Here is a 57,671-nt window from a genome sequence, read left to right as displayed (position 1 = left end):
TGGCACTGGGACAGGTGCAGCGCCGATAGTGGCAGAAGTAGCAAAGGAAATGGGCGCTCTGACTGTTGGTGTAGTCACACGTCCATTTGTGTTTGAGGGCCGCCGCCGTACTAGCCAAGCAGAACAAGGTATTGAAGGACTAAAAAGTAGGGTAGATACACTGATTATTATCCCCAACAACAAGTTGCTAGAAGTGATCCCCGAACAAACACCTGTGCAAGAAGCTTTTCGTTATGCAGATGATGTACTGCGTCAAGGGGTGCAAGGTATTTCTGATATCATCACAATCCCTGGTTTGGTAAACGTTGACTTTGCTGATGTCCGAGCGGTGATGGCAGATGCGGGATCGGCATTGATGGGAATTGGCGTTAGCTCTGGAAAATCTAGAGCCAGAGAAGCTGCGATCGCAGCTATTTCTTCACCATTACTAGAATGTTCTATTGAAGGTGCCAGAGGGGTAGTCTTTAATATTACTGGTGGTACTGACCTGACTTTGCATGAAGTGAATGCAGCCGCAGAAGCAATTTATGAAGTAGTTGATCCCAACGCCAATATTATTTTTGGGGCTGTAATTGATGACAGACTCCAAGGTGAGGTAAGAATTACTGTAATTGCCACCGGGTTTACAGGTGAAGTGCAAGCTGCGGTACAACAAAGCGTAGCGAACGTTCGAGTAGCACCTAATACCTCGAAGCGACCAGTAACACAGCAACCAGCTGTTAATCCTTCAACCTCAACTCCAAGTTCAACTCCAACTCCAACTCCAATTCCAGAACCGAAAGAAAAACCAGGATTAGATATACCTGATTTTCTGAGAAACCGACGTACACCACGGAATTAAAAGATTTTGGATTTGAGGTTTTAGATTAAATTAGCAGTCTCAGGTTAGGCTGACTGCTGTATAAAATCTGCTAGTTCCAGGGTTTTACTAAGAGCAGGGGTAAGCAATCTGTTGCCATCCCCAATCTTGCTAATGGGTAAAAACTCGTTAACGCTACTTTATAAAAATAAAATTAACTTGGGCAGGAGTCGGCTGGCTCACATGTCCAGCTATGCTTTTGGAAAAAATAAACTGATGTAGTAAGCACAAAGCGTGCTTACTACAAACCCTCAAAACTCGAAGCAAAAAATAAATGTAAATTATTGTTTGCTTTCTATTGTCTGTTCAAGCCATTGAATAACCTGATGACCAAGGTGAGTACCATCTAAGCGATCAATCTCACGAATTCCAGTAGGGCTAGTGACGTTAACTTCAGTTAAGTAGCCACCAATAACATCAATACCTACAAAAATTAAGCCATCTTGGCGTAACCGTTCGGCTACTTGGGTACAAATTTCATACTCCCTTGGGGTAATTTCAGTTTGAGCGACTGTGCCACCAGTAGCCATATTATTGCGAAAATCAGTTCCGCTAGAGAGGCGATTGAGCGCACCAATTGGTTCGCCATTGAGTAGGATAATTCGCTTATCTCCTGCTTTTGCCTCCGGTAAATAGGTTTGCACCATTACAGGCACTCGACCTTGGAAAGTACTGAGTTCGACAATAGAGTTAAAATTGCGATCGCCTGATTGCAAAAATAAAATTCCTTCCCCAGCTTTGTTACCCAGTGGTTTGAGAACCGCAGCTTTGTTCGCTTCGACAAATTGCCGGATAAACTGCTTATCAGCACTAACAATGGTTTCTGGAATTGCTTTAGTAAACTGGAGGGCGTACATTTTTTCATTTGCCCCTCGGATGCCGTTAGGACTGTTAATCACCAAGGTTTTATTTTGGTCAATGTAATCCAGAATGTACGTGGCATAGAGGTAGGAATCATTGACAGGTGGATCTGTCCGCATAAATACGGCGTCCATTGTCTCTAAAGAAGTTAAGCAAGAATCGCTCAACTTATACCAAGGATTCACCGCTACCCAGCGTCCCTCCAGCAACTGCACTGGCACAAGTTCGACTCGCTGTAGGACAGCCCAAGCTTTGCTCTCCACCACACTCAGCAGATTTGCCTGAGTCACCCAAACTTCGTGTCCCAGGATTTGCGCTGCTTCAATTAGGGCAACACTGGTATCATGACACGGGTCAAGCAGATGGATGGGATCAATGATAAAAGCCAGTTTCACCCTTTATACCTCAATCACCAAGAAATTAAATGGTTATTCAATTATTATCTCTTGATGCTCTCACCAATTGACGTATATATGTACTGCTGAGTGGAACCTAGTGGATAAAGTCTTGTGGACAGATATCGTTTTTTTGAGAAAAATCCTGTAAACAAGGCAGCGCGTAACTCTCCAGAGTTGTGGCGACTGCCGTGTGTAGCGGCTTGTCGCTAGCTTATAGCAATATTTACTCAACCTATACGTTGCTAGAAGTTAGTAGTTCATCTAGTTTGCCTTGACTGTCTAAAGCGTGGATATCATCACAACCACCTATGTGATCATCATTGATAAAAATTTGCGGTAAAGAGCGCCGTCCATTTGCTCTTTGAGCCATTTTATTTCTGGCTGCGTCATCTCCATCAATGCTGTATTCAATAAATTCAACTCCCTTGTTCTTCAACAAACTTTTGGCACGAATGCAAAATGGGCAAGTTCTCCAAGTGTAAATTTCTACTTTTGCAGCCATAAAGTCCTCAACTTTATTTAATACTTTTTAATTTTAGAACTTTGCCACTGACTCTAGTGGTCTGTCAAATCCATTTTGACGGTTAGAGAGACGCGATAAATCGCCTTCTTTACAAAGAGACGCGATAAATCGCCGTCTCTACAGGAAATCTATTCATAAATTATTTATTGACAGACTATCAATACCTTATCTTGCTTTGTCTTTACCCTTATAAGGCGCTAACTTGGTTTACATAAAAAATTAGTCAAGAGATAAAGTCTGGATTCTTGACTAAGATATTATGTTTATACCAATTTTGTTAAAAAACAGAGTGGCTATTATTTAATTGTGAGAATTGCTTATAAAGCGTAACTCAGTTGTCAGTTAGTACTCAAGTTCTCATTTAAGCTGAGACTAGAGGCTTTTTCTTGGCAACCCTCAGCGCACCTAGAGCAAATAAACCAAGAGCTACTGTTGCATTAGACTCAGGTACTCGTTTAGGTGGAGGTGGCGGAGCAATATAATAAGTACTAGGCTCATCTAAACCAGTACCATACTGAAAACGAATATTCTGAATCTTTGTTAAATCAAAGCCAGTAGGTAGCCCTGAGAAAACGAATGTGGCAGAGTCTTTTACAAAAGTCCCTCCACTTACTGCTGAATTTGGACTATCGTAACCAGTAATAATACCGTAATTGAATTGCTGTCCACCCGAAAGACCGAAACCAGGTGATATCCCAAAACCTGCTGTACCAATACCGTAGTGCTGAGTTACTGGCTTAAGTACGCCACTAGCACCACCAAGTCCAGTGCTAGCGGTAGTCTTAGCAAAACCCCATTCAACTGTATTTCCTCCAACCTTGGTGAGATCGACATTAGTTCCGGTAGTTACATTATTCTTGATTACGGTTGGAGCTTTGGCTGAAGACAAGGTTAAGTTTGTTAAGGGAGATCCAGCATAATCCCAAAAGATTCCTGTTAGAACATCAGAAGGAGCTGATGCACCTGGGCCTGTATTAGTAAGGGTCAGTGTCAACTTGCCTGCTATTGAATCATCAAAGACAGCTTTTGCCGAAAGGGCTGTACTGCTTCCACCTGATATTGGGTTAGTACCTGTAGCTGAGAAAGTCATGGAGGCTGCATCTGCTCTTGGCATCTGCGAAATAACCACAGCTAATGTTGATATACAGTAGGCCGCATAACCTACTATCTTCTTGGAATATAGTTGAGACACTTGCTTTAAACTCCTTTGGTTTCTATTTAAGGCATTTAAAATGTCTTAAGAGAACTTTTTTAGTAATAAACGCTCATGTATAAATTGACATAAGAAACTATTCATTGTCTACCTTATATATCAAGGTTAACTAAAACTTTAAGTTGGAAACAATCAATAAATTCTTACCAGTATATATAATTAGCTTCAGTGTTTACACTTAAACTAATTTTAAGCTTAAAGTATGCATAATCAGCTTGCTTAATTAAGCTTCTATTTTTCAATATTTAATCAATTAATTCGTATGGGAGATTGGTAATTCGCTTTACAATAAAAGCTGATGGTTTTCCATAGATACCACGAGATTTTAGATTTAACTTTGGGGAAGGCGATTTCGCCTTCCCCAAAGTTGAAAATTTAGGACACTAATATTAAGATGTTGACACTGAATTCGCAACTCAAGTTTTAACTACAGTCAACGGCATATTCAATCAGCTGGGCAAGACGATGACGCAGGGTTTCTAATCCCAAGCGCTGACTCGCAGAAATAAACACCGCGAGGGGAAATTCTTCCCTAGCTAGAGCCAGTGTCTCACTATTGGCTTGATCAATCTTGTTAAAAACAACCAGCGCGGGGCCAGGAGTTATTGGCATTTGCGCTAAGATTTCTCTGACTGAGCGAATATGACGCAACCAAGCGGGATGAGACAAATCCACCAAATGGAGTAGGGCATCGGCTTCTGTGACTTCCTCTAAGGTGGCGCGAAAGGCATCCATTAATGATGCAGGCAGTTCATGTATGAACCCTACTGTATCTGTAATCAGAATTTCTTGAGGTTTATTAGCTTCGCCATGAGGAATTACCAAACGGCGCGTAGTAGGATCGAGAGTCGCAAATAGCTGGTCGGCTGTATAAACTTCTGCGTTAGTAAGAGCATTCAACAAAGTGGATTTGCCAGCATTAGTATATCCAACCAAAGCCACTGAGGGAACTTCTTCATGCTGTCGTCGCTGTCGTAACCGTGAACGATGCGCTTGCAATTGGTCTACTTCTTTTTGTAGTCGAGAAATGCGCTGCCCAATGGCACGGCGTTCAGTTTCTAGTTTGGTTTCACCAGGGCCACGAGTTCCAATACCACCACCCAATCGGGACATGGCGCGACCTCTACCAGCCAGTCGCGGTTGCATGTATTCTAATTGTGCTAATTCTACTTGCAACTTCCCGGCACGAGACTGAGCGCGTTGAGCAAAGATATCCAAAATTACTTCGGTGCGGTCAACCACCCGGATACCAATTTGCATTTCTAAGTTGCGGACTTGGGAGGGTGAGAGGTCACGGTTAAAGACGACGAGATTAACTCCTAGTGTTTGGGCAGTTAGGGCAATTTCTTGCACTTTGCCTTCGCCAACTACTGTCTGGGGATGAATGCGCGATCGCTTTTGTTGTATTGTCTGTAATACATTTCCCCCAGCAGTATCAACTAAACGCGCCAATTCCATTAGGGTGTCTTGGAATTGTAGGGGGGTTATCTCACTGGTCATTAGTCCTACAATTAACACGCGATCGTGGTCAGAATCTACTTCCTGAGCAACAAATTCGCGTTGGAATTCCGCTTCCAGATTTTCTACCAAGTCTACTAAATCCTGTTCTGCCAGATCATCCAAGCCCAGAGGTGGCGATATATTCCAGCTTGGGGATTGAATTTGGCTCTCTTCTACTTTGAAAGCAGCAGGACTAGTAATCAACGTGCGAGACTCTTGGGGTATCAGATGAGCTAGATAAGCTTCTTTGACATATCCAGTCGCACCGCCTCCCCGTCGTGTAAATCCTGTTCCGGTAATGTTTAGGACTACTAGGGCATCTAAGCGTTGCAGTGCCATAGCCGTGAGTGCCGACTCATTTGGCGGTTCTGCCTTGAGATGGGTGGCGATGCAACGAATACCACTGAGTCGTTCTGCACCGTAACGGGGCAATTCTAGAGGTGGTATTTGTGTTTGACGCGGTGTGCCTACCCCGACGCGAATCACTTGTCCGCGACGGTTGATATAGGCGCACACAGGCTGATTGATTTCTGTACTAATTGCTGCCAGACGCTGGGAAAACTCGGACGTGGTGATGCGATCGCCCGGTATACGCTGGTGATACAGCCTCTGTAGTTGCTTCAGCTGGCTGGACTTTAAACCTTGGAGATTTCCAAAAATAGTTTCTATAGGCGTTTATGACCAGTTAAATGGCCCCCCGAATCCTTATATGTCTATTTTATAACAGGGTTTAGCCTCCTATCTCTCTCTTTTGAGGGATGCATTATGAATTAGTTGGCGGCGGATATTCATTTTAGGCTATGGCGGTTCTAAGTTGAGTTTAATAGAGACTTAACCCTCATTCGCTTCCCTACAAGGATACTCTTCTCTTGGTCAAAGAAGAGGAAAAGGGGCAGGGAGCAGGGGGAAATGAATGACCCCATCAAGAACTGCTGTGAAATGAAGGGGACAACATGGGTTCTCTGACAAATGAGCGATCGCTCTTGAAAGTACACCAGTAGTTGACTGATGCTCCAAACTCATACCATTTCTTTATGAGGCTACGCCAAATTTTCTCAGTTTCTTATTTCTTTCTGTCTTACCCTGCGAGAAATATCGCTTCTTTAAAAATTTTTAGAGAAACTTCATCAAATCCTTGCACAAAGCGCTCTCCACTCCCATATCACTCTAGAAATTAACAGGATTCCACTACGACGTCTCCATAAAAATTTCGTATTTGTTGTAAAAAAAGTAACTAAGTTCAGAATATTTACTGATTTGTGTCCTTGGTGTAAAGGTTAGTTTTAATACAGGAGTTCACCAGACTCAGTTACACCGCTTACAACAGGTTCGACTAAGTTGTTACATTAGTTCCCTTAAGTTAAAGGGTAAACCTACTAAAGTTTCAACCAATTTAATTAACCGCTCAACAAGCGCAGAGATGACAGGAAAAGTCTCCGGCTTTGTATTGTGCAAATTGTCCGATCACTTTCAATAAAACACTAACGATTGACGGTATCGACATCCCTACTTTAACCATCAACGGTTAATAGGATAAAAATTTTCAGTTTTACAAAAGTGTTTCTACAAACGATGCGATTCTAAGTCGCGATCGCCACCGGAAAGGGCGGGTACGCCATCGCACAACTGCGACTGTCTTAAAAAGACTAGATAAATTATCCATTCAAATAACTACTTAGCAACATAGTTTATTGCTGAGAACGCACTACCAATTCACCTTACAAATATTAGGAGTTAATCTCATGGCTGGCAAAACATACTACGTTTCTGGAACAGGTAATGATAAAAATGATGGCTTGAAGGAAGGAGCTGCATTTCGCACCCTTCAAAAAGCTGGAGACTTGGTGAAGGCAGGTGATACCGTCTACGTCATGAATGGTACTTACACAAATATTTACCCTAACATTCTGGATATTTCAGATAAGCACGGTACTGCTAAGGCGCCAATCACATTTACTGCTTATCCAGGACACACACCTGTTCTAGAAGCACACAAAAACAATTGGAATGCTGTCTCAATTACAGGCTCTTCTTATATAGTAGTTAATGGGCTGACGATGACGGGAGCGCGAGATGAAATTACATTAAAATATGCGCTCCAGGAAAAGAATAATTTAGGTAATCCAGCAACATCTGGAAATGGTATTAATGTTACATATATTGATGGCGATGAAAAGCAGCATTCACATCACATCACAATTAGTAATAACAACATTTCTAAGTTTCCCGGAGGTGGGATTGGAACAACCCAAGCAGACTACATTACAGTAGAAAAAAATGTCGTTTCTGGGAATGGTTGGTATTCTCCCTTTGGAGTCCAAGGGATTACAATGCTGAACCTCTGGAATTCTGATAATAATGTCAAAGATTACAAAGTAATTATTCGTGGTAACACTTCCTTTGATAACAATCAGTTAGTACCTAGTGATGCAACGGGAAGAATACAGGAAGGTCATGGGATAATGCTTGATAGAAGCTATATTGGCACTGATTTTTATGAAGGCAAAGCCTTAATTGCTAACAACCTAATCTACAACAATGGTGGCGGAGGTATTCAGATTTTCAAAGGACAAAACCCTGTAGATATTGTAAATAATACAATTTACAAAAATTCTCAAAACCTTTTACTTGGAGAAATTTTTATTAACAGCTCTAAAAATGTTCAGGCATCTAACAATATTATGTATGCCAAGTCCGGAGCGTCTGCCAATTATATAGCTAATTCTAGTAATGTTTCATTTGACAATAACATTGCTTACAACGGAGCTTTTAAAGACACAGGATCAGGAAATGTTTTAAAAGACCCGTTGTTTGTTAATGCAGCGAATCATGACTTTAGACTCAAATCTGGAAGTCCTGCGATCGATGCTGGTTCCAATGCCTTCAATAAAAGCACTAAGAATACTCCCATAGATGGCGATGGCAACGGCAGTGTATTGATTGATGCTGGTGCATACGAAGCCGCGACCAATAAGACTGCTATTGCTAACCAAATTTCTCTTCTTAATGGCACTGATAGCTCTGAGTCCCTAAAAGGTAATGACCAAGCCAACAAAATCTATGGGTTTGGGGGTCAAGACACTATCGTAGGTAATCTAGGAAATGACCAACTTTTCGGAGGCGACGGAAACGATACGCTATTTGGTGGTATTGGCGATGACCAACTATTAGGGGGTGCAGGCAATGACCTACTTTATGGGGGCAATGGCAAAGATGTACTTACCGGAGGTTATGGTGCTGATACTTTTGTATTAGCTTTAGGTGAGGGCACAGACTCTATTACTGACTTTGAAATAGGTAAAGATAAGCTTGCGTTGTCAGGTGGTCTTAAGTTCGGTCAATTGTCGATACAGCAACAAGGAAGTATTGCCTTGATTATGGATAGTTCTGACAATCAAGTGTTAGCGAGGTTGGATAATGTCACTGCAAGTATCCTTTCGGCTCAACCTTCTACTTTTATCACTATTTAGTTGTATCTTTTGATATCCCTCTCCTAAAAAACCATTCTGTTTTCTTCGGAGAGATATATGACAACAAAGCGATCGCATTAGTCGAGTGTATTCCGATTCGCTTTTTAGAGATTGTTGAGGGTTTTAGAGTCTGAATACGTGAATAAAATAACACCCTAAGCATTTTTTTTGTCAATTTTTTATTTCTTTGGTTAGACTGAGTTTGCAATTTTCTTAGATCCGGAAAATTTTGTGTTTGCACTCGTCACCTACTTTGCAGTACTGCTCAAGAATATCCGTACAACGGAATATCGGATCAAAGCGGCGCAAGAATTTCACTGGTTAGCGCGTGATTATACTGCCGGGAACGAGAAATTTGTCACCTATGACGCTCCTAACTCCTTCTTTGCATTATGATATACAAACCCCGGCAACAAAAACTGTTGAGATGGATTGCATTGTTCCTAATTGGGACATTTCTGCAATTGTTGTTTTACATCCCGACACCAGTCTTATCCGAAAATTCCAGTAGCTGTGGCAATATTACAGCCCCGCTTACTCCTGAAGAACAAACTTATGCTCGTGCTGCTTGGCAGTATTTTGTCAAAAATTATCAGCCAGCAACGGGATTTACCAATTCTACTGGCGGTTATCCTTCTGGTACACTCTGGGATATGGGGAATTACCTGATGGCGTTGAATGCTGCACGCTGGTTGAATCTTACTGACCAAGCAGATTTTGATTCACGTCTTAACAAGTTTTTGACAACTCTCAGCAGCTTAAAATTATTTGAAGATACTTTGCCTAATAAAGTCTATAACGCAGCCAATGCACAAATGGTTGATTATGGCAATAATCCACTGGATCGAGGTATTGGTTGGTCTGCTTTGGATGTCGGGCGAATCCTGGCTGCGTTTGATGTTATCCGCACCTGTCATCCTCAATATAATGACTGGGTAAAAGGAATTGTAGCAAAATGGCAAGTGGCGCGATCGCTCAAAGATGGGCAACTTTATGGCGCTGCTGTTCTCCCAGACAACAAAACGCTGCTGGTGCAAGAAGGCCGGCTTGGCTATGAAGAATACGGCGCTAGGGGTTATCAACTTTGGGGTTTCTCTGCACCCAAGGCTATTTCTTTAGAACCATTTCAGCTAGTTGAAATTAATGGTGTGCAAATTCCGGTTGATACCCGTGATTTTAAAAGCACCAACGCTAATAATTACGTTGTTAGTGAGTCTTATATTCTTGATGGGATTGAGTTTGGTTTGCAAGGTGAGTTAGCTGATTTTGCTGCCAGGGTTTTAGATGTGCAAAAACGACGTTATGATTCTACAGGGCAGTTGACTGCTGTCACAGAAGATAATATTGACCAAGCGCCTTACTTTCTCTACAACACCGTCTACGCTAACGGTGCAAACTGGGCTACAATCACCGATGCCAATCAACCTTATCCACAGTTTCGCAGCATCAGCACCAAAGCTGCTTTTGGTTGGCGCTATCTTTTTCCAGATAATGCCTATGCTCAAAAAGTTTTTGATGTTGTCAAGGATCTCCGCAGTCCTGATGACAGTGGTTACTATGCTGGTATCTATGAAGAATCAAAACAACCAAATAAAGCTTTGACAGGTAATACTAATGGATTGATTTTGGAGATTTTATACTACAAAGCTAAGGGAAATCACCCTTTAATTGCTTCTAGTTCTGCAACTGTGTCTACTGGCAAGCCCAGTGAAAATGCTTCTCCTGAAACACCATCAAATCAACCGAATTCTACTGTTACGACTCCTACCGCAAATCAACCAAATTCTCCTGTTACAACTCCTACCCCAATCCCTGCGGGTACTTCTAAACCTACAGAAGTGGCTGTTGCACCCATTCCACCAGTGAATAGTCCCAAATCATCTAGCCTGAAACTAGATCGACCTCTGTCAGTAATTGAACGACGTTATGCAGAGGCGGCTTGGCGATACTTTCAAGCGAATTATCACTCGAAGAGTGGGCTGATAGACGATCGCAGTGATTTCAAAGGTGCAACCCTCTGGGGCTTAGGAGATTATCTGGCAGCAATCCATGCAGCGCGATCGCTCGATATAATTACTCCTAAAGAATTTGACCAGCGCACTCGACATTTTTTAGCAGCGTTGACAAAGTTACCATTATTTGCGGGAGAATTGCCGGGTCGGGGTTATGATACCAGAACGCTACAATCAGTAGATTATGGTGGAAATCCAGTTCCAGAAGGCAACGGCTGGTCAGCTTTAGATTTAGGTAGAATGCTGGCAGCACTTTACAACTTAAAAACTTGTCATCCAGAATACACGGCTGCCGTAGATAAAATAGTGCTGGATTGGTCATACTTGCGTGTGGTGCGTGAGGGTATTCTTTCTAGTGCTACAACCACCAAAGAGGAAGATGGGCGATCGCTTACCCGCGTCAACCCTGAAACCCGCTTGGGCTATGAAGAATATGCCGCTCGTGCTTTTCAACTATGGGGATTTAATGCTGATGGTTCTGCTGTTGGTGGTGAATATCAAACTGCCTCAATAGAAGGAGTGAAAGTACCAATCCAACGCCGTCGCACGGATACTAAATCTAAAGTTAATCAATACACAGTTAGCAATCCTTTCTTACTCTATGCACTGGAATTTGGACTAGATCCAAAAATGCGATCGCTCTTTGAACCAATTTTTCAGGCGCAAGCTGAACGTTACCATCGCACTGGAACTCTCACAGCTTCAGCCACCACATTAATTGATCGTAAACCTTACACTGTCCACAGTACAATTACTGGACGGGGTGAGTCTTGGGTGGCCTTAGGAGATGACGGGCAAACTGTTCCAAAAGGGCGATTGGTAAGTACAGCAGTCGCTTTTGCCTATAATGCCCTGCTTCCAGAAAACAAGTACAGTCAAGAGTTACTGCAAGGAACGACTGACTTATACAATCCATTAGCCGGATTTTATGAAGGTTTCTATGAAGCCACAGGTAAAACGGCAGTTGGTTTCACCAGCAGCACCAACAGTATGATTTTGCAATCCTTGCTGTACAAAGCCATGAATCGACAACCCTTAATTCGTCCGGCTACCAGCATGAAATCTCCTTGGTGGCAAGAAATTACAAAGGGAGATTCTGGGCGAGGTTTACCCAACACTGCAAAACAACGAGCCAAGTTAATTTCTGATAGTTCTGGAAGTTACTGGGTTTCAGGTAGTGAAAATACTAAGTTGGTGACGGATACAAAAGTTACAAAGTAAGAACGTTTTCCTATATCAATACCTTTCGGTTAAAGGGGAAAAGGGAAAAGAAAAACTTTTAACCTTTTCCTCAAGCCCAATTTCAAGTTAAAAATGCTTAACCGAACAGTATTGCTTCCCATACCTGAAGCAGTTCCACCTACAACAAAGTCAGCTAATCGGCAGAGTTAAAAGTCAGGCGACTTTTGGACTCTGCTTTTTAACGGTTATTTTGGGAAATCTTATTACACCTTGATTGAAATACAACTCACTGTAATTACAAAGTCGTGTTTGTTATTAATCAGTTGTATTTGGGAATACTTGTACATGATGCAGTTAGTAGCTTGCACAGTAACTGACATCTCGATTTAAAATCCCAGGTTATTCCTTCAAATCTATGAACAAGGTACGACTGGCGCTGATGATGCTAATTTTACTAGGAAGCATCTTTGCGAGTAAAAATTTAATGGCGATCGCTGATGCCTCAAAGCAGCTCGAAAACCGTAAATTAAACCAAACAACTTCCAATCCTCCTGTACTACTGGGGCTGTACACTCCAGATTACATCGGAAATAAAAGTACAATTGATAGCCAACTGCGTCAAGTCGATCAATGGGTTGGTAAGCGCCATTCTATTGCTGGATTTTTCTTTGATATCGAAGACTCGAATCCCGCTTACAATATTCCAGTTTCTCTAGAACAACTCAAGCAAAACGGATACACAGCCTTTATTAATCTCAAATCCACTCGTTCAGCAGCGCAGATTGCTAGGGGAAACATAGATAGTTCTCTGCAAAAAGTGGCAAAAGCATACTCTGACTGGACAAAACGAGGGGACGGTCGTATTGCGTTTATCGCTCCGTTGCAAGAGATGAACATTCCCGGAGAAGCATACAGCAAAGACCCACAAAACTTTAAGTTAGCTTATCAACGTATCCAAAAAATATTTAAAGAAGCTGGTGTATCTTCACAGGCAATCCGTTGGGTATTTGCACCTAATGGTTGGAGTGAAAACAACGAACATCGCTTTGAAAATTACTATCCTGGGGACAAATCGGTAGATGTCGTTGCCTTTAGTTCGTACAACTGGGGGTATTGTAGTAATTCTGCTTGGAAACATTGGAGTAGTCCAAAAGAGGTTTTTGAACCATATATCAAGCGGATGAAGGTTATGGCTGGCAGTAAGCCGATTTTCATCGCTCAAACAGCTAGTACGAGTAATACGCAAAATGGTTTGCCCAACAGTGGCAAAGACCAATGGTTACGAGACTCTTACACTCAGCTAGGTGGGATGGGTGTAAGAGCTATTCTTTATTTCAATATTAATAAGGAATGTGATTGGGCAATTAACAGCAATAGCGGCAAATCTGCTGGTTATAAAGACGCGGTAAATAATCCAGCTTTCGGCTATTTATCGCCTGCTGAGTTGGCAAAGAAGATATAAATGGCAATAAGCGGCATCAAAAGCATGATTTTGCAATCAGTTTTGTACGCAACGGCAAATCAACAACCCCTGCTTTGTCCAAGTCCGGCGACGTGGCAATGTTCTCCTACGCCATCTATGATTATTGCTGCCCCTAATAACTTTAATCCTGATGTTCAAACACCAACGCCATCAACCGTTCCAGAACCGATTGCTCCGATAGTCACGCCACTACCACTAAAACCAAAACCGACGCCACCAAAACCAACCGCTACGCCAGAAAAACCTGCTACTCCAACGCCCACAACTTCTTTACCACGATTGACTCAAGAAGCGGATAAAATTGCTGCGGGACGAGCTTGGAAATATTTTGAGCGTAACTGGAATCCTCAAACAGGTTTAGTAAATTCGGTAGATAACTTGCCGTGGACAACTTGGTGGGATCAAGGTAGTGCCTTACTAGGAATTCATGCGGCTTACCAGTTAGGGTTATTGCCGCAAGATGTTTTCCAAAAGCGGATGAACACATTGCTACAAACGTTAGAAAAACTGCCGCTACCTGCAACTGGTTTGCCTAACAAAGCTTACAGCACCCATACTGCCGAAATGCGCCGACTCAATGACACCCCCGATCCCAAGGGTACAAGTGGTTGGTCAGCTTTGGATATGGCGCGATTTTTATTAGGATTGCATGTTATGCGATCGCATTATCCAGAATATAGCGATCGTATTAATCGCATTGTTGCTCGTTGGCATACATCGAAACTTGTCAAAGATGGTTGGTTAAATGGTGCCATTCCTAGAGCAGGCAAACTTCTGGAAGTGCAAGAAGGACGATTAGGCTACGAGCAATACGCTGCTCACAGTTTAAAGCTGTGGAATATTCAAGCTGCAAATGCTCTTTCCAATCCACCAGTAAAAACCGTTGAGATAGATGGAATTAAACTACAAATCGACGAGCGTAATTTCAAAAACTCTGGAGCTACTAACTACCTGACGAATGATCCTTATTTACTTTGGGGTTTAGAAATGGGTTGGAATGATGCTGTTAAATCTCAAGTACAAAACCTTTTCAAAGTGCAACAACAAAGGTTTAAACGCACTGGAATTATAACTGCTGTAAATGAAGATTCTTTAGATCGTCCTCCTTACTTTTTATATTACAGTGTCTACGCCAATGGTCAACCTTGGCAAGCCGTTAACACTGGAGGAAAAGCCTATCCTCAATTGCGGTTTATCAGTACAAAAGCAGCATTTTCTTGGTTTGCGCTCATGCCAGATGATCCTTACACCAAAAGGCTGCGAAACTTTACTCAAAATCTATCCGATAAAAATCGCGGCTATTTTTCAGGACGATATGAAAATTCTAAATTAGGTGTTAATGCTTCAGTTGATATTAATACAAATGCGAGTATTTTAGAAAGTCTGCTTTACCAAGCTAGAGGCAGACATCCACTAGTGCTTAACTTTTCGGAAATTAAAAATTAAAACTTAAAGCAATTAATTTTTAATTTTAAATGGTCAACTTCTAATTGTTTTAATTACTGGTACTAACATGACTTCAGTTTCTCTTAGTGATAATTCCTCAAACTTTTCCGGTAACAGTCGTTCATCACTCAAAAAAAGAACGCTGTTGTTTCGCTACCTGGCAGAAATAAATTTAATTTTTGGAATTTGGTATTTGCAATGGCGCATCACCGATTCCATCAATTTTGATGCGCTCTGGATCTCAATTCCTTTGCTGATAGCAGAAATTTATAGCTATTTCGGTGGTGTAATGTTTGTAATTGGGTTGTGGCGTCCTTTAGTGCGACAGATTAAGTCTCTCGACCAGATGATCCCATCTATACCCAGATCGGACTGGCCAACAGTGGATATATTTATCACCTGCTACAACGAGCCGCCGGAAATTGTAGAAGAAACTGCCAAAGCTGCTCTAGCAATAGATTATCCGCCAACCAAATTATGCGTTTATGTACTGGATGACGGTAACTCGGCTGATATACGAGCTATGACAGAAAGATTGTGTATTGAGGATTTGCAGTCACCACAACTACAACGAGAAGCGAATCGAATTGATGCAGAACACTCTAGCTTGTTGGAGCGTCTGAAGCAACTGGAAAATCTTACACCTAATACTCAAGCTGCTGAACAATGGCTGCAATCATCGGAATCAGAGGCGAAGCGGTTTGCTAGCGAATTTGTCCAAAGTCTGCGACAGTTTATTCTTTGGTTACCTCCACAGCATCAAAGTATAAGCGATTCTCCTGCAAAGACGCTACGCGAACGCTTAACCACCGAACGAAAAGCCTTAGAAGCAGCTATTCGCAAAAAAGAACTGGAACTGGTGGAACTCTCTCGGTTTCGCTATATTGCTCGTCCCAAGACCCCTGGTGTAGCGCATCATGCTAAAGCAGGCAATATTAATTACGCAATTTTTTCTGGAGAAACGGCAGGAAATTTTATTGTTACTCTAGATGCTGACCACATTCCCAAGCCAAATTTTCTCAAGCGAGTTTTGCCTTATTTCTACACCTATAATCTTTCAACAGGAAAATACGACCAGAATCAAATTGCTTTTGTACAAACTCGCCAAGATTTTTACAATATTCCTCCAGGAGATCCTTTTGGACATCGAGCAAATTTATTTTATGGGCCACTTCAACAAGGTAAAGATGGCATGAATTCTGCGTTTTATACGGGTACAAATGCGATATTAAGGCGTGAAGCATTAGTTAGTGTGGGACTGCAAAATTTTGCTGATGAATTTGCCAAAGATGAAAAACGTTTAGATGAATTTGATTTAGTTGGTGGAGTATCGAGTAATAGCATTACTGAAGATATGAATACAGCCATGCGTCTGCATAGTGCTGGCTGGAAATCTATTTATCACAACGAACTTTTGGCAGAAGGTTTAGCGCCAGATGATTTGAGTTCTACTCTTAAACAGAGGCTACGCTGGGCACAAGGAACTATTCAAGTACTAGTAAGAGAAAATCCCCTGACAAAATCGGGGCTAATGTTTTGGCAGAGGTTGCAATATTTTCAGACAATGTATAGTTATTTCTCTGGTTTTGCAACTCTGGTTTTTATCTCTTGTCCAATTATCTATTTTTTTACGGACATTGTTCCAGTTAGAACCTATGGGTCTGACTTTGCTATACACTTTTTTCCAGCTTTTATTATCAACCGTCTTACTTTCCTGGCTGCTACTTGGGGGATTCCAGCTAGAGAAGTTTGGCGTTCTGAACAATATGCGATCGCTTTATTCCCCTTATTAATCCAAGCGGTATGGAGTGTGTTTACAGGGCAAAAACTCAGTTTCCAAGTAACGCCTAAGCAACGCCAATCCGGAATTTATCTTCGGCTCGTTTGGCCACAGCTGGTTGTCTTTGCTCTCACTATTTTAGGAATGTTGTGGAGTCTTTATCGCTTTGCGATTGGTCATTTAAATGATCCTTTGGTTCATTTACTCAATGGAGCATGGGCTATCTATAACTTGTTACTTTTGTGGGCTATTATTCGCGCATCTGTTTGGCAACCTTCAAAAGAAGTCTAAGAGACTAGTACTACAAGGCGGAGTCAAAAGTCAATCACGCTTTAATTTTGAGTTTTCTGACTGTAATGAAATGGTAGCCTTTTAGAAAGAAAACAGCTATGAACACTTATTCAGACTTAAACAAATTTGGTCAGCGAACTGTCTTAACAGTTTATGCTCATGCTGATGATGAAGTTCTACCTGCTGCTGGCACTCTCAGTCTGATGTCAAAGGCAGGATGGAATGTTCGTTGCTTAATTTTGACCGATGGCGGTCTTTCTAGTTCACCTATTAAGGGTACACGTCATCAAGAAGCAGATGCAGCTGGTAAAATCATCGGTGCAACTTACGATTTTCATGCACTTGAGGAGTGCAATTTCTCAACACAAGCAGTGATTAAAGTTACTGAAGAAGCTATTGGGCGTTGGCAACCGGATCTAATTATTACTCATACACCACAACCTGAAAAATATGGACATAGAGATCATGAAGTGTGTGGTATTGCAGTTTCTAATGTTGCTACGCGTAAAAATATATCTTTATGGTATTCAGCGCCGCCTGTTTTTTTGCGTGGTTTTGAACCTAATTTTTTTGTGGATATCACCTCTGTAATTGAGGAAAAAGTTGCAGCTATTGGCTGTTACGAATCAGAGCTAAACAAAGCTTTTATGCAACTTGATGCCATACTAGTTTTATCTCGCTTTTGGGCACGAGAGTTAGGTCAGAAAGATGGTTATTTTGAAGCTTTTGAAATTTCCCGGCAATGTGTAAATGGGAGCTTTTTTACTGCAATAGCAAATAATAATTACCAAGTGCTCAAACACAAATAATTACGTATAAAACACAAAAATATTGTTTTTTATATTGCGGTTTTCTTAGGTCGATGCCAAAATATAAATACATATTCTCAAGCAAAATAATAAGGGAACAAACCATGAATTTGAATGTAACAGTACTAGAGTTATCTGGAATTTTAGATGGGATTAGAGGTAATGAGCTACGTCGTGAAATTAGCGGTATTCTAGCAAATGGAGTCGATATTTTATTACTTGATATGAAAGAAGTAAAGTTTATCGATAGTTCTGGTTTAGGTGCTTTGGTCTCAGCAATGCAAATGGTGCGTAATGCTAATGGTAAACTTTTTGTTTGTTCTATTAACGATCAAGTCAGGATGTTGTTTGAATTGACTAAAATGGATAGAATTTTTCAAAGCTTTGCTGACCAAGAGGAATTCAATCGCCAAGTATTGGCAACGCAGTAATCAGATAGACAATAACAAAATTTGAATATGCATATTTGACCATCCTAGCCAAAGTTAACTTTTACTAAAGATAAGTCATCATCAAGATTATCTTGAGCATTTAAGCTGAGAATATTTGCTAATAGTTGATTGAGGCTACAGGTATCTCTCAGGCTATATTTCGTTAGTAAGTCAATGAAAGCATCAATACCCCAAATTTTGCCGTCTGACTGATTAATTTCATAAGCACCATCACTAAAAATGTATAGAGTGCTGTTTTCTCCAATATCAAAAACAGCATCCTCAAATTGGACATCAGGTAAAAAACCAATTGGTAAATCTAAAGAACTTAACTGTTCAACTTGGATGCTTGTTGTTGAAGTATTAGATAACAATAAAGCTGGTGGATGTCCGGCATTAGCATAAATGAGTTGACGTTTAAGGCGGTGATAAACTCCATACCAAATTGTGAAGTATTTATCACCGTGTTTCGTCATTTGGAAGGCGTGATTGAGTGCTTTTAGGACTTCACTGGGTTGACAAAAGTTAGTGTTCGGTAGAGATTGCGATCGCAAAACATTCTGCACAGATACAGATAGGAGGGCTGAACCTACCCCATGGCCGGATACATCCAACAAATAAATTGCCAAATTATCCTCGTCGATCCAATGATGATCAAAGCAATCACCCCCTAACTGTGCTGAAGGAATAAACAGATTTTCTGTAGTTACTGCTCCTACAAGTGGTGAGGGTAAAAGCGATCGCACATAATCAGCAGCCTCAGCTAATTCTGCTTCCAAAATTTGCTTTTGGGTTTGTAAATCTTGATTTAGTGTCTCCAAAACTTCTTTTTTACTTTGTAAATCCTGATTTAACTGGTGTAATCTTAGCCCTGCTCTTACCCGTGCTTTCAATTCATTCATTTCTATTGGTTTAGAAACAAACTCGTCTGCTCCAGCATCAAGTCCCTTAACTCTATCTTCCTCCTCTCCTCGAGCTGCTCCCCTAGCAGTTAATAGAATAAAAAAAGTAGTTGCTAATTGTGGATCTGCTCTAATTCGACGACACACTTCTAACCCATCTAATTGAGACATCATCCAGTCACAGATAATCAGAGCAGGACGTAGTAATTGTGCTTGTGTAATTCCTTCCTCGCCATTTTTGGCGACACTAATATCGTAACCCTGATTTTGGAGTGTTTTTTTCAGTACTGTTCGCACTATAGGGTCATCATCAATAACCAGAATTTTCAACATAAATTAAATTTAGCGAAGTTGAATAAAAAGTAATTAATTGCTTTTATTAAAGTTATATTAATTTTAGTTTTTAATGTATAGTGAAAATACTCAAATTAAATAAATTCATTATCGAATATGATTGTTTCAAAATATTTATTGGTTAAAAAGTGAAAAATAAAATTTATCTAAAAGTCAACACAGACCTGACAGCCTCACCTCAAGTGTTGTCTTGGTTCGAGCAGATGAATCAACCAGCTATTCTCGATAAAACAATTTGGTGGCAATGTCAAACTCTAATGATAGAAGGCTTCACTAACATTGTTGAACATGCTCACAGGAATTTACCTATTGAAACTCCTATTGAAATAGAAGCTGTACGATTAGATGAATATATAGAAATTCGCATTTGGTCTCAAGGTGAACCCTTTGACTTAGAGCAGCAACTGCAACAAACACCTGAATTTGAGGAGAATGAGCAAGAGCGCGGCCGTGGTTTAAAAATCATGTCCGCTATTGCCGACAAGTTGAGTTATGAGCCGACAGTAGATCATCGTTACTGTTTAGTTATTAGTAAATATTATTAAAGTTTAGGAATTAAGAGTCCTGCTTAAAAATTCTTGGATGCGTTGAACAAACTCCTCTAACTCTGAGATTAAGTTAGTAGTACCTCGGCGCTCTTGATTGATCGCTAGTTGTTCTAATTTTTCTGCTGCCAGATACATAGTTGTAACTCCCATATTGGTACTAGCACCTTTAATTTGATGGGTTTCAAGCGCTAGTTTATCATAGTCGTGGGTTGCGATCGCTATTTTAATTACCTCTAGACGAGGTTGAATATCTTCAACAAACATTTGTAATAGTTCCAATTCAAATTCTGGGTTGTTTTCTGAGAGTTGATGCAAGTGTTTCCAATCAATTGGGAGGTCAAATAAATCTACATCTGTTGGAGAAACTGTCTGTTCCAAAGCATCTGTTTCTTTTTCTTTAAATATCGCATCTCCCCAACGCTCTAGCACCGCAGCCAATTTTTCTTTCATTACTGGCTTACTTAGATAGTCGTCCATTCCGGCATCTAGACACATTTGTTTGTCTTCTTTCATGGCATTAGCTGTCATCGCAATTACTACAGGACGACGACCAGTGACAAAGCTACTTTTTGGCCAACGATGAATTTCTTTTGTGGTTTCTAAACCGTCGAGAACTGGCATTTGGCAATCCATCAGAATTAAATCGTAGGGAATTTGTTCTAATAGCTGTAATGCCTCTTTTCCATTACTAGCGACATCAGCACTGTAGCCCAAGCTTTGGAGTTGCTTCAAGGCTATTTTCTGATTCACTTGATTATCTTCAGTTAAGAGGATTCTTAATTTATGGGGGTTAAGAGACTGGTAAGAAGACACAGGGTAGCTTTTACGTGCGGACAATAAAAATAACTCTTGATTCTTGGCTCCTGACTCCTCTGGAATAACAGAAGCGGCAATCGTAAAGTAAAATGTACTACCTACACTAAGCTCACTTTCAACCCAAATTTTGCCACCCATTAACTCGCACAGTTGCTTACAGATAGCAAGACCTAAACCCGTACCGCCATACTGTCGAGTAATGGAAGAGTCAACTTGACTGAAAACTTTAAATAAACGTTCAAGGCGATCGCGTGGAATTCCAATGCCTGTATCTTTAACACTAAACTGAATTTCGTCAGTATTTACAGTAGAAGAATGATTAATATCGCTATTCTTGCGGGTTATAACTGAAACTTCTATGCTTCCAGTTTCGGTAAATTTAATAGCATTACTGAGTAAATTAATCAAGACTTGGCGTAGTCTAGTGATATCTCCTACAATTGTATTAGGAAGTTCAGGAGTATCTAAAAATGTGAGTTTTAAACCTTTTTCTCTAGCTGTAGGCCCAAGCATATAAAGAGCCTCATTAATACAATTTCGCAAACCAAAAGGTTCTTCTTCTAGTTCCAAATTACCTGACTGGATTTTGGAAAAGTCAAGGAAATCGTTAATAATTTTGAGCAAATAATTTCCACTGTTATAAATAGTTTCAACAAAATCTTGCTGTTCATCAGCTAATTCAGTATATAACAACAAACTAGCCATACCAATTACCGATGCAATTGGAGTCCGAACCTCATGGCTAATCATCGCTAAGAATTCCTGTTTAGCAAGTTCTGCCTGCTTTCGTTCAGTCATGTCTCGCAAAATGTAAACATAACCTTGAAAATGTTCAATTTCTGTCTTTACTATTGAGGATGAAAAAGCTACGGGAATTGTTTTACCATTTTTGGTATAGCAAATGCTTTCTACCTCTTTTACTAAAAAATTTATGTCTTGACTATAGGTATCAATACTTTCAATGTCCCTAATTATTAATGGATAGTTCTTGACTTCTTTAATCACTTTTGTGATAGATTGACCAATGAGTTCTATTTCGTTATATTGCAATAGTTTTTGTGCAGCACAATTGATTTTTTTTATCTCACCTGATAGCGTTGTCACTAACAACGCATCTGCCATTGATGTCACAATTTGGTCAATATATTGTTTGGAAGCTTTTAAATTACGTAGTAAAAGATTTGCTTCATTTGCACCTTGAAATAAAGATTGCTCAAGAACCATCCGTTCTGTCGCATCTTCAATAACAATGATTAGTCGATTACTAAAATGATCTTCTGTGATATTATTAGTAATACGAATATCAATATATAAAGGAAAAGCCGGATCTTGCGATCGCATAATTCCTTTTAATTCAAAATTATCTTGCTCTCTCTGCAAAATTGCATCAAAGACATCTTCAAGTCCCTCTAATTCAGGAAATACAATCCGAACATCTTGACCTGGCTTCAATTCATTAGAAATATCGACAAAACGATTTAGTCCCAAAGACATCTCTAGAATCTTGAAGTTTTCATCAATTATCAAATATTCAATACCACATACAGATAATAAATTGATCAAAAATGAGTTCATCTTAATTAAATTAAATGAGTGGCTAAAAATTGAAATATTTTATCAACATTATTGCCAGTTTTAGCTGAAGTTATATACGTGTCTAATATATTAGCTTGATTGGTGAATTGATACATTTTACGAATGTTTTCTAAATATTCGGCTGCAATCATATCTGATTTGTTCAGTGCAACAACAATATAGCTTTTAGGATTAACAGCTAAAAAAGTTTGAATATGTTCCTGGATATGAAGAAGCGTTTCTGCTTGTGTCACATCACCAACTATCACAGCACCTTTAGAACCTTGAAAATAATTTTTTGCTACTGCTTTAAACTTATTACTACCTTCTATATCCCAAATTATTAGCTGTAAGTCTTGTTCCGAAACACTAACCAATTTACGAGAGATTTTTACTCCTACAGTTGAAAGATATTCGTCACTAAATTGAGACTCAACAAATCGGCGAATTAGACTAGTTTTTCCAACACCAAAATCACCAAATAAACATATTTTTTTAGAAATTGTAGACATAGTTGAATTAAAGTAGGGAATATTTTATATAAATCATAGCTACTACAAACTTAAAATTGATTGTTTATCACTTCTAGAGCGACACAGCGACTTAACCATAAGGGGTGAGTTACATCAATTCCTGGTGGTAAATTTGTCCTACCAATGACCTGTAGACGAGATGGTTCGATACCTAATTTAACCAGTGCTTGTTGTACAGCTTTTGCTCGCGCCAGTGCCAATTTTTGAGATTTGTTCACGCCAGTACGGTCATAACTATAACCAATAATTTTTAAATGCTTATTTGGGTGCTGATTGAGGAAAAACTTGACCTGTTGAACTTTATGTAGTGCGTCTGCTTTCATTAAACTCGCTGAGTCGGGTTGAAAGTAAAATCGAACTTCAATGTGTGGGGGTTGTATTCGCACTGCACTAGACACAGATTTTACGCCTGGAATTTGCTCAAATGCATGAGCAATAATCTGAGCATCTGCAATTCGGTTGACTGTTCCTTCAATAGCTACTTTACCAGCGATGTATTGAGCGGAAATTGCTATATCATCAGTCTGATTTAAAACTGCTGTGATTCGTTTGACTTCAGCAGCAGCTAATACAGGATCTGCTGGTACTTCTACTAATAAAATTTGATTATCAATCAACCAATTAGGAGAGGTAATTTTAACAATTTGCTCGGCTTTATGGCGAAGAAGTTGATTAGGTAATCGTCCTGTTAATTTTAATTTATTATGTTCTGCTTGTACAGTTAGCCGATATACGGCTAGTTCTGGAACAGAAGTTAGAGCCAACGAAGTTTTATTTTCAATGGCATGTATAACTCCACTACGGTATTGCCAAATACCCCAAGGAATGAGAATAGTGCTGATAAATGTTAAGCCTAATACCAGTAGAGGTGAGATTTTTGTTTTATTTGTATCCTGAATATCTGTATCTTTCAATTGTTCTAGAAGTGTATGAACTTCAAGAGGAATTAAATCTGGATCGCCGTCAAATTTTTCAATTACATCACCATATTTCTTAACAACTATGCTAAAAATTTGCCGCATTTTGCAAATAAAATTTTTGCTTGGTTCTCCACGCACAACAATTGCTAAATAACAATATCCTGCAACTTCTAAAATTATTTTGGATGTCCCATATTCAATTGCATCTAATTCTGTTATGCTTCCAGATTGATTGATGCAATCATTGGCAAAACTGCGAATTGCTGTTAGCATTCCTGCTACCATTTCAGCCTCTAGCTGCTCTACATCAGAATGCTGAATATCTGAGATGACTAAACCAGATGCTTTATGAATTAAGAAAATGGCTTGAATTGTAAATGGTAGAGCTTCTTTAAGAATTAATTCTGCTTCAGAAACTCCCTGTAGTTTGGCACGAATTTTACGTTTGATGCCTTCTATGCTGAGGGTTTCTTCAACTTGTTGGTTAATGGCACGGATTGTCTCTGCCATATATTTGGCTATGGTACTACCAATAATTGGGTAGAGTGCATCCACAACAATATTCTGTTCAATTTCAATTTGCTTCTTTATAGCTCGTCCCATTGTAGGAGCGATCGCATCTGAAATTTCTTCCGGAGCTATAATAATCTGCTGGGAGATAGCCAGAGGAATAACAGGTGCGATCGCCTCACCCATGCTAATTTTATTCTGTTCAGTGCGACTGCGGATAGTCTGATCGAGAATAGGAGCAATTATCTCGACAATTTCCTCTTTCGACTCTGTAATTTTTAGCCTTAAAAGCTCAGAAATGCACGGTAGCAGGAGATTTATTAGCTCTTTTGAATCATAAATTTGATTCTCTATTTTTGTTAATTTTTGTTCAGTTTTAGCTGTAATATTATTTATTTCTGCTAATTCATATCCAACCAATATTTCCCGTAATTTTTGCAATGCATCCTCTGAGTTATCTAATTTTTCCTCAAATTGTGCAACCATTTCAATAGATTTTTCTAATTCTTCTTGAGTAGTTTGTGAGGAATTAGATATATTTTGAATAACATTAAAATTCGATTCTAAATAAGCTTCACATACTTCTAATGTCACTGGAGCAAGTTGCAGCAATTCAATTTCTTCTGGAATATATTCATTTTCTGGTGGTAATAAAGAACAAGATTGCTCAGGTGATTCGATAATTTTGAGTTCGATTAGCAAATGCAGCAAATTGTCAAGCTCTCCAGCTTTTCCTGGTTTCAACTCAATAGATTGAGAAATCGAATTTTCCACCTGAGTCATCCTTTTAAGAGTGCTGAGTTAGGAATTAAGAGTAGAGACACGATTAATTGCATCTCTACAAGAGTTAGGAGTTAAGAATTTGGAGTCATTATCTTTCCCATCTCCCTTATCTCTCCTTGCCTTATAACTTAATTACGAATGTAATTCTGCTGTACTATTGGAGTGAGTGAACACTTTTGACAACTTTGTAGTTTCTAAAAGCGGTACAGCAGTATATTCATCACTGCGTTCATCGGCTGCTTCTCGCAATTTAGGAATAAATTCAGTTTCTTTCAGACGCATTCCCAAGGCAAACAAAGTTTCAGCCATATCGTCTTTAGAAACTTTAGTGTCTGTCAACTGCGAGAAGCGTCGATCTATTTCTTCTAAAATCAGATCCCGTAATGCCGTGACATCATCTTGTAATTGGACTTTCGTCTGAAAGATTTCATCTCTAATCGAGGTAGTTTGGTTATCTAAAGTTTCATCGAGCGATTGAACGCTATTAGAGAACTTTTTATTAAGTCTATCAACCTGTTGCCGTAAGTCAAGAGTTTCTTCTTGAGTTGCTAGGTTAAGTGACTTCAGCTTTTTATCCAATGCCTCAAACCCTGCTTTTAGTTCAGCCGAAAAGTTAGACTTGAGTTGATCGACATGCGATCGCATCTGTTGTTGCAGGAGAGATATATCTGATTCCAACTTGTTAAATCGATTTTCGTACTCTCTTAGCTGTGTTCCAAGAATAATATCGCGGATCTGGTCGATATTACCAAGCCGTTCTCGTACATCGTCTCTACTCATCTGACTCATTAGGAAAGCCTCACATTTCGGTAATCAATTGGGAATAGAAGGTGATGCCATTTAACTGAACATCTAGGCTGAAAATTCTCAGCTTTTGATGCAGCTAACTCACCGAATGTACTTTTTTTAGTACATCAAAGTTATTATTCCCAGTTGTTCACAAGTTCTATCTGGAAAATAGGAAATAAGTAATGAGAAATGAAAATAAATATTTTTCATGATTACTCAGAAAAAATTGTTAACGTTAATTTATTAAGAAATATTATTTTTTCAACTTTTGGCGTTACTATCTTTACAGATCAAAAACTCTTGGATGCGTTTAACAAACTCTTCTAACTCTAAAATTAAGTTACTAGTACCTCGGCGCTCTTGCTTTTTCGCTAGTTGTTCTAGTTTTTCTGCGGCTAGATGCATAGTTATAGCTCCAATATTGGCACTAGAACCTTTAATTTGATGAGTTCGGAGCGCTAGTTGCTCAAAATCATGATCAGCGATCGCTGTTTTAATTGCCTCTAAATGAGGTTGAATATCTTCAACAAACATTTGTAGTAGTTCCAACTCAAATTCTAGGTTATTTTCTGAGAGTTGATGCAAGCGTTTCCAATCAATTGGGAGGTCAAATGAATCTACATCCGTTGGAGAAACTGTCTGTTCCAAAGCATCTGTTTCTTTTTCTTTAAAAATTGCACCTCCCCAACGCTCTAGCGCCACAGCCAATTTTTCTTTGATTACTGGCTTACTTAGATAGTCGTCCATTCCGGCATCTAGACACATTTGTTGGTCTTCTTTCATGGCATTCGCTGTCATCGCAATTACTACAGGACGACGATTATTGACAAAGCTACTTTGTGGCCAACGCTGAATTTCTTTTGTGGTTTCTAAACCGTCGAGAACTGGCATTTGGCAATCCATCAGAATTAAATCGTAGGGAATTCTTTCTAATAGCTGCAATGCCTCTTTTCCATTACCAGCGACATCAGCACTGTAGCCCAAGCTTTGGAGTTGCTTCAAGGCAACTTTCTGATTTACCAGATTATCTTCAGCTAAAAGAATTCTAAGTTTGGAGGAGTTAGGCACAGGAGAATAATAGTTGCTCTTGTTTTCGTGATTTTTGACTTTTACCTCCTGACTGCTCAATTCTGACTCCTGTTGTTCCATCTGCCCTCCTAAAACAGTCATGATGGTATCGAAGAGTCGGGACGGCTTAACAGGTTTGACTAAATAAGCTGCAAATCCTATTTTGAGCGCCCGTTGGATTTCATCCCGTTGATTAGTAGAGGTAAGCATAATCAAAGGTAGACTAGCGATCGCTGAATTTGTCTTAATTTGCTCTCCTAAAGTCATGCCATCTATTTCTGGCATCTGCATATCAATCACAGCAACGTCATATTGAATTTTCTGCTTGGCAGCCTCCTGAATAGCTTTGAGGGCACTAACAGCCGAAGCAGCCTGATCTACAATCATTCCCCAACGAGTAGCTTGATGGTAGATGATTTTGCGATTAGTAGTATTATCATCCACTACTAACAAGCGCCGATTAGTCAGAAGTCCGGGTTCGCTTGCTGACGAAATAGGGTGAAGTTGCTTGGCACAAGTTACTTCAAACCAAAACTTAGATCCTTTGCCCAAGCGACTTTCTACGCCAATTTCTCCTCCCATTAAGCTCACTAGTTGCTTGCAAATTGCTAATCCCAAACCTGTACCGCCATATTTGCGGGTTGTAGAAGCATCTACTTGGGTAAATGGCGCAAAGAGTTTGCATTGGTCTTCAGAGGTAATACCAAGACCAGTATCTGTGATGGAAAAATAGATGGTGGCTGTAGTAGAGTTTTGCGAACGTAATTCTGCTCGTAGTACTACCTCTCCATTACTAGTGAACTTAATCGCATTGCTAATCAGGTTCATGAGAATTTGCCGCAGGCGGCCAGCATCACCTTGCAGCTGGGTGGGGACATTGGGATAAATTAATGCGGCAATTTCTAATCCCTTATTATGGGCTGGGGGAGCCAATAGTTCTAACACCTCTTCTACACAGGTAGATAAGTCAAAATCTAGAGTTTCTAGAGCCATTTCCCCAGCCTCAAGTTTGGATAAATCCAAAATTTCGTTAATTAGGCTTAAGAGGGCATCTCCACTAATCCGAATTGTTTCAATAAAATCGCGTTGCTCCGAGTTTAAAGGAGTGTCTAACATTAAGCCTGTCATGCCCAACACAGCATTCATCGGAGTTCGGATTTCATGGCTCATGTTCGCTAAAAAAGCACTTTTGGTTTTAGAAGCTAATTCAGCTTGATGACGAGCAATTTCGAGTTCTCTTCGCTGTTGAGTTTCTGCGTTTAACATTTGGGCTTGGGCTAAGGCAATACCTACTTGATCGGCGATTTGTCGTAAAAGATGAGTTTCAAAGCTAGACCATTGACGGTAGCTACCGCATTGATGGACAATTAGCAAACCACAGAGTTCTTCTTTGACCAGAATGGGTATGACCAAATTGGACTTTACCCCAAATTGTTGCAGTAATTCGATGTGGCTTTTTTGGACTTCAGTTATATCTAAGTCAATAAGCCCCAGATTCCGTTTTTGACGATACTGCTGTAGATAATACTGCTGTGTATATTCCGCTTGAAAGTAAGCATCGACTAGCTCTTTGTCTTTGATTGCCAGCCAGCCAGAAACTACTGCCTCAACGATGGTGGCTCCAGATGCATCTGCCAATGGTTGATAAATCAAAACTCGATCGCTATTGAGGATTTTTTGTACCTCCGTAACAGTGATTTGGAGAATTTCTTTGATTTGCAAAGATTGACGAATTTTGAGGGTGATTTCAGTAAATAGTTGCGATCGCAAATTTTGGCGTTGAAGTTCTTCTTCTGCCTGTTTGCGCTCAATAAACTGCCCTACTTGATCACCAATAGAATTCATGACCGTTGCCAAATCTGGGTCAGGTTGCTGGACTTCATGGCTAAAGCAGGTAATGACACCAATAATTTTTTTACCACTACGGATCGGAAAACCAAAAGCTCCGTGCAGGTCTGCTTGGGCAGCGATTTGAGAGCGGAGGAAATACTGATCTTCAACAACATCAGCAATCCAAACAGGTTCAACACTAGCCCAGACACGACCAGGCAGCCCAATTCCTGGTGCAAACGTAATCTGCCGACTTAAGATGTCAAATTCTTGCATTTTGTAGGATATTTTATACCATGAATTTAGCAATGACAGTAGATTTGCTTGCTGATCTACTATCCAAAATTCACTTAAATTCCATCCCAAACTCTCGCAGATTCCTTGCAGAATTTGGGGCATGGCTTCGTTGATTGTAGTTGACTCTGCTAAGACGCGTGTTGTAGCATACTCTGCTTTCAAATGTTGTTCAGTTCGTTTACGTAAACGAAGTTCCTCATAGGCATCACTGATATCGATACCTGTCCCAACAATGTATTCAACGTCGCCCTCATAATCTTGCAAGGTAGTGTTAGTCCAAGCAATCAACCGCCGACTGCCATCCTTCGTTAGCCAATAGTTTTCGTATTTGTTACGACCTACACCAATACGCAACTCCTTAAAAACTGCTTTAACCGGCTCTATCTCTTCAGGAAGTAAAAACAGGTTCCAGAAATGCCTTCCTTTCACCTCATCAAATGAGTAACCAGTTATTTGTTCACAAGCTTGATTGAAGCGAACGATTTGCCCTTGTGTGTCAAGAACTATTACCAAAGCGCTGGCTGTGTCAAGAACTGCTGAGATAAAGTTGCGTTCTGTGTTTAGTGTCTCCTCTGTTAATTTACGCTCTTTTACCTCACGAAAAATGAAGTAGTAGACTATAGCCAGAACAAGAAAACTTAAAAAAATAGCGAAGGCAAGTGTCAAAATCGTGTTTTTAGCGCTGGCTTTTGCAGCTTGTGACTGTTGTTTTAATAACCTTTTATCCTGATTCGCTATCTCATGGATGACCTTGCGGATCTGATCCATAAGATTTTTTGCCTGATTTGTTTGGATTACCTGCAAGGCGGCCTCGAATCCCTGATTTTGACGCAGGTATATAGTCTGCTTGAGTATGACAAGTTTTGCAGCTATCAAAGATTCAAGGTTTGCAAACTGCTTTTGTTGGCCAGGTTCATCTGAGATTAAATGCTTCAGTTCTGCAATTTTTGGATTGATGTTTGTAATTACTGCTTGATAAGGTTCCAGATAAATTTCTTGTCCAGTGAGGATATAACCGCGTTGTCCGGTCTCAGCATCCTTCATTTCAGACAGTAATTCTTCCAGTTTATTGATTTTCTCTTGGGTTTTTTCTACCTGATTATTATTATCAATTAATATACGTGTATTTTGATAAGAAATCATACCAATCAAAACTAGAATTGCCGATGCTAACCCAAACCCCCCCGCTACTCTTTTAAAAAATTGTTTGTGTACCTTCTGTGCCTGTTTGCGTGTATCGTTCGCCAATACTAAATTTGCTAAAGTGCGCCGCATTTCTAGTTGCTTGATTACCTGACGACCTAAAATTCGTAATGCTTCAACTTGTTCTGAAGAGAGGTTTCTTGGTACACGGTCAATTACGCAAAGTGTTCCTAGCGCATATCCTTCAGGGTTAGTCAGTGGTATACCAGCATAAAACCGAACATTAGGGTCAGAGGTGACTAAGGGGTTTGTAGCAAACCTTTCGTCAACTGTTGCATCAGGTACAACAAAAACCTCAGGCTGCATAATAGCATGGGCGCAGAATGCCACATTTCTGGGTGTTTGTAGCGCATCCAGACCAACTTTTGATTTGAACCACTGGCGATCGCTATCAACTAAACTGATTAAGGCAATGGGAGTTTCACAAATATATGAGGCTAAACGGGTAAGGTCGTCAAAGGCAGCTTCCGAACCAGTATCGAGAATTTTATACTCTAAAAGAGATTCGATTCGCTGTGTTTCGTTATCAGGTAATGGTGCTTTCATTCTTAAGGCTTATACAATTTTGGATTTTAGATTTTAGATTTGAAATTATTTATAGGGTTTACCTCCTGCCCCCTGCCTTCTAAAATTTGACCCGCAACTGCCCTGTCAAGGAATTACCAGCGTATGCACTTCCCCCTGTTTCTTGATTTCGGACATTGCTAAAGCTATAGCCAAGCTCTGTCTCTATATTTGGTGAAAGCTTTACTGTACAGCGCGTTTGATAGGTATAGGCGTTATCAAATTCTCCTTGAAGTCGCTGCTGTCCTAAGTTAGCAGCGAGGCGACAGCGTAAGAATTTAGAAATATCTCCTTCCCAAGCCACCTCAGCGTTGTACACTAAGAAATCTGCTGGAGAAAAATAGCCACTTGTGCGTTCTAAGTTGCGAGCAAAACTCCAATTGAATAAGTTAGCTGCTAGAGAAAACTGTCCAAACTTGCGCTCTAGCCTACTAAATGACTGCACCTCAGCATTACCATCGTTATAACTGCCCAAACGTAATGATGAAAACAAGCTGGTGTGACGGTCAATCTGCCAATACAAATCAGGCCCAAATCGCCAAGCAGTAATTTGATTGTCTAAAGTTCGGGCATTAGATTTATAAGGCCCTTGTTCTAAATTACCTGATAGCATTACTGCCGATAGCAATTGACCGGATGACGAAACTCGTGGCCGTGAAATCGGAACCTCTACCTTAGCATTGAGATTAATAGCTGTAGGTAAACGATTGAACACATCGACTCCAACTGCTGTTTGCAAAGTCGTTTGCCCAATTTTTCCCTGCCATCCAACTTGCAAGGGAAAATTAGTAACTGATTCAACACCACGTTGCTCAAAGAAGTTAAAACCTGTCTTGATAAATATTTTATTGCCATTATTCAATCGAAACTGAATCCTTGGTTCAAAGAATAAATTGGTTTGGCCAAAGTTATCTGTGTCATAGCGATAGTCCGTATAAATACTTTCCAAAACTGCACCCGGCTTTTTTGGCTCGGTAGAAGTTGTTGGTGAGCTAGAATTCTGCGGTGGTTCAGTGGAAGTTGGTGGTGGGCTAGAATTCTGCGGTGGTTCGGGTAGCGCTGTCGGTAATTGCAAATCAGGATTGAAGTTTTCGGGTGCCGCCATCAAAATGGGTGTTGGCTTTAATCGATAGGGAGGCATTTTAAGCGTACTTTCTTCTTGCCTCTTGAATTTGCTGACTCGCTCGGTCAATTCTGAAGGTGATTTCCAAGTCTGATGTGCTTGGGCAGCTTGTAACTTAGCTTCTGATAATGTCCAAATACCTACGCTACATATGACTCCCGATTGAATCTGTAAGTATCCTAAAATCAACTCAGTATACAAACTATATCGAGAAACAAAGAAATAACGTCTAAAATTGTCTGCCATAAATCGATACATAGTTGTAAATGATAAAACTTGCTGCCAAAAAGTTTTATGGTTGCTAGCTGATGTATTTGACTTGGGATTATGATGCCCACAAAATATGCTTGTTAAGACATGACAAAGAAAAAAGCCGTTACTGAAGGCAACGATGAACGGGGGCATCCCAAATGTCTAAAAATATAATTTGTCATTGCGATCGCCCTTGGCGTTCGTGCAGGGTACATAATGTAGTGAAGCAAAGTAATCGCAACATCCGTACTTTGGCGATCGCTACCCTGCGGGTTCTCCAAAGGAGTACACTAAAATATGAAACAATTTTTTTTCAGATAATTTATGCTTTTATTTCTGAATAATTACCACTAGTACGCCACGGCGGAAATAGAGCAACCATTTAAAATCCCTAAAAAGCAGATTCCATAATACTTTTGACTTTTGACTTCTGCCTTGCGGTACTAGCGATCGCTACATTAATAATGTTGCACCGAAAGCCAATAAACAAGTTACAAAAATTTATCCAAAAACAGAGTTATTTACATATAGGGGTTTTCCTCGCAACTCTGTTGAGCATCATATTGTTCAGTTGGGTAGCACTCTCACAGCAACCAGTTACCCTGAATCTGTTAATGACTGCCCCTGATGCCGAACCTTGGAGGCAGGGTTTGATTAGAGACTTCGAGGCTGAGAACCCAGGTATTCGCATAAACCTGGTTGAAGGGCCGAATGCTACAAATTTGCTCGAAGACCTATATACTTCATCTTTTATCTTAGGTGAATCCCCTTATGACCTAGTTAATATGGATGTTATTTGGACATCCAAGTTTGCTGCTGCTGGATGGTTGCTACCTTTAGACAATCGCATTTCTAAACAGGATCTGGGAGCATTTTCATCGCAGGATGTAGAAGGAGGACGTTATCAAGACAAGCTGTACCGTATTCCAGTGCGTTCCGACGTGGGAATGCTCTACTACCGGGAAGATTTAATCAAACAAGCAGGATTGCAACCGCCAGAAACCTTTGATGATTTGCTCCGAATTTCTCAAGTCTTACAGAAGAAAAACCAGGTGAAGTGGGGCTATGTTTGGCAAGGTCGTCAATATGAAGGACTTGTGGCGATGTTTGCAGAAGTTCTCGATGGCTTTGGTGGTTTCTGGGTTAATCCCGACACCCTCGAAGTTGGACTAGATCGACCAGAAACATTACGAGCCATTGAGTTTCTACGTAGTACTATCAGAGAAGGCATTTCTCCTCCTGGAGTCACGACTTATCAAGAAGAAGACACCCGACGCTTGTTCCAAAGTGGTCAAGTAGCATTTTTACGCAGTTGGCCTTATGCGTGGCCTTTAGCCCAGGCAGAAAATTCGCCAATCCGGGGCAAAATAGCAATTAAACCGATGGTTCATGCTCCTGGGCAAACGGGAGCAGCTTGTCTTGGGGGCTGGGGTTTAGGGATTTCTAAAACCTCTAAACATCCCGAAGAGGCTTGGAAAGCAATTCAATATTTTACCAGTCGAGAAGCACAGCGCCGATTTATTTTCAGCGCAGGCTATGTGCCAAGTCGCCGGGATTTGTTTACAGATCCAGAGATTGTTGCTAAATACCCCCACTATCCGCAATTATTGGAGGTCGTGGACAATGCAGTTTTACGTCCGCCGATCGCTCAATATGCTCAGACATCAGATATTTTGCAGCGTTATCTCAGCGCCGCCTTATCTGGTCGGATGAATTCTCAACGAGCAATGCAAGCTGCTGCTGCCGAAACGCGCCGATTGCTGGGAGCAGGGGGAAAGCAATTAAAAATTAAAAATTAAAAATTAAACAACTTGTGCTTTCTGCTTCCTCTTTGCCAATGCCCAATAACAAATGACAAATGACGAATGACAAATGACAAATTTAAATACACTCAGAAGTCGTGAACAACAAACAGCCTGGATATTACTAACACCCGCATTGCTGCTGTTGTTGTTTGTATTTGCCTACCCGATTTTACGAGCATTTTGGTTAAGCGTATTTACTAGAAATCTGGGAACAGAGTTACAACCCGTATTTTCTGGTTTGGAAAATTATGTGCGGATGGCGGGAGACGGTCGTTTCTGGCAGAGTTTGTGGGCGACAACGGTATTCACAACAGCATCAGTAATCTCAGAACTACTGCTAGGACTGGGGATTGCTCTAGTTCTCAATCAGGCGTTTTTTGGACGCGGCATAGTGCGTACAATCGCCATTATCCCTTGGGCTTTGCCTACTTCTCTAATTGGTTTAGCTTGGTCTTGGATTTTTAACGACCAGTTTGGGGTTGTAAACGATATTCTGCGGCGGTTGGGGCTGATTGGGACTGGAATTAACTGGTTAGGAGATCCAACGCTGGCGATGATAGCAGTGGTTTTTGCTGATGTTTGGAAAACTACGCCGTTTATCAGTATTCTGTTGCTAGCTGGATTGCAATCGATATCACAAGACCTCTATGAAGCTTACTCCGTCGATGGGGCAAATGCTTGGCAAAGCTTCCGCAATATTACCCTGCCACTGCTGCTGCCACAAATCTTAATTGCAGTGCTATTTCGGTTTGCTCAAGCTTTTGGGATTTTCGACTTGATTGCCGTGATGACCGGGGGTGGCCCTGGTGGCGCTACGGAAGTGGTGTCATTGTATATTTATTCTACGGTGATGCGCTACTTAGATTTTGGTTATGGAGCAGCCCTGGTAGTAGTGACATTTTTAATATTAATTGCTGCGGTGGCGATCGCTAGTTTCTTGCTTAACAAATACCGTGCCAAAACATCAGGAGCCATTTAACCCATGAGTGTAACTCCCCAAGCAGTTCCAACGACTCCAAAACCAAAAGGGGAAAGCAAGTTTTCTCTTAAAAAAATCTTGCTGCCCATAATAGTTGTATTAGTAGTGCTATTCAGCTTATCCCCAGCTTTATGGCAATTACTGACCTCGTTTAAAGTGAATGAGGATATTGCCGCCGTTCCTACTGTCTATTTTCCCACACGATTCACTTTTAATCACTACATTGAGTTATTCACCCGTCGCCCATTTTGGCGCTACATCTTCAACAGTGCCTTTGTATCGATTACTTCTACAGCCGTATCTTTAGCGATCGGCGCACCTGCGGCTTATGCACTGGCACGGTTACGCCCTTGGGGAGAACGATTTATCCTCGCCAGCGTTCTAATTGTTACCTTATTTCCCGGAATTCTGTTGTTCTTAGGACTGTTAGAAATTATCCAAGCCCTTAAACTCGGCAACAATTATCTGGCGCTGATTATACCCTACACTGCCATTAATTTGCCGCTAACAATTTTAGTATTGAGAAGCTTTTTTCAACAATTGCCAAAAGATTTGGAAGATTCCGCTAGGGTCGATGGCTACAACACCTTTCAGTTACTATGGCAAATCGTACTACCGATGACCCTTCCCGCCTTGGTGACTACTGGAATCCTCACCTTTATTTTTGCTTGGAACGAGTTTATTTTCGCTCTCACATTTATGACCCGTGAAGAGTTGAAGACAATTCCCGTTGCTGCGGCTCAGTTGGGTGGTGCGACAATATATGAAATTCCCTATGGCCCGATCGCTGCTGCAACTGTTGTGGGGACGTTACCCCTGATTTTACTAGTTTTGTTTTTCCAGCGCCGAATTGTCCAAGGTCTTACTGCTGGTGCTGTCAAAGGATAGGGGAGGCAGGGGAGGCAGGGGAAGCAGGGGAAGCAGAGGAGCAGGGGAAGCAGAGGGGAGAATAATAATTTCTGACAAATGACAAATGACCAATGACAAATGACAAATGACAAATGGCTAAACTCGAACTCACAAACTTAAACAAAACCTATAATCCTAAAGTTGTCCCTGTTAAAGACGTTAGTTTAACTGTAGATAACCATGAGTTTCTCACTTTACTTGGCCCTTCTGGCTGTGGCAAATCTACCGTCCTAAGAATGATTGCGGGTCTTGAAGAACCTACTCGCGGTCAAATCAAGATTGGAGATGTGGATGTCACCTATAAGCGAGCAGCCGATCGCAACATTGCAATGGTTTTTCAAAGCTATGCACTCTATCCTCACATGACAGTGTACGAAAACCTCGCTTCTGGACTCAAGCTGAAAAAAGTACCACCTACAGAAATTAAACAGCGAGTTGCAGAAGTAGCAGAAGTTTTAGGATTAGCAGAGTTAATGAACCGTAAGCCTGGACAAATGTCTGGAGGTCAACGCCAGAGGGTTGCTGTCGGTCGTGCTTTGGTGCGTAATGCCGATGTGTACCTGCTAGATGAACCTTTAAGTAACCTGGATGCACTACTGCGAGAAAGAGTCCGAGCCGATATCAAGCAAATTTTTGCAGCCCAAAAAGTGCCAGTTGTCTACGTCACCCACGACCAAACCGAAGCAATGACGCTTTCCACCAAAGTTGCATTGCTCAACGATGGCTATGTCCAGCAGCTTGATCCGCCTGACCGCATCTATAATCATCCCGCTAATCTATTTGTGGCTGGATTTGTTGGTAGTCCGCAAATGAATTTACTAACTTTACCTTGTAAGGGAAAATATGCGATCGCAGGTAACTTCCAAGTACTTCTCCCCGATATACCGACCGTACCACCGCAGATTGTTTTGGGAATCCGCCCAGAAGATGTCCGCATTGCTCAACCAGGTGATACCCAGACTATCCAAGGGAGAGTGTTTTTAGTTGAAAACTTGGGTATGCACTATTTGGTCAGTGTCAACATTGAGGGTTCACAAACCGGAGCGATTACGGTGCGTGCTTTATTGCCAACAGACCAAAATTGGAGTGGCGAAAATATTACACTAGCATTGCCCCCTGAAGATATTCACTGGTTTGATGTTCAATCTGGCCATGCTCTTGTTAAAAGACAAATGAATTAAATTCCGTTATTAACTAAATGACTAAATTTACATGGTTGCGATCGTCCCCTAATCCTTTTAAAATTTAACTTCTTGATTTTATTTTGAAATTTTATATTATAAGCGATCGCTACTAGACATCTGGTGAAATTAAATATGCGTTACCCAGAACCCTTGTAGAGACGTAGCACTGCTATGTCTCTACATTATTTACTGTGATAATTGTTAACTATTAACTAATTTTAAATTTCCCTTAATTCAAAAAAAAGTTTATTAAAAAAACATATATTCAGTATATTGCCTGATGTATACCACAAATGTTTCTAGTTAACATCTAGCACATAGTACGGTAATAACTACTTCAACTTGAAGATAAAGTTGCAAAGTTAAATGGCTATTCATTAGCCGTAAATTTAACTTTAATCACTCTATTAACTTTTGCTTGCATATTTATAAATTTTTTCACACCCTAACTCTAAAGTATTTTCAAAAAACTAAGTTTGATCTGTGACGCCGATAGCTTACCTCTATAGGAATCTTGCTATGCATAGCGTCTCGTAGAGAAGCGGTAGCAAGTGATGTGCTAATGCTATCAAGCATCATAGCCCGTCGTAAACATCGCGTTTCATCAATCCAGTAAAAAATAGGGCGCTGCTAATTGAGTCACCAATAGGCTATGAACACCTTTGAGATTAACATCCAGCGTAAATCAGGAAATAACTGGCCAATTGTTGTCGAACATAGCCGACCTGGTGAACTTCTATCATCACGCTCGGAAGGAATTCTGCAACTGTCATTGGAAGATTTTCAACGATTGACTAGCTTACAAGGTCAGCCGAAAGACTATGGTATATTTTTAGGAAAAGCACTGTTTCGTGATGAAATCAGAGATGCTTTTGTAAGTGCGTTACGGAACTCCCAAGAAACATTGCGGGTGTTGCTATTTATCGAAGCCGAAGATAAAGAACTAAGAACCTTACGTTGGGAAAGGCTGTGCGCTAACATCGATGACGGATGGCATTTATTAAGCCTAGAGCAGCGAACACCATTTTCACTATATATACCAACGATTACAGACCGACGTTTTCCGCCAATTGGTAGAAGAGATTTACGCGCCTTGATACTGGTAGCCAGTCCTTCAGAAATTGAGCGATTTAGCTTAGACTCTTTCAACGTTGAAGCCGCAGTAGAAAGTGTCCGCCAATCTTTAGGGGTAATACCATCTGATGTCTTAGCAACAGTAGAAGGTGCTATTGGCTTACCGACTTTAGACGAACTGTGTCACCATCTAACCGACACCACAAAACAATACACGATGCTGCACTTTGTCAGTCATGGTAAAGTCATAGATAATGGTGAAACAGTTTTGTACTGGGCGAAAGCAGATAATAAAGTAGACCCAGTAACAGGAACACGTTTAATAGAAAGACTGCGGACATTAAGAGGAGCCAAAGGTTTACCACACTTTACCTTTCTTTCTACCTGCGAAAGTGCCAGTCCAGAAGCAGAAGCGGCATTAGGGGGTTTAGGGCAAAGATTAGTGCGCGATTTAGGAATGCCCGCAGTCATCGCCATGACTGAGAAAGTGACTGTTAAAACCGCCCTAGCTTTATGTGCAAAATTTTACCAGCAATTAAATAAATCGGGGGAAGTGGATTTAGCATTACAGGATGCCTCTGCTTCCCTTGCAGAACGTCAGGATATTACCGTTCCCGCCCTATTTAGTCGATTGGGGGGAAGGCCCCTATTTAGCGATCAACTTGACCGCGACTTAACCAACGCCGAAATCAAATATGGTTTAGAGCGATTGCAAGTATTTATGGCAGAGCGATCGCCTATACTGCAATCAAAGTTGCAACCACCAGCAGAAAAGTTGAGAAATCTGCTCAATACAGATTCTAAAGCCTTGAGCAAACAAGCTAGGCAAGAGCGAGAGCAAGCTTTAGAAGATGTCAACAATCTATCTCAAGCAGTTCTTGACCTCACTTTCAACGCTGTAGCCTTAGATCAGGAAGTACCTATTTACGACGCTCGTTGTCCTTTTTTGGGCTTGTATCCCTTCCGAGTCGAAAACCGCAAATTCTTTTTTGGCAGAGAACGATTAATTACACAATTACAACAAAAGTTAGCAAAAGACAACTTCTTAGCTGTGTTTGGGGCTTCGGGTAGTGGTAAATCATCAGTGGTACTAGCAGGGCTGATTCCGGCTTTGTTGGAAAAACAGTCGGATTTGATGATGGCGTATATGACACCGAGTAGTAACCCTATTGAGCAACTACAAGCTAGTTTTTTAGAAGTGCAAAATCAAGCGTCAGTCTTAGTCATTGACCAATTTGAGGAACTTTTCACGCTCTGTACTGATGAAGCCACCCGGATGTTATTTATAGATAAATTGCTGTTCATTATTGGGCAGCAAAAAGTCGTGATTACCATGCGGGCAGACTTTTGGGGTGAATGTGCTTCCTATCCCCAACTTAAGGAGTTAATGCAATCTCGCCAAGAACTGATTGGCCCAATGGATACCACAGAACTGCGGAAAGCAATGGAAATGCAAGCCGCACAAGTGGGGTTACGTTTTGAAGCAGGCTTGAGTAACTCGATTTTAGATGATGTTCAAGGTGAACCAGGGGCAATGCCATTACTACAACATGCACTGCTAGAGTTGTGGAAGCGGCGACATGGTAGATGGTTAAGGACTGTGGAGTATGAAGCCATTGGTGGTGTAAATATGGCGATCGCACAAACTGCTGATGCTTTTTATGATAGTTGCACACCAGAAGAACAAGAACAAGTCAAGAATATTTTTATCCGTTTAACCCGCTTAGATGAATCGGCGGTGGAGGGACAAAAACGCCGCGATACCCGCCGCCGAGTTTGGTTAGATGAATTAATTCCTACTCTTAGCGCCCAGTCTCTAATTAAAAATCTGCTCAAGCGGTTAGCAGGTGAAGGGGCCCGCCTAGTGGTTACTAGCGTCGATTCAGCGACACAACGCGAAGAAGTAGAAGTCGCCCATGAAGCCTTAATTCGTTACTGGCCAAGGTTGCTGAATTGGTTAGATGAAAACCGTTGCCTCCTGCTGCTGCGAGAAAAGATTCGTCAGGAGGCTTTGGAATGGGACAACAATAAAAAAGACGAAAGCTATTTGGTACAGCGAGGGGGACGCTTAGAAGAAGCTCGGAAATTATTACAAAAATCTAATTTTTTAAATATCTTAGAAGCTAATTATGTACGAGTTTGTGTAGAACTGCGCGATCGCGAAAAACAAGAACAAGAAACTCGTCGGTGTCATGAAATTCGGGCAAAGCGGACAATGATTGGAGGAGCAATTGTTGTTTTGGTTACCACTAGTTTAGGGCTAATAGCTTTCACCAAAAGCTTAGAAGCCGAATTAAGTAAAGCCGATTCTCTTCGTCAAAATTCTTTCTTATTGTCTAAATCCGATAAAAATTTGCAAGCTCTCACCGACGGAATTAAGTCCGCCAAAATCTTGAAAAATACAAGTTTTTGGACAGCAATTAGTGGCATAATCATCAAAAACCAAGACCAAATTGACTCTCAGGCAAATGCGATCGCAGTTTTGCAACAAGCCATTGATGGAGTACAAGCACGCAATTACTTAACTGGGCATCGTTCTTCAGTCACAAGCGTCGTTTTCAGCCCTGATGGTAAAACTATTATCACAGTTAGTAAAGATAATACTGTTAAAGTTTGGAATTTAGATGGCAAAGAACTGACTAAATTCTCTCTCAACTTTGATGCAACACTAACAAGCGTCGTCTATAGCCCCTATGGTAAAATTATTGCCACAGTTAGTAAAGATAATACTGTCAATCTTTGGGATTTACAGGGCAAAAAACTAACAAAAATAACCCTACCGCATCAGCCTTCGGTAACAAATGTAGTATTCAGCCCCGATGGTAAAACTATTGCTACAGCTATTGACAACAAAACTGTCAAGCTTTGGAATTTACAAGGCAAAGAACTAACAAAAATCCCCCTCCCACATCAGCCTTCGGTAACAAATGTAGTATTCAGCCCTGATAGCAAAACTATTGCTACAGCTATTGACAATAAAACTGTCAAGCTTTGGAATTTACAGGGCCAAGAACTAACAAAAATAACCCTACCGCATTCGGTAACAAATGTAGTATTTAGCCCCAATGGTAAAACTATTGCCACAGTTAGTACAGATAAAACTGTGAAACTTTGGGATTTACAAGGCAAAGAACTAACAAAAACCCCCTCAAAAACTGATGCCACAAGTGAAAAGTGTTACGAGATTGGTAAGCCTATTGACGCAGAAAGTAAAGATAATACTGTCAAAGGTTGGAATTTAATAAAGTGCGCTCAAAAACAAAACCAGCCGTTCCAGCATGACGTCGAGATCACAACTCTAGCTTTCAGCCCCGATGGCAAAACTATTGCCACGGGTACTGAAGATAATACCGTCATCCTTTGGGATTTAGATGGCAATCAACTGCAAACTTTCAAAGGACATGAAGGAGATATCACAAGTCTAGCCTTCAGCCCCGATGGTAGTATTCTCGCTTCTGCTAGTAAAGATAATAACGTCATCCTCTGGAATTTAGGGGGAAAACTTCTGCAAACTTTTACAGGGCATCAAGCTGCTGTCACAAGCGTTGCCTTTAGCCCTGACGGTAAAAATATTGCCTCTGGTAGTAAAGACAATACTGTTCAACTTTGGGATTTAGGTGGCAACATGCTGCAAACCTTCAGGGAACATAAGTATGCAGTTACCAGCGTAGCTTTTAGCCCCGATAGTAATACCCTTGCTTCTGCTAGTGAAGATAAAACTGTCAAACTTTGGGATTTAAAAACTAATTTCTTGCCAACCTTGAACCAATATGCGGCAAGGCTTACAATTCCAGGGAAGCAAGCAGCGTTTACAAGTGTAGTTTTTCCTCTCAATGCCGATGAGCGTAACAACGGCAAATGTAACATCCTCGCTGCTGGTAGTAAAGATAATATTATTCAACTTTGGGATCTAAGCCAAAACAAGCCGCACATTTGGGATTTAGGGCAAAAGAAGCCGCAAATCTTTCCAGGACATCAATATGCAGTTACAAGTGTGGCTATAAGTCCAGATTGTCAGACTTTAGCATCTGCAAGCGTTGACAAAACCATCATCCTTTGGGATTTGAAAGGGAATAAACTGCAAGCCTTCAGAGGACATCAGGCTGCTGTCACCAGCCTTGCCTTCAGCCGTGACAGCAAAACTCTGGCCTCTGGTAGTGACGACAAAACCATCATCCTTTGGAATTTAAATACTAAGAAACAACAAGAAATTTTCAAAGGGCATCAGGCTGCTGTCACCAGTGTCGCCTTCAGTCCTGACGGTTACAGCCTAGCCTCTGGAAGTCTTGATAATACCGCTATCCTCTGGAATTTAAAGGACAAGAAACACCAAATCTTCAGAGGACATCAGGCCGCTGTTACCAGCGTTGCATTTAGTCCCGATAGTAAAACCTTAGCTTCTGCCAGTGACGACCATACCATCAAACTTTGGGATTTAAAGGGTAAACATATCCTCGAAGAACATCATGATACCGTAAATACGGTCGCCTTCAGTCCCGATGGCAAAATTCTGGCTTCTGCAAGTGAAGACAATACTATTAAATTATGGGATTTAAAGGGTCATCTTCTCAAAACCCTCAAAAACCAGCTTTCAGGGAATGAGACTGCGGTTAAAGATATAGTTTTTAGCGCCGATAGTAAAACTTTGGTCTATACCAGTGAAGATAGTACTATCAAACTCTGGGATTTCAACCATCCTCATCCTGTTCTCATAACCTTGCCAACAGATACAACTTTAAGCCCTGATAAGCAAACTTTGGCTTTTGTAAGTGCAGACAATACTATCAAAATTTGGAATTTAAAACATGATTTAAAAGATAGTCTACCAACAACTATTAAAGGAAATAAGTCTACGATTAAAAATATATTGTTTAGTCCTAATAGTCAAACTTTGGCTTCTGTCAGTGAAGACAGTGTTATCAATATTTGGGATTTAAAAGGTAATCTGCTAACAAGTCTCAAAAAGCAGAATAAAGAGATTAAAAGTATAGTTTTTAGCCCGGATGGGAAAAATCTGATTTCTGTGAATGCAGATGATATCGTCATCAAGTGGGATTTACAGAGCAATCAAATGGATACCTTCAACGGGCATGAACATAAGGTTAAAAATATAGCTCTTAGTCCCGATGGAAAAATTTTTGCCACTGTAAGTGAAGACAATACTATTAAAATATGGGATTTTAACGGGAAACTTCTCGAAAGTTTCAAAAGGGATACAACACAGATTCTAGATATATTTTTTGCCGATGATGTTCCCAATCTGATTTCTAGAAATGCAGATTATATAGGAATTCTGTGGGATTTAAAGGGCAATCAACTGTACAGCTTCAAAGCGGATGATGAGCTTACAAATATAGTTTTTAGTCCCAACAAGAAAACTTTTGCCTTGGCCAGTGAAGATAAGACTATCAAACTTTGGGATTCACAGGGTCATCTACTCAGAACTCTAATAGGGCATGAAGCCGGGGTTAAGAGTATAGCTTTTAGCCCTGACGGCTACACTCTTGCCTCTGGTAGCGCAGATAATAAGATTATTCTATGGGATATTAACCATTTAAATATGGATGCGCTTTTAGATAGTTTGATGGTAAGTGCTTGCAATTCGGCTAAAGATTATTTACATAATAGCCAACAGGTAGAAGAGAGCGATCGCCATCTGTGCGATAGTATTACTAAAGAAACCCAATAAAGTATGCCTAACAATTGGGGAATAAAGCAATTTTTCATCCAGACACTGCTTACTCAAACTTTAACAGCCCTAAACAGCATGGTTCGGCTATGTCTTATTGTTAAATAATAGACATCGATTAACTTGATACGTGCTTAACTAAACATTAGTGTTGGTAATACCTGTGGAGGCTTGTAATGTCTGGTAGTTGGCATTTAGGTTATTGGGGTGGAGTGCTGGGTATTGCGATGAGTGTCAGCGCTTTGTCTGGAAAATGTGCGATCGCTCAAATCACTCCAGATAGCACTCTACCGATTAATTCCAACGTATCATCAGACGGTAGCACTCTCAACATCACTGGCGGCACACAAGCAGGCACTAACTTATTCCACAGCTTTAAAGATTTCTCTATCCCTACTGGTAATACTGCTTTCTTCCGCAATGGTACTGACATTCAGAACATTATTACCAGAGTAACAGGTAGTTCAATCTCCAACATTAATGGGTTAATACAAGCTAATGGTATAGCTAACCTATTTCTAATCAATCCCAACGGAATTATTTTTGGACGCAACGCCTCACTAAATATAGGTGGTTCTTTTGTAGCAACTACAGCTAATGCAATTGGGTTTGACAAGCAAGGTTTTTTTAGTGCTTCTACTCCGAATAATCCTGAACTACTCGTAGTCAATCCTTCGGCTCTTCTATTCAATCAAATTGCTGCTGCGCCGATTCAAAACAACTCAGTTTTAAGTGTTAATAATAATCGTAGTTTGCTGGCAGTTGGAGGCGATGTCAACGTAGATGGAGGCTCATTCAATGCCCCTGCTGGACGAGTGGAGTTAGGAGGTTTAGCAGCAGAGGGGACAGTTGACCTTAATGCCAATAGCAACAATTTTAGCTTAAATTTTCCAAAGAATATAGCACGAGCAAATGTGTCGCTTACCAATGGCGCTGAAATTAATGTCGCTTCTGGTGGTGGCGGTAGTATTGCCATCAATGCCCAGAATATAGACGTTTTAGGAAATAGTAGCCTACGTGCGGGTATTAGTCCACTTGCAGGAGCCGATGACGTCCAAGCTGGAGATGTCACCCTCAGCGCCAAAGGAACACTGAGAATCGAAAATAGCTCTATCTACAACGCCGTTTTTGGTTCTGGAAAAGGTGGTTCTTTACTTGTGGATACAGGTAAATTAATTATTCAAGATGGAGTACTAGCAACTGCTACTATTTCTAGTGGGAAAGCTGGGGATCTGGTTGTAAAAGCCTCTGACTCAATAGAATTAACTGGCAGTTCCTCATCAAACGGTACGATTGACATTGACATCAATGTTCCTTTTAATTTTTTAGGTCTTTTTACTCTAAATATTCCTGTTTCTGTTCCTGTTCCTATTGGCTTGTTTTCTGCTTCCCTTGATGCCCGGAATCTTCCTAATGTTTCTTCTTTCGTAAGCTCTTTACCTATTGCAGGTGGAAATGCCGGAAACGTGAGCATTGAAACTGGGCGGTTACTTGTCTCTAATGGGGCAGGGGTATCAGTCGGTAGTAACACCACAGGGAATACTGGAAATTTGACCGTGAAAGCAAAAGACATAGAACTCAATAAAAGCTCGATATACAATGTCGTTTTTGGTTCCGGTGATGGTGGAAACTTGCTTGTGGATACAGCAAAGTTGATTGTTCAAGATGGAGTAATAGGGACTGCTACTTTTTCTGATGGTAATGCTGGGAATCTGATTGTGAACGCTTCTGACTCAGTAGAAATAACTGGCGATCTCTCATCAAATGCCACACTTCCTATTAACATTCCTGGAAATATCTCTGGATCTTCTAATGATTTTATTGTACCTATTGGGCTGTTTTCCGCTTCCCTTTATCCCAGTAATATTACCCCTAGTATTTTTCTTGGAAATGGAAATGCTGGAAATTTAACTATTAAAACTGGACGCTTAACTGTCTCGAATGGCGCAGTGGTATCGGCAGCTACAGCAACCAGAGGAAAAGGAGGAGATTTAACTGTTAAGGCAGACTTGGTAGAACTCAGTGGTACTTCAGCAAATGATTCTCCTTTATCTCTGTTCAGTATCACAAAGAAGCTTCCTAGTGCATTGCGTAATGATACTGACGGTCAGGGATCTGGGGGGAACTTAACTATTGATACTAAACGGTTAATTGTCCGGGATGGTGCATGGGTGATAACTGGTACTGGTAACGAGAAACCAGGAGGGGAATTGCCTGTAACAGGAGGCGAATTGCTCATTAATGCCACTGATTCAGTAGAACTTAGTGGCACCTCATTAGATAATATTCCTAGCGTTTTGGCTTCTGGAACACAAGGGTCTGGAAATGCTGGCAAATTGGTTATTAATACTAAGAAGCTGATGGTCAGCAATGGAGGAATTATCTCGGCAGGTACTTCTAGCTCTGGAAAGGGAGGTGAATTAACCATTAACGCTACTGATTCAGTAGAACTTGTTGGCACTTCAAAACAAGGGTTATCTGACTCTCAAATAAAACGATTGATTGGATTTGGTGGAGCCTTAGTCTCTAATTTGGTAGAAAATCGCCCATATCCGAGTGGTGTAATTTCTGGGAGTACAGGTAAGGGAGATGCTCAAAACTTGACTATTGACACTGGACGGTTATTAATTCAGGGTGGAGCGCAAGCATCGGTTTCTACAATTAATGCCGGAAATGCTGGTCAATTAAATGTTCGCGCCTCTTCTATAGAACTGAGTGGGACTTCGCTAGAAAGCCCTAAACCCAGCGACATTGAAGGTCGAAGCCTGTTGACAACTGCTGTCGGTGAAGGCTCAACTGGAAAGGGTGGCGACATAACAGTTAACACCAACTCTGTAACTATCACTGATGGTGCTGCACTGACAGCCAGTACATCTGGGCAGGGGGATGCAGGTGATATCGCTCTTAGCGCCAATAATTTGAATGTTATTAATGATGGACGACTGCGTACATCTACCTCTAGTAGTGGACAAGCAGGTGACATCACACTAAATATTCCAGAAATACAGTTATCTGGTTCCACTAGTGGTGTTTTTGCTCAGACAAGCAGTACTGGCGCAGCTGGAAAACTGACGCTTCAACCTTTGAACGCACAAACCTTGAGGGTTAATTTTTTTGATCAAGCGCAGATATCAGCATCTACCTCTGGTAGTGGTAATGGAGGAAACCTCACACTTATCGCCCCTGAGTCAATCAGCCTCAATGGTAATGGTATCTTGGCGGCGACATCAGAAGGTGCTGCTAGTGGACGAGCCGGAGATGTGCTTCTTAACACTGAAAAACTCACTATCACCAATGGAATGCGCGTTTCAGCCGCTACTAATTCTACTAACCCCGCAGCTAGTGGTGGTAATCTGACCGTAAAAGCTACACAATTGGACTTGACAAACGGTAGCAGTTTAGAAGCTGGCACGACAGGAAATGCACCAGGCGGGAACTTGACAATTCAACCCAATGACAATGGGCAAACCTTAGCTGTAAATGTTGCTGGAGGAGCAAGGGTATCGGCTGCTAGCTCTGGTAGTGGTAAAGGAGGAACCCTAAATATCAATGCTCCTGAATCTATTAATATTACTGGTAAAGGCTCAGTAATTTCGGCTGAGACAACAGGACAAGGAGCAGGCGGTGACTTGACACTGACAACAGGAAACTTGGCAGTTCAAGATCAAGGGAAAATAACTGTAAGTAGTACAGGCTCAGGGCCTGCGGGTGATTTAAAACTTAACGCTAACTCGATATATCTCAACAAGGCTGCCATCAGTGCTGACACTACAGGAGGTGGCGGAAATATCTTTGCGCGATCGCTTTTATTCTTACTACGCAATCAAAGTTCTATCACCACCAATGCCAAAGGTCTTGGTATTCCTGGCGGCAACATCAGTATTGATGCAAATGGCTTTATCGTTGCTGTTCCTGAAGAAAATAGTGATATTAGTGCCAATTCTGTTGACTTTCGTGGTGGAGCAGTCAAAATCAGCGCTCAAGGAATCTTTGGAATTGAGCGTCGAAATACACCAACATCAGAAAGCGATATCACTGCTACAGGAGCAAGTTCTCAATTCAACGGTTCAGTAGAACTTAATACACCTGGTATCGACCCGAACAGTGGCTTAGTTGAGCTACCCGCAATAGCTGTTGCAACTCAAGTAGCCCAAGTCTGCGATCGCCCAGGTTATGCCCAAAGCAGCTTTACTATCACCGGAAGAGGCGGTTTACCTCCTAATCCTACCAAAGATGTTCTCCCGAATGGCACAGTAGAAGTAGGTTGGGTGGCGCTCAAACCTAGCAGTAATAGCAGCAATCCACCTGTTACGACTAATTCAGTTACCACCACATCAGAACGTATTGTAGAAGCAAATGGATGGGTGGTAAACGAAAAGGGAGAGGTGGTACTTACAGCTAATGTACCTGCCGAGAGTCGTAGTTCATGGCACAAGGATGTGTCTTGCAGTAATTATCAAGCTCAGAATTAAATAGGGTTAATTGTGTATCTCAAAGCCAATTTCCTACTAGAACATAAGGTGCCCAGAAATAAGGACTTTTTTGTTTAGCAAATACAGTTAATTGAGCACGCTGGAGTGCTTGGGCTTTGCTGATCCCAGTATTTAAGTTTCGATAAAATTCACTCATAAGTTTAGCAGTCCATTGGTCGTCCACTGACCATAAACTTGCTAGCGTACTGCGTGCGCCTGCTCGTACAGCTATACCAGCTAATCCTAAAGCAGCTCGCTGATCACCAAGAGCAGTTTTGCAAGCACTCAAGACAAGTAACTCGATATTACCAGACCTATTTCTATCGCTAACTCGTAATAAGCTATCAAATTCCTTAACTTTTAGTAGTTTATTCCAGGTGAGAAGAAAAGTTCTTTCGGGATCTGAACTAAACTCACCGTGAGTTGCTAAATGAATTATAGAAAATGGGGTTGCAAGCAATTGTTTTTGCAAGTTACTATCGATAAACTGCTGATTTAACAGTTCTTCACTTCTAGGAACCTCAGTTTGAATTTCTTTGAGTTCCCGTGCTACATTTTTCAGTGCTGAAAATTTTTGACCTTCTATAGAACGCGCTTCTGCTACTCCAGCTGTTAAAGCTTTTAACTGTACTTTTTGTAAAGGTTTAGGATTAAACAATTGTAAACCAGGAGTTAAAGCGATCGCATATTTTTCCATGAGATATTTATTTTGCTGTGGGTCGTAAAGAACCCCCATTGGAATATTTCTTAATTCCCCATCCAATACAAAAACTAAAGTATTAATACCACTTTTGGATAATTCAGTTTCGGCTGGTCGAATTAACCAGTCATATATTTTTTGGGACTGTTCTTTCACTTCATAAGAGCCAGCGACATCTGTTAAAGATTTCCGTAGTGAAGTAACAGTACTCTCTACTTCTTCTTGAGCTATCTTAGTGGTATAGTGCTGTAATTGTTGATTAGGCAAGGTAAGGATAACATCGAAGCGATCGGGCAAAATAACTGAATAAATAACTGCTGCCTTTTTATCCTGCTCCACCACTTTGTCTATCTCTACAATTGGTTCTAAACAAGGTGAACGAAAAAAGTTATTCAGTTCTGCAACCTGGAGTGACTCAATAACTTTACGTGCCTGTTTAAGATTGTCTTGCCTACTCTGTTGATCCCCTTGAGTATTCTCTGTGAGCAACTGTAATTCAACTAACTCTCGATAAATAGGTTCTATACTTTCTCGGAAAGAAAACTGAACATCTAAATTAGTAGCAACTAAATCACCGCGAAGAGATTCTAAAGTTTTATAAGCTGTATTGTATGCCTTGAGTGCAGCGTTGAGATTTCCTTGTTGCTTGAGTAAACGTCCTTGCTGCCATTGCCACTGATAAAGAATGTCTGATGCATCAATACTTTGAGCAATAAATAAAGCTTGTGTTGTTAGTTCCAGAGCATCATCTAACTGCTTATTCCTTTCATACAGACGACCCAAAGTTCCAAGAGCATAAGATTGGGCTTGCTGGTCTTTTAGGCTTTGGGCCTCTTGTATCGCAGTAGACAAGAGTTGGGCAATATTTAAATTTGATAAAATAGGTGCATTGGTTTTCTGTGTTAAATCCATTAAAATAGAGGCGAATTGAATCCGAGCGTATACTGAGTTTCGGCTAGGAACCAATTTATTAATTTCAGCCAGAATTTGCTCAGACAACGATAAAGCTTGTTTAAACGTATTTTCGGCTTCTTTTTTAGAGAAAAATTCTAGAAGTAGGTTAAGTTGATTTAGCTGTGCTTGAATACGCGTAGTACCTAGCGCGTTTATAGCCGCTTGCTGATAAAAGTTTAAAGCAGCCTGAAATCCTTGTCGAACAAGGTCTGTATTCCCTACCTCATGTTGAGTTTTTGCTTCGGCAAAGGCTGTATTACCTAAACTGAGGAAGGTATCACCTATAGCTGTTGGAGATTTTATAGCTGTTGCTAGAGTTAAACTTTGCTCTAAAACTTTTCGTGATTCATTGAAATCACCAATAACTCGTAGGACATTGCCAAGGCTATCTAGTCCAGCAACTTTGAGTGATGAATCTGGAAGAGTAGTAAGGTTTTGTTGAACTTCAGTTAAAGTTTTTTGTGCTTGGCGATAAAGCCCTAAAGATTGCATAGCTTGAGCAGAGTTAATTCGATTACGAGTTAGTGTGGCGCGATCGCCTATTTGCTCATATATATCAGCAGCTTTTTGCCAAGTGGACAATGCAATTTCAGTTTGTCCTTGGGCTAATTGTAATTTTCCTTGTATATCTAGAGATTGGGCTGTAATTGCAGCATGGTCTTTTGAACTATCTAAATTCTTTAACAGATTCAGACTTTGGCTAATTGCAAGTTCTGCTTGTGTCTGTTTGCCAAGCTGTTGATAAATCAAGGCAAGATTGCTTAAGACTATAGCTTGGTTCAGTTTGTCTCCTGTGTTGTAGAAGCCAATAGCAGCTTGTTCTAAAACTTGAACTGCTTCAGTAAATAAACCTGCTTCATACAAAGCTTTACCCTGTTCTACTAAGCTTTTATCTAGGGCAGGTGAGTTTTGAATCTTAGTTTGTGGAATATTTAAGCTGATGTGAGAAAAAGTTGCTAAAGCAGGTGAACTAAAAATGCACAGTATGGCTGTTCCTAGTATCAGCAAGAAAAATTTCAAGAATCTTAAACAGGATTGTAGCATACGCAATAATACTGGCAATTTAGCCATATTTATTATACTAATTTGATTGAGTAATGGTTTTTTGACCACTCTCAAGTTCTACAATCGGTGCTGTTGCAAATTCTGCCAAACCAACATCTTTTAACAAAAGTGTCCAATCCTTTGTAAAAAGCTGTGATTTGGGATCAGAACGACGCAGAGTAGCTAAATTAGTTAAAGCATCTTGCCAAATTTGGTTAAGAGCATAAGTAGTATACTTTCTTGATTGTGTCCTTTTCAATTGACTTTCAAGATTAGAATTTAACGGCACACGCTGTATCCATGCATTCACATAAAAATACTCTGGCATTTGCTGGGGATTGCCGCAGAAAACTTTAAAATACCACTGGTAGTTTTTGTTTATTTTTAGAGCAGACTGTGGATTGTGCGGTAACTTAATATCAACAACACTAGCCTTTCGTGGTAGTGATAGATATGTCTTGTAGATGTTTTTGCCATTTTCATCTTGAAGTTGAAACTCCCCAAGAACAGCATTCTTTGGTAATTCTGGTACAAAAACCCAAAAAGTTGGATATTCATAAGTTGTAAATGCCAAAAAAGATTTTGATTCATCTGCAATTTCTTCACCAGGAACTAAAGCAGTAATTGGCGTGTTCAACGGAGTGCAACCATCACGGCTTGTACCTCCTTTACGACGTCCAATAGGTGCGCCGTTATCTGGAAAATTTGGACGTTTAGACTGGCTAAGTGTATTAACAAAAGATTGGTTAGGTAATTGATCTACCTGTGCTAAAACTCTTGTGGGGTAACTTATTAATCCCAGAAGTACTAATGTCATAATGTAAGTAAGTTTCATCAACAATATACTCCTTGACAAAAGTAATATAAAGGTCACTTAAAGAAAATAAACAGCTATGAAAGCAGTGCAAACATATGTAATTTTGGATATCCTTAATGTGTAAGGATATGATTTAAACTAGCCGAAACCATAAAATGCCCGAATTAAAGGGGTTTTATTCTTGAGATGCGTTTACCGGGATTATGAAAAACATTGCAATCATTTACTAACCTTAACTACACTAGAAAGATATAAGATTGCGGAAAGTAAGTTTATCTAAATTTGTATTGACAAAACGAATGATTTGTGTATATAAGAATAATTAAAGTTTTTTATTTGGTTTGTTTCCCAATGATTAGAGCGATGCTTAAGCACTTGCCCTATAAAAAGATACATTTGTCACATTTAGATCCACGCTGCACAATAAATAATTACGCCTAAAATAATATCAACAAGTAAACATTATTGATATTACTTTCAGCTTTATTGACACTAAAGTGTTCATCTTGATCAAAGGTAGTGCAATGTCTAGGTTAATTTTGAGGGTTTATAGTGAGCACAAAGCGTGCTTAGAACATCAGAACTAAAGTCTTTACCAACGGGAAAGTTAGTCGCTCATGGGGGAAACCCCCAGACGCTCTTGGACTCGCTCTAAGCGTTGGCGCAGCCTCTCGTAGAGAAGGCTTTACGCTGCGCTATTACCCTTGGCATCTCCCTTAGAAGACCGCGCTAACTCACTACGAACTTGCTTATCAAGAAGGGCAGATAGCGCAGCGTTAGCGAGTCCGCGAGCGTCGGACAGGAGGCAGAAGGGAATACTGCTTCCTACGCTGAAGCCTGTGATCAAAGTGAACTTGCGGTCTAAAACCTTGCCGTCTAGACGGCGCAAACAACATAGGGCGGGGTCTGAATCCCCGTCCAATTGTTCCTTCTGCCTCCTGCCTTCTTCAACTATCATTTTTTTAAACTTGATGTACTAGTAGGTAGATATAAACTATGAAATCCTTGATGTTATTTCCCCTCAAATGTATAATTTTGAGTGAAGCAAGGAATTGTAAATATCCTTTATATTATGTTAGTTTAATAAGTCAGGGTTACTATATTTGTGCAAGAATCGTAAACCCCTATTTACTACCTGCTTTCTGTCTCCTACAGTCTTAACTATCAGTCTTTAAGCAGACATAATGTTACTAGGTTGGGAATCACAAGTTATATATTTATTTACAATTTTGCATGGTGTTATTCTGAGGCTTTTAGCGTGTTAATACTGATATAATAACATTATCAATGTAAATATATAAAAAGTTTTTTGCGAAAGTTATTGATTACGAATATCTCTAGACACAACCGCTACTTGTGTAGATATTAACGCCAATGCTGGCGGGATAAGTGGTATCCACCCTGCCTGAGTAAAAATCCCAAAAGATATAGTAAATAATGAAAATAGCATTATTATCCCGGCTGCTCCCAGACGTATAGGATGTCGAATATACCATGCTAAAATTCCTCCTAATAATGACCATCCCCATACCCAGAGTGCTTCAACCCAAGTCGGCCACCACCAAAGCAAAGGTCGACGATCTAGAACAGCACTAAGGATCTGGCTGCTCATGTGAGCTTGGACAAATACTCCTGGTATCAGCTTTTGATTTGACCCTGCTTTAGCACTATAAGGAGTTTTCCAGTAATCAGTAGTTGTTGGAGCAGTAACACCAATTAAAATAATCCGCCCCTTCAATAATTCGACTAATTCAGAATTAATTTTATTGTTAAGAACATCTCTAAGAGATACTTGTTGAGCAATGTTTTGAGGAGAAGAAAGCGAACGGTAATTTGCTAGCACTTGATAACCCGATGCATCGATTCGTTGGTAGCCGCTAGTATGAGATTTTAATTGCTTAAATACGACGTCGCCTATCTGCAAATTTCCTTGTGAGTTGATATCTGACTTAATACCTTTAGCCTCTAAATAATGAAGCGCAATTTGGAGGCTAAAAGCATATTCTGCGGCACAGGAAGATGTTAAAGGAGGTGTTAAATGCAAAAGCTGACGGCGGGCTATATCATTATCATCTGCAACAAAATCACTAAAGCTTTGGCGTTCTTCTGGAACTTCACGCGGTGGAGGAGTGCCTTCTGGCGCACCATCAAGAGGCGCAGAAACTTTGCATACGGCAAAAAGGCGTTTATCTTGTCGTAGTCTAGTTGCTAAATCTGCACTATTAGAGTCTACAGGGAAATCACGATAGATGTCTAAGCCAATAGTGCTTGGCTGATACTGATCTAGTTTTTTTAATAATTGTGCAAGTGCTTGGTCTGAAAGTGACCATCGCATATTCATATTCATGTGGTTCTGATACTGGATATCTGCTTCATCAATAGTGACAATTAGAAAACGCGAGTCTGGTTTTTCCTCTGGGCGTAATCCCATCATGTGGTCGAAAGCTTTTAATTCTGATGATTGCAATAACCCAAGCGATCGCACCCCCATTACCAAACCAGTAATAAGCAAACTTGATAACAGTATTACTTTAATACTACGCCACCGTAACCGGGCTTGAATTCTATATTTATTTACTTGAGGCTTGCTAATTTCTGTTTGGGGATTTCTCAAAAAATCTTTCCAAGTCGGTGGTACTGCTGCTGGATTTTGACAAATTACAGGTAAGGAAACCGCACAAGGATATTTATCTTCAATACCATGTAATTTTTCCCTTGATTCTCGTACTGCTAAGTACATAGACTCACCACTGGAAAATTTTTTGAGGAAATTCTTTAAGAATTCTTGTGCTACGAAGTCTTGCACTGCCTCCCGCATAACGATAATTTGTGGAATGTGCAAGTCTTCTAATTGATGTGCTAGTCCTAGCCCATCACAAGAATTAAAAATTGCTAACTGCAATCCTTTGCTGACAGCTTTTAAAAGACCATACTTTAGTTCATCAATTGTCAAGCAATCTGTTTTATTAATATAAATATTACCGCTCTTACCATCCTCAAAGCTCTCACTATGACCTGCAAAAAATAAAATGTCCCAGTCTTGCTCCCAAATTTGTTCATTTAACTGACTGCGCTGTGGTTCTACCAGAAAAGTTGTTTCTGCATCTGGTAACATCTCCAATAGCTTTCGATCTTTATCAATTAAGATTCCCTCACTGTTACCTAGAATTGCTAATATTTTTACCTTCCCTCCAATAGTACTTGTCTTTGATTTTGCCAGATATTCATACTCTGGTGCGCTTAAAGCAACTTCTGCTTGAGAGTAATCCTCAAAAAAATCCCATAAATTCCACGGGAGACGACGTAGCCAAATATCACTCGTTTTGATTAGTACGCGAACTGTATCATCTAATGTTAGCTGTTTAAGTAACTTCTCTTTGAGTGGGCGAAGTGAGTTACAGTTGAGCCAACTATTCATTTGCTGACTTAACTTTTCGTTTAACTCGCGGCATTTTTTAAGATGCTCACTAAGAGAACTTCCGACATGAATGTTCACTGGTGTAAGGCGAAAATTTGATAAACTGCGATAGGTTATTCGCCAAAGCTCATAATCTGCAATGATCTCTGGTTTTGGGGTAAGATAGCCTTGAACTTCTATACTGGCGCGATCGCCTTCTGCCCCAATTTCGAGTGTGACTTTTACCCCTTGGTTTAAATCACCATCTAGTTTCAAAACAACCAACTTCTGCATGAGTAAGAATCAAGCAATGTGCTTAAATAACAAAATTTTCAATAATATTAGTATTTCCTAGTTCTAAGTTAACGCTAAAACGTTCTCCTATTTGAGCATTAAATTCTAATGTTACATAAGTACTCCCACTTCTAGCGTGGGCTTCCATAACATTAATGCCTTTCTCATCTAACACTTTCACGATGAGATTATTGGGTAAGTAGGCTTGCTCATCAGATGGATGTACCTGCAATTTCAATTGGATTTCTACAGAATTCTTTGGTGTAAGTGTAATAACTAATGCCAGCGATTGTCCCGGAAGTTCTATTCCCATGTCAATCAGCTTACCCCGCGTCACTCCGTTTCGATAACGAAAAGCTAATTGTGGTGTTTTTGAGGCTAAAATTTTTTCTATCGGCTGCCAACCTGCATCAATTATATTTTGTAACCAGTAGCTCAACTTGACTTCTCTGGCGTTGCTTTCAAGTGAATCAATATATGCAAGTAAATCCTCAATAGTCTGTAACTCATGAAATAAAAGTTCACCAGCTTTTACTGTTTTAGCAAACCCGATTAAAGTTGCTTGTTGATGTTCTATATCTAGCTCAACTACAACTACACCAATTCTATCATCTGGTACTTCTGGTGGAATATAGCAGAGATTACCAGAGCTTACGGGGCGACATTCTAAGTAACCCAATCCACTCAACTTCAGGTCTGCCACATCTGCATAATAGTGCATAGCACAATTCCAACTATCGCTAGCCTTTGGATCTGTGGGAATGTTCATCATTTCCATGTAGTCATTCACCGCACATACAGCCAATGTATTAAGATATACTTGCTTTTTCTTTTCTGGTGTTACCTGTTCATCAGCAAAAAAGCGTGCTATTTTCAGTGCTGCTTGGGTAATAGATACCGGAATAGATTTTTCTGCTAGGTTTTTAGTGCTATGAATCATAAGTTTCCTTTCATTTTATAGATAGTTTTCTTCTATAGATATCTCTGCCTTAATTTCAAATTTCGTGATACCCTTGCTTAAGAGCAAAATTTCGTAAACGAGGTAAACATTCACGTTTATAGAAGTTGGGCGCAGTTGATAAAGGTAAATTGAATTCTTTCGCAATGTTTTTCCAGGGGGTTTCTGGAGGTAAGCGTCGCAGGATTAATATTTGACAAGTTACATCAGGGCGTCCTTTAACATAAGTGCTGGCTAAGTCATTGTCTGGATCTGTAGAAGCCCACTGGTAAGTTTCTTCCAAAATTGGTGGAATATCAGCTGCTGCTGGTAAGTTTTCGATTGTTTTGGTTGTATTTTCAATTTCCAAGCTAGATAGGGGAATAGTCTTAGCTTGAATTTGGGCTTCTCTAGAGCGAAAATCTTGCAGTCGCCACTTAAGACAATTGTCGAGCCAGGTGATCACACTACAACTCTGGGGATTATACTGCTCTGGATTCCGGCAAAAATATAACCAAGTTTGTTGCAGAGCATCATTATAATAGGGTGTGTTCTCTTTCCAGAGTTTGCCCGATTTCATTACAACTCTAACTATCTCACTAAGTTTTTGCCGCCGCATCAAACTTTTTGCTGGATGCGAACAAGCTTTGGCAACGAGATGCTGGAGTTTTAGGTTGAGATTGCTTACCGTGTGGACATTTGTCATAGAAAATCCCCTGGTGAAATACTTGCAGAAGTAGTCTAGAGATGCCTCTGACTGTTTAAATTTCTGATACCTAAATTCATAACTTGATGTTTAATACCTAGATTATTAGAGCTTATTATCTAGTTATCAAATTCAAGTTCAAGTTTTTCGCAAAAATTCACAAAAAATTTTCTGACTAGTATTCCATCGCGGGACTTAGACAAAATTAACCAAAAAAGAGCCTTAAATCCATATATAGAAGGACATTGACACCGATTTACTTAGTTTTTTGATATATCTAGGTTTAAGCTATTTTTGAAGATTTGGTGTATTAGACTTCTTGCATAAGTCGGGAAAAGGGGAAGGTGGGGCCCCCTCTGGGGATAAGGGGCGGGGGGAAGGGGAA

Annotated in this window: 34 protein-coding genes (1 of these 34 running past the window's edge); 17 read left to right on the top strand and 17 right to left on the bottom strand. The window is 40.4% G+C overall.

The window, feature by feature from the left end; translation table 11 throughout:
- Window positions 1-841: the 3' portion of a cell division protein FtsZ gene (gene ftsZ, locus RMZ43_RS30045; RefSeq protein WP_322647787.1), read on the top strand. 476 nt of this gene lie to the left of the window's left edge; only the last 841 of its 1,317 coding nucleotides appear in the window; its start codon lies off the left edge, out of view; the stop codon is at window positions 839-841.
- Window positions 842-1,140: 299 nt separating this feature from the next.
- Here the strand turns inward: ftsZ and gshB are convergent, their stop codons facing one another.
- From gshB to hflX, 4 genes are all read right to left on the bottom strand, one after another.
- Window positions 1,141-2,115 (bottom strand): glutathione synthase, encoded by a 975-nt coding sequence (gene gshB / locus RMZ43_RS30040; RefSeq protein ID WP_322647788.1) that lies wholly within the window; start codon window positions 2,113-2,115, stop codon window positions 1,141-1,143.
- 235 nt (window positions 2,116-2,350) lie between these two features.
- Window positions 2,351-2,620, bottom strand: coding sequence for a glutaredoxin 3 (gene grxC, locus RMZ43_RS30035; protein ID WP_322652392.1), 270 nt, complete (start codon window positions 2,618-2,620; stop codon window positions 2,351-2,353).
- Window positions 2,621-3,002: 382 nt separating this feature from the next.
- Window positions 3,003-3,833, bottom strand: a complete 831-nt coding sequence (locus RMZ43_RS30030) for an XDD4 family exosortase-dependent surface protein (protein WP_322647789.1) — start codon at window positions 3,831-3,833, stop codon at window positions 3,003-3,005.
- 444 nt (window positions 3,834-4,277) lie between these two features.
- Window positions 4,278-6,023 (bottom strand): GTPase HflX, encoded by a 1,746-nt coding sequence (gene hflX / locus RMZ43_RS30025; protein ID WP_322652416.1) that lies wholly within the window; start codon window positions 6,021-6,023, stop codon window positions 4,278-4,280.
- Window positions 6,024-7,096: 1,073 nt separating this feature from the next.
- On the opposite strand from hflX, the gene RMZ43_RS30020 reads away from it, so the two are divergent.
- From RMZ43_RS30020 to RMZ43_RS29985, 8 genes are all read left to right on the top strand, one after another.
- A complete protein-coding gene (locus RMZ43_RS30020; protein ID WP_322652393.1) occupies window positions 7,097-8,824 on the top strand; it encodes a calcium-binding protein in 1,728 nt (575 codons plus the stop codon).
- 231 nt (window positions 8,825-9,055) lie between these two features.
- Window positions 9,056-9,220, top strand: a complete 165-nt coding sequence (locus RMZ43_RS30015; protein WP_322647791.1) for a hypothetical protein — start codon at window positions 9,056-9,058, stop codon at window positions 9,218-9,220.
- Window positions 9,217-12,057: a DUF3131 domain-containing protein gene (locus RMZ43_RS30010; protein ID WP_322652394.1), complete on the top strand. Its 2,841-nt coding sequence runs from the start codon at window positions 9,217-9,219 to the stop codon at window positions 12,055-12,057. The genes RMZ43_RS30015 and RMZ43_RS30010 overlap by 4 nt, the downstream gene beginning before the upstream one ends.
- A gap of 376 nt (window positions 12,058-12,433) precedes the next feature.
- The gene (locus RMZ43_RS30005; protein WP_322652395.1) at window positions 12,434-13,480 is read left to right on the top strand and encodes a hypothetical protein; all 1,047 of its coding nucleotides are present in this window, start codon (window positions 12,434-12,436) and stop codon (window positions 13,478-13,480) included.
- The gene (locus RMZ43_RS30000; RefSeq protein WP_322652396.1) at window positions 13,481-14,947 is read left to right on the top strand and encodes a DUF3131 domain-containing protein; all 1,467 of its coding nucleotides are present in this window, start codon (window positions 13,481-13,483) and stop codon (window positions 14,945-14,947) included. It abuts the gene before it with no gap.
- A 67-nt stretch (window positions 14,948-15,014) separates the two neighbouring features.
- Window positions 15,015-17,018 (top strand): glycosyltransferase, encoded by a 2,004-nt coding sequence (locus RMZ43_RS29995; RefSeq protein WP_322652397.1) that lies wholly within the window; start codon window positions 15,015-15,017, stop codon window positions 17,016-17,018.
- 98 nt (window positions 17,019-17,116) lie between these two features.
- Window positions 17,117-17,827 carry a PIG-L deacetylase family protein gene (locus tag RMZ43_RS29990; protein WP_322647796.1) on the top strand — a complete coding sequence of 237 codons (711 nt, stop codon included), beginning with the start codon at window positions 17,117-17,119 and terminating at the stop codon, window positions 17,825-17,827.
- 104 nt (window positions 17,828-17,931) lie between these two features.
- The gene (locus tag RMZ43_RS29985) at window positions 17,932-18,258 is read left to right on the top strand and encodes an STAS domain-containing protein (protein ID WP_322647797.1); all 327 of its coding nucleotides are present in this window, start codon (window positions 17,932-17,934) and stop codon (window positions 18,256-18,258) included.
- A gap of 44 nt (window positions 18,259-18,302) precedes the next feature.
- On the opposite strand, the gene RMZ43_RS29980 is transcribed toward RMZ43_RS29985, so the two are convergent.
- Window positions 18,303-19,493, bottom strand: coding sequence for a SpoIIE family protein phosphatase (locus tag RMZ43_RS29980; RefSeq protein ID WP_322652398.1), 1,191 nt, complete (start codon window positions 19,491-19,493; stop codon window positions 18,303-18,305).
- A gap of 149 nt (window positions 19,494-19,642) precedes the next feature.
- On the opposite strand from RMZ43_RS29980, the gene RMZ43_RS29975 reads away from it, so the two are divergent.
- Window positions 19,643-20,059, top strand: coding sequence for an ATP-binding protein (locus tag RMZ43_RS29975; RefSeq protein ID WP_322647799.1), 417 nt, complete (start codon window positions 19,643-19,645; stop codon window positions 20,057-20,059).
- Window positions 20,060-20,062: 3 nt separating this feature from the next.
- Here the strand turns inward: RMZ43_RS29975 and RMZ43_RS29970 are convergent, their stop codons facing one another.
- From RMZ43_RS29970 to RMZ43_RS29945, 6 genes are all read right to left on the bottom strand, one after another.
- On the bottom strand, window positions 20,063-22,453 hold the full coding sequence (locus tag RMZ43_RS29970; RefSeq protein ID WP_416212409.1) for an ATP-binding protein: 2,391 nt from the start codon (window positions 22,451-22,453) through the stop codon (window positions 20,063-20,065).
- Window positions 22,454-22,458: 5 nt separating this feature from the next.
- On the bottom strand, window positions 22,459-22,965 hold the full coding sequence (locus RMZ43_RS29965; RefSeq protein WP_322647801.1) for a Rab family GTPase: 507 nt from the start codon (window positions 22,963-22,965) through the stop codon (window positions 22,459-22,461).
- A gap of 50 nt (window positions 22,966-23,015) precedes the next feature.
- Window positions 23,016-25,199 carry an OmpA family protein gene (locus RMZ43_RS29960; protein WP_322652400.1) on the bottom strand — a complete coding sequence of 728 codons (2,184 nt, stop codon included), beginning with the start codon at window positions 25,197-25,199 and terminating at the stop codon, window positions 23,016-23,018.
- Window positions 25,200-25,331: 132 nt separating this feature from the next.
- Window positions 25,332-25,979, bottom strand: coding sequence for a hypothetical protein (locus tag RMZ43_RS29955; protein WP_322652401.1), 648 nt, complete (start codon window positions 25,977-25,979; stop codon window positions 25,332-25,334).
- 270 nt (window positions 25,980-26,249) lie between these two features.
- Complete coding sequence (locus RMZ43_RS29950) at window positions 26,250-30,932, bottom strand: response regulator (RefSeq protein ID WP_322652402.1); 4,683 nt, start codon at window positions 30,930-30,932, stop codon at window positions 26,250-26,252.
- A gap of 79 nt (window positions 30,933-31,011) precedes the next feature.
- Window positions 31,012-32,319, bottom strand: a complete 1,308-nt coding sequence (locus RMZ43_RS29945; RefSeq protein WP_322652403.1) for a hypothetical protein — start codon at window positions 32,317-32,319, stop codon at window positions 31,012-31,014.
- Window positions 32,320-32,483: 164 nt separating this feature from the next.
- Here RMZ43_RS29945 and RMZ43_RS29940 point away from each other — a divergent pair, with 164 nt between their 5' ends.
- The 7 genes from RMZ43_RS29940 (at window position 32,484) to RMZ43_RS29910 (ending at window position 48,437) form a co-directional block, all read left to right on the top strand.
- A complete protein-coding gene (locus RMZ43_RS29940) occupies window positions 32,484-32,669 on the top strand; it encodes a hypothetical protein (RefSeq protein WP_322647806.1) in 186 nt (61 codons plus the stop codon).
- Between the two features lie 120 nt (window positions 32,670-32,789).
- Window positions 32,790-34,124, top strand: coding sequence for an ABC transporter substrate-binding protein (locus RMZ43_RS29935; protein ID WP_322652417.1), 1,335 nt, complete (start codon window positions 32,790-32,792; stop codon window positions 34,122-34,124).
- Between the two features lie 73 nt (window positions 34,125-34,197).
- A complete protein-coding gene (locus tag RMZ43_RS29930) occupies window positions 34,198-35,109 on the top strand; it encodes a carbohydrate ABC transporter permease (RefSeq protein WP_322652404.1) in 912 nt (303 codons plus the stop codon).
- Between the two features lie 3 nt (window positions 35,110-35,112).
- Window positions 35,113-35,997, top strand: a complete 885-nt coding sequence (locus tag RMZ43_RS29925) for a carbohydrate ABC transporter permease (RefSeq protein WP_322652405.1) — start codon at window positions 35,113-35,115, stop codon at window positions 35,995-35,997.
- 113 nt (window positions 35,998-36,110) lie between these two features.
- The gene (locus RMZ43_RS29920; RefSeq protein ID WP_322652406.1) at window positions 36,111-37,199 is read left to right on the top strand and encodes an ABC transporter ATP-binding protein; all 1,089 of its coding nucleotides are present in this window, start codon (window positions 36,111-36,113) and stop codon (window positions 37,197-37,199) included.
- Window positions 37,200-37,854: 655 nt separating this feature from the next.
- Window positions 37,855-43,965 (top strand): eIF2A-related protein, encoded by a 6,111-nt coding sequence (locus tag RMZ43_RS29915; RefSeq protein ID WP_322652407.1) that lies wholly within the window; start codon window positions 37,855-37,857, stop codon window positions 43,963-43,965.
- 176 nt (window positions 43,966-44,141) lie between these two features.
- Window positions 44,142-48,437: a filamentous hemagglutinin N-terminal domain-containing protein gene (locus RMZ43_RS29910; protein WP_322652408.1), complete on the top strand. Its 4,296-nt coding sequence runs from the start codon at window positions 44,142-44,144 to the stop codon at window positions 48,435-48,437.
- Window positions 48,438-48,456: 19 nt separating this feature from the next.
- Here RMZ43_RS29910 and RMZ43_RS29905 read toward each other — a convergent pair whose 3' ends face one another.
- From RMZ43_RS29905 to RMZ43_RS29880, 6 genes are all read right to left on the bottom strand, one after another.
- Window positions 48,457-51,099, bottom strand: a complete 2,643-nt coding sequence (locus RMZ43_RS29905; RefSeq protein ID WP_322652409.1) for a CHAT domain-containing protein — start codon at window positions 51,097-51,099, stop codon at window positions 48,457-48,459.
- A gap of 73 nt (window positions 51,100-51,172) precedes the next feature.
- The gene (locus tag RMZ43_RS29900; RefSeq protein WP_322652410.1) at window positions 51,173-51,970 is read right to left on the bottom strand and encodes a DUF928 domain-containing protein; all 798 of its coding nucleotides are present in this window, start codon (window positions 51,968-51,970) and stop codon (window positions 51,173-51,175) included.
- Between the two features lie 667 nt (window positions 51,971-52,637).
- A complete protein-coding gene (locus tag RMZ43_RS29895; protein WP_322652411.1) occupies window positions 52,638-52,874 on the bottom strand; it encodes a hypothetical protein in 237 nt (78 codons plus the stop codon).
- Between the two features lie 396 nt (window positions 52,875-53,270).
- Window positions 53,271-55,643 carry a CHASE2 domain-containing protein gene (locus RMZ43_RS29890; RefSeq protein WP_322652412.1) on the bottom strand — a complete coding sequence of 791 codons (2,373 nt, stop codon included), beginning with the start codon at window positions 55,641-55,643 and terminating at the stop codon, window positions 53,271-53,273.
- A 22-nt stretch (window positions 55,644-55,665) separates the two neighbouring features.
- Window positions 55,666-56,583 carry a DUF1822 family protein gene (locus tag RMZ43_RS29885; protein ID WP_322652413.1) on the bottom strand — a complete coding sequence of 306 codons (918 nt, stop codon included), beginning with the start codon at window positions 56,581-56,583 and terminating at the stop codon, window positions 55,666-55,668.
- Window positions 56,584-56,638: 55 nt separating this feature from the next.
- Window positions 56,639-57,286, bottom strand: a complete 648-nt coding sequence (locus RMZ43_RS29880; RefSeq protein ID WP_322652414.1) for a sigma-70 family RNA polymerase sigma factor — start codon at window positions 57,284-57,286, stop codon at window positions 56,639-56,641.
- Window positions 57,287-57,671: the final 385 nt, after the last annotated feature.

The organism is Nostoc sp. CmiVER01, from assembly GCF_034531135.2.
Classification (GTDB): domain Bacteria; phylum Cyanobacteriota; class Cyanobacteriia; order Cyanobacteriales; family Nostocaceae; genus Nostoc.
Note: the sequence above shows the minus strand (reverse complement) of the source record. Positions and strands in the feature narration are given on the sequence as shown.

Bases quoted from the DNA above. Each gene is read 5' to 3' on its own strand.
- grxC (WP_322652392.1), bottom strand. From the start codon at position 2,620: ATGGCTGCAAAAGTAGAAATTTACACTTGGAGAACTTGCCCATTTTGC.
- RMZ43_RS30020 (WP_322652393.1), top strand. From the start codon at position 7,097: ATGGCTGGCAAAACATACTACGTTTCTGGAACAGGTAATGATAAAAAT.
- RMZ43_RS30010 (WP_322652394.1), top strand. From the start codon at position 9,217: ATGATATACAAACCCCGGCAACAAAAACTGTTGAGATGGATTGCATTG.
- RMZ43_RS30005 (WP_322652395.1), top strand. From the start codon at position 12,434: ATGAACAAGGTACGACTGGCGCTGATGATGCTAATTTTACTAGGAAGC.
- RMZ43_RS30000 (WP_322652396.1), top strand. From the start codon at position 13,481: ATGGCAATAAGCGGCATCAAAAGCATGATTTTGCAATCAGTTTTGTAC.
- RMZ43_RS29995 (WP_322652397.1), top strand. From the start codon at position 15,015: ATGACTTCAGTTTCTCTTAGTGATAATTCCTCAAACTTTTCCGGTAAC.
- RMZ43_RS29990 (WP_322647796.1), top strand. From the start codon at position 17,117: ATGAACACTTATTCAGACTTAAACAAATTTGGTCAGCGAACTGTCTTA.
- RMZ43_RS29985 (WP_322647797.1), top strand. From the start codon at position 17,932: ATGAATTTGAATGTAACAGTACTAGAGTTATCTGGAATTTTAGATGGG.
- RMZ43_RS29980 (WP_322652398.1), bottom strand. From the start codon at position 19,493: ATGTTGAAAATTCTGGTTATTGATGATGACCCTATAGTGCGAACAGTA.
- RMZ43_RS29970 (WP_416212409.1), bottom strand. From the start codon at position 22,453: ATGAACTCATTTTTGATCAATTTATTATCTGTATGTGGTATTGAATAT.
- RMZ43_RS29965 (WP_322647801.1), bottom strand. From the start codon at position 22,965: ATGTCTACAATTTCTAAAAAAATATGTTTATTTGGTGATTTTGGTGTT.
- RMZ43_RS29960 (WP_322652400.1), bottom strand. From the start codon at position 25,199: ATGACTCAGGTGGAAAATTCGATTTCTCAATCTATTGAGTTGAAACCA.
- RMZ43_RS29955 (WP_322652401.1), bottom strand. From the start codon at position 25,979: ATGAGTAGAGACGATGTACGAGAACGGCTTGGTAATATCGACCAGATC.
- RMZ43_RS29950 (WP_322652402.1), bottom strand. From the start codon at position 30,932: ATGAAAGCACCATTACCTGATAACGAAACACAGCGAATCGAATCTCTT.
- RMZ43_RS29945 (WP_322652403.1), bottom strand. From the start codon at position 32,319: ATGGCAGACAATTTTAGACGTTATTTCTTTGTTTCTCGATATAGTTTG.
- RMZ43_RS29940 (WP_322647806.1), top strand. From the start codon at position 32,484: ATGTCTAAAAATATAATTTGTCATTGCGATCGCCCTTGGCGTTCGTGC.
- RMZ43_RS29935 (WP_322652417.1), top strand. From the start codon at position 32,790: ATGTTGCACCGAAAGCCAATAAACAAGTTACAAAAATTTATCCAAAAA.
- RMZ43_RS29930 (WP_322652404.1), top strand. From the start codon at position 34,198: ATGACAAATTTAAATACACTCAGAAGTCGTGAACAACAAACAGCCTGG.
- RMZ43_RS29925 (WP_322652405.1), top strand. From the start codon at position 35,113: ATGAGTGTAACTCCCCAAGCAGTTCCAACGACTCCAAAACCAAAAGGG.
- RMZ43_RS29920 (WP_322652406.1), top strand. From the start codon at position 36,111: ATGGCTAAACTCGAACTCACAAACTTAAACAAAACCTATAATCCTAAA.
- RMZ43_RS29915 (WP_322652407.1), top strand. From the start codon at position 37,855: ATGAACACCTTTGAGATTAACATCCAGCGTAAATCAGGAAATAACTGG.
- RMZ43_RS29910 (WP_322652408.1), top strand. From the start codon at position 44,142: ATGTCTGGTAGTTGGCATTTAGGTTATTGGGGTGGAGTGCTGGGTATT.
- RMZ43_RS29900 (WP_322652410.1), bottom strand. From the start codon at position 51,970: ATGAAACTTACTTACATTATGACATTAGTACTTCTGGGATTAATAAGT.
- RMZ43_RS29890 (WP_322652412.1), bottom strand. From the start codon at position 55,643: ATGCAGAAGTTGGTTGTTTTGAAACTAGATGGTGATTTAAACCAAGGG.
- RMZ43_RS29885 (WP_322652413.1), bottom strand. From the start codon at position 56,583: ATGATTCATAGCACTAAAAACCTAGCAGAAAAATCTATTCCGGTATCT.
- RMZ43_RS29880 (WP_322652414.1), bottom strand. From the start codon at position 57,286: ATGACAAATGTCCACACGGTAAGCAATCTCAACCTAAAACTCCAGCAT.